At 35.9% G+C, this 57671-nt stretch carries 48 protein-coding genes and 2 pseudogenes (2 of these 50 running past the window's edge); 8 read left to right on the forward strand and 42 right to left on the reverse strand.

The window, feature by feature from the left end:
* Positions 1-1091, reverse strand: partial view of an O-acetylhomoserine aminocarboxypropyltransferase/cysteine synthase family protein gene (locus ACAN53_RS10045; RefSeq protein WP_379969531.1) — the 5' portion only. The gene continues 220 nt to the left of window position 1, outside the view; only the first 1091 of its 1311 coding nucleotides appear in the window; its start codon is at positions 1089-1091; its stop codon lies off the left edge, out of view.
* Between the two features lie 204 nt (positions 1092-1295).
* On the opposite strand from ACAN53_RS10045, the gene ACAN53_RS10050 reads away from it, so the two are divergent.
* On the forward strand, positions 1296-1835 hold the full coding sequence (locus ACAN53_RS10050; protein ID WP_379969533.1) for a DUF1572 family protein: 540 nt from the start codon (positions 1296-1298) through the stop codon (positions 1833-1835).
* A 45-nt stretch (positions 1836-1880) separates the two neighbouring features.
* Here ACAN53_RS10050 and ACAN53_RS18090 read toward each other — a convergent pair whose 3' ends face one another.
* The 14 genes and pseudogenes from ACAN53_RS18090 to ACAN53_RS10115 form a co-directional block, all read right to left on the reverse strand.
* Positions 1881-2696 carry a GW domain-containing glycosaminoglycan-binding protein gene (locus ACAN53_RS18090; protein ID WP_463323067.1) on the reverse strand — a complete coding sequence of 272 codons (816 nt, stop codon included), beginning with the start codon at positions 2694-2696 and terminating at the stop codon, positions 1881-1883.
* 36 nt (positions 2697-2732) lie between these two features.
* Positions 2733-3947, reverse strand: a pseudogene (locus tag ACAN53_RS18095) (GW domain-containing glycosaminoglycan-binding protein); the annotation flags it as partial.
* A 150-nt stretch (positions 3948-4097) separates the two neighbouring features.
* Entirely contained in the window at positions 4098-4817 is a 720-nt protein-coding gene (locus ACAN53_RS10060) for an NAD-dependent deacylase (RefSeq protein ID WP_379970304.1), read from the reverse strand.
* A gap of 293 nt (positions 4818-5110) precedes the next feature.
* A complete protein-coding gene (locus ACAN53_RS10065; RefSeq protein WP_379969537.1) occupies positions 5111-5887 on the reverse strand; it encodes a sulfite exporter TauE/SafE family protein in 777 nt (258 codons plus the stop codon).
* Between the two features lie 94 nt (positions 5888-5981).
* Positions 5982-6209 (reverse strand): sulfurtransferase TusA family protein, encoded by a 228-nt coding sequence (locus ACAN53_RS10070; RefSeq protein WP_379969539.1) that lies wholly within the window; start codon positions 6207-6209, stop codon positions 5982-5984.
* Positions 6210-6233: 24 nt separating this feature from the next.
* Complete coding sequence (locus tag ACAN53_RS10075; protein WP_379969541.1) at positions 6234-7361, reverse strand: MBL fold metallo-hydrolase; 1128 nt, start codon at positions 7359-7361, stop codon at positions 6234-6236.
* A gap of 75 nt (positions 7362-7436) precedes the next feature.
* On the reverse strand, positions 7437-8006 hold the full coding sequence (locus ACAN53_RS10080; RefSeq protein ID WP_379969543.1) for a sulfurtransferase TusA family protein: 570 nt from the start codon (positions 8004-8006) through the stop codon (positions 7437-7439).
* A gap of 143 nt (positions 8007-8149) precedes the next feature.
* The gene (locus tag ACAN53_RS10085; protein ID WP_379969545.1) at positions 8150-8539 is read right to left on the reverse strand and encodes a DsrE/DsrF/DrsH-like family protein; all 390 of its coding nucleotides are present in this window, start codon (positions 8537-8539) and stop codon (positions 8150-8152) included.
* Positions 8540-8991: 452 nt separating this feature from the next.
* Positions 8992-9444: a hypothetical protein gene (locus ACAN53_RS10090; RefSeq protein WP_379969547.1), complete on the reverse strand. Its 453-nt coding sequence runs from the start codon at positions 9442-9444 to the stop codon at positions 8992-8994.
* Between the two features lie 121 nt (positions 9445-9565).
* Positions 9566-11413 (reverse strand): DUF2075 domain-containing protein, encoded by a 1848-nt coding sequence (locus ACAN53_RS10095; protein WP_379969549.1) that lies wholly within the window; start codon positions 11411-11413, stop codon positions 9566-9568.
* 12 nt (positions 11414-11425) lie between these two features.
* Complete coding sequence (locus ACAN53_RS10100; RefSeq protein ID WP_379969551.1) at positions 11426-11725, reverse strand: nucleotide pyrophosphohydrolase; 300 nt, start codon at positions 11723-11725, stop codon at positions 11426-11428.
* 242 nt (positions 11726-11967) lie between these two features.
* Positions 11968-12291, reverse strand: coding sequence for a hypothetical protein (locus tag ACAN53_RS10105; RefSeq protein WP_379969553.1), 324 nt, complete (start codon positions 12289-12291; stop codon positions 11968-11970).
* Positions 12292-12518: 227 nt separating this feature from the next.
* On the reverse strand, positions 12519-13142 hold the full coding sequence (locus tag ACAN53_RS10110) for a GyrI-like domain-containing protein (protein ID WP_379969555.1): 624 nt from the start codon (positions 13140-13142) through the stop codon (positions 12519-12521).
* Between the two features lie 503 nt (positions 13143-13645).
* Entirely contained in the window at positions 13646-13987 is a 342-nt protein-coding gene (locus ACAN53_RS10115) for a hypothetical protein (RefSeq protein WP_379969557.1), read from the reverse strand.
* Between the two features lie 68 nt (positions 13988-14055).
* Between ACAN53_RS10115 and ACAN53_RS10120 the strand changes: the two genes are divergently transcribed.
* The 3 genes from ACAN53_RS10120 to ACAN53_RS10130 all read left to right on the forward strand — a co-directional run bounded on the left by ACAN53_RS10120 (position 14056) and on the right by ACAN53_RS10130 (position 15312).
* Entirely contained in the window at positions 14056-14181 is a 126-nt protein-coding gene (locus ACAN53_RS10120) for a hypothetical protein (RefSeq protein WP_379969558.1), read from the forward strand.
* Between the two features lie 386 nt (positions 14182-14567).
* Positions 14568-14861 carry a hypothetical protein gene (locus ACAN53_RS10125; protein ID WP_379969560.1) on the forward strand — a complete coding sequence of 98 codons (294 nt, stop codon included), beginning with the start codon at positions 14568-14570 and terminating at the stop codon, positions 14859-14861.
* 91 nt (positions 14862-14952) lie between these two features.
* Complete coding sequence (locus tag ACAN53_RS10130) at positions 14953-15312, forward strand: Lin0512 family protein (RefSeq protein WP_379969562.1); 360 nt, start codon at positions 14953-14955, stop codon at positions 15310-15312.
* A 110-nt stretch (positions 15313-15422) separates the two neighbouring features.
* On the opposite strand, the gene ACAN53_RS10135 is transcribed toward ACAN53_RS10130, so the two are convergent.
* The 11 genes from ACAN53_RS10135 to ACAN53_RS10185 form a co-directional block, all read right to left on the reverse strand.
* The gene (locus tag ACAN53_RS10135; protein WP_379969564.1) at positions 15423-16253 is read right to left on the reverse strand and encodes a metallophosphoesterase family protein; all 831 of its coding nucleotides are present in this window, start codon (positions 16251-16253) and stop codon (positions 15423-15425) included.
* 47 nt (positions 16254-16300) lie between these two features.
* A complete protein-coding gene (locus ACAN53_RS10140) occupies positions 16301-17134 on the reverse strand; it encodes a histidinol-phosphatase HisJ family protein (protein ID WP_379969566.1) in 834 nt (277 codons plus the stop codon).
* Positions 17135-17164: 30 nt separating this feature from the next.
* Positions 17165-17995 carry a metallophosphoesterase family protein gene (locus ACAN53_RS10145; RefSeq protein ID WP_379969568.1) on the reverse strand — a complete coding sequence of 277 codons (831 nt, stop codon included), beginning with the start codon at positions 17993-17995 and terminating at the stop codon, positions 17165-17167.
* 11 nt (positions 17996-18006) lie between these two features.
* Positions 18007-19167, reverse strand: a complete 1161-nt coding sequence (locus ACAN53_RS10150; protein WP_379969570.1) for an ABC transporter ATP-binding protein — start codon at positions 19165-19167, stop codon at positions 18007-18009.
* 12 nt (positions 19168-19179) lie between these two features.
* Positions 19180-20007 (reverse strand): carbohydrate ABC transporter permease, encoded by an 828-nt coding sequence (locus ACAN53_RS10155; RefSeq protein WP_379969572.1) that lies wholly within the window; start codon positions 20005-20007, stop codon positions 19180-19182.
* Positions 19997-20887: a carbohydrate ABC transporter permease gene (locus tag ACAN53_RS10160; RefSeq protein WP_379969574.1), complete on the reverse strand. Its 891-nt coding sequence runs from the start codon at positions 20885-20887 to the stop codon at positions 19997-19999. The genes ACAN53_RS10155 and ACAN53_RS10160 overlap by 11 nt, the downstream gene beginning before the upstream one ends.
* 88 nt (positions 20888-20975) lie before the next feature.
* Positions 20976-22262: an extracellular solute-binding protein gene (locus ACAN53_RS10165; protein ID WP_379969576.1), complete on the reverse strand. Its 1287-nt coding sequence runs from the start codon at positions 22260-22262 to the stop codon at positions 20976-20978.
* Between the two features lie 291 nt (positions 22263-22553).
* Positions 22554-23315, reverse strand: a complete 762-nt coding sequence (locus ACAN53_RS10170; RefSeq protein ID WP_379969578.1) for a DeoR/GlpR family DNA-binding transcription regulator — start codon at positions 23313-23315, stop codon at positions 22554-22556.
* 441 nt (positions 23316-23756) lie between these two features.
* Positions 23757-24155, reverse strand: coding sequence for a RidA family protein (locus ACAN53_RS10175; RefSeq protein WP_379969580.1), 399 nt, complete (start codon positions 24153-24155; stop codon positions 23757-23759).
* A 231-nt stretch (positions 24156-24386) separates the two neighbouring features.
* On the reverse strand, positions 24387-25109 hold the full coding sequence (locus ACAN53_RS10180; protein ID WP_379969582.1) for a YetF domain-containing protein: 723 nt from the start codon (positions 25107-25109) through the stop codon (positions 24387-24389).
* A gap of 139 nt (positions 25110-25248) precedes the next feature.
* The gene (locus tag ACAN53_RS10185; RefSeq protein ID WP_379969584.1) at positions 25249-27348 is read right to left on the reverse strand and encodes a HelD family protein; all 2100 of its coding nucleotides are present in this window, start codon (positions 27346-27348) and stop codon (positions 25249-25251) included.
* Between the two features lie 220 nt (positions 27349-27568).
* On the opposite strand from ACAN53_RS10185, the gene ACAN53_RS10190 reads away from it, so the two are divergent.
* Positions 27569-28069, forward strand: a complete 501-nt coding sequence (locus ACAN53_RS10190) for an undecaprenyl-diphosphatase (protein WP_379969586.1) — start codon at positions 27569-27571, stop codon at positions 28067-28069.
* A 154-nt stretch (positions 28070-28223) separates the two neighbouring features.
* On the forward strand, positions 28224-28502 hold the full coding sequence (locus ACAN53_RS10195) for a hypothetical protein (RefSeq protein ID WP_379969588.1): 279 nt from the start codon (positions 28224-28226) through the stop codon (positions 28500-28502).
* A gap of 106 nt (positions 28503-28608) precedes the next feature.
* Here the strand turns inward: ACAN53_RS10195 and ACAN53_RS10200 are convergent, their stop codons facing one another.
* The 4 genes from ACAN53_RS10200 to ACAN53_RS10215 all read right to left on the reverse strand — a co-directional run bounded on the left by ACAN53_RS10200 (position 28609) and on the right by ACAN53_RS10215 (position 32304).
* Positions 28609-29295, reverse strand: a complete 687-nt coding sequence (locus tag ACAN53_RS10200) for a YjjG family noncanonical pyrimidine nucleotidase (RefSeq protein ID WP_379969590.1) — start codon at positions 29293-29295, stop codon at positions 28609-28611.
* A gap of 374 nt (positions 29296-29669) precedes the next feature.
* Entirely contained in the window at positions 29670-30230 is a 561-nt protein-coding gene (gene maa / locus ACAN53_RS10205) for a maltose O-acetyltransferase (protein WP_379969592.1), read from the reverse strand.
* 321 nt (positions 30231-30551) lie between these two features.
* Positions 30552-31541 carry a Gfo/Idh/MocA family protein gene (locus ACAN53_RS10210; RefSeq protein WP_379969594.1) on the reverse strand — a complete coding sequence of 330 codons (990 nt, stop codon included), beginning with the start codon at positions 31539-31541 and terminating at the stop codon, positions 30552-30554.
* Between the two features lie 487 nt (positions 31542-32028).
* Positions 32029-32304, reverse strand: a complete 276-nt coding sequence (locus ACAN53_RS10215; protein WP_379969596.1) for a hypothetical protein — start codon at positions 32302-32304, stop codon at positions 32029-32031.
* Between the two features lie 193 nt (positions 32305-32497).
* Here ACAN53_RS10215 and ACAN53_RS10220 point away from each other — a divergent pair.
* Positions 32498-32613, forward strand: a pseudogene (locus ACAN53_RS10220) (Lin0512 family protein); the annotation flags it as partial.
* Between the two features lie 119 nt (positions 32614-32732).
* Here the strand turns inward: ACAN53_RS10220 and ACAN53_RS10225 are convergent.
* Both ACAN53_RS10225 and ACAN53_RS10230 read right to left on the reverse strand, forming a co-directional pair.
* A complete protein-coding gene (locus ACAN53_RS10225; RefSeq protein WP_379969598.1) occupies positions 32733-34775 on the reverse strand; it encodes an ADP-ribosylglycohydrolase family protein in 2043 nt (680 codons plus the stop codon).
* Between the two features lie 57 nt (positions 34776-34832).
* Entirely contained in the window at positions 34833-35612 is a 780-nt protein-coding gene (locus ACAN53_RS10230; RefSeq protein WP_379969600.1) for a hypothetical protein, read from the reverse strand.
* A gap of 223 nt (positions 35613-35835) precedes the next feature.
* Between ACAN53_RS10230 and ACAN53_RS10235 the strand changes: the two genes are divergently transcribed.
* Positions 35836-36726 carry an NUDIX hydrolase gene (locus ACAN53_RS10235; RefSeq protein WP_379969602.1) on the forward strand — a complete coding sequence of 297 codons (891 nt, stop codon included), beginning with the start codon at positions 35836-35838 and terminating at the stop codon, positions 36724-36726.
* Between the two features lie 464 nt (positions 36727-37190).
* On the opposite strand, the gene ACAN53_RS10240 is transcribed toward ACAN53_RS10235, so the two are convergent.
* The 10 genes from ACAN53_RS10240 to dptH all read right to left on the reverse strand — a co-directional run.
* Positions 37191-39485, reverse strand: a complete 2295-nt coding sequence (locus ACAN53_RS10240; RefSeq protein ID WP_379969604.1) for a DUF2357 domain-containing protein — start codon at positions 39483-39485, stop codon at positions 37191-37193.
* Positions 39486-39489: 4 nt separating this feature from the next.
* Positions 39490-41877, reverse strand: coding sequence for a hypothetical protein (locus tag ACAN53_RS10245; protein ID WP_379969606.1), 2388 nt, complete (start codon positions 41875-41877; stop codon positions 39490-39492).
* Positions 41878-41889: 12 nt separating this feature from the next.
* Positions 41890-43452 (reverse strand): hypothetical protein, encoded by a 1563-nt coding sequence (locus tag ACAN53_RS10250; protein ID WP_379969608.1) that lies wholly within the window; start codon positions 43450-43452, stop codon positions 41890-41892.
* Positions 43427-46597, reverse strand: a complete 3171-nt coding sequence (locus ACAN53_RS10255; protein WP_379969610.1) for a DEAD/DEAH box helicase — start codon at positions 46595-46597, stop codon at positions 43427-43429. Before ACAN53_RS10255 ends, ACAN53_RS10250 begins: the two co-directional genes overlap by 26 nt.
* A 16-nt stretch (positions 46598-46613) precedes the next feature.
* Positions 46614-48017, reverse strand: coding sequence for a protein kinase domain-containing protein (locus ACAN53_RS10260; protein WP_379969612.1), 1404 nt, complete (start codon positions 48015-48017; stop codon positions 46614-46616).
* Between the two features lie 11 nt (positions 48018-48028).
* Positions 48029-48802, reverse strand: coding sequence for a PP2C family serine/threonine-protein phosphatase (locus tag ACAN53_RS10265; protein ID WP_379969614.1), 774 nt, complete (start codon positions 48800-48802; stop codon positions 48029-48031).
* A 1-nt stretch (position 48803) separates the two neighbouring features.
* On the reverse strand, positions 48804-49514 hold the full coding sequence (locus tag ACAN53_RS10270) for a vWA domain-containing protein (RefSeq protein ID WP_379969615.1): 711 nt from the start codon (positions 49512-49514) through the stop codon (positions 48804-48806).
* Positions 49515-49887: 373 nt separating this feature from the next.
* Complete coding sequence (locus ACAN53_RS10275) at positions 49888-51711, reverse strand: nuclease-related domain-containing DEAD/DEAH box helicase (protein ID WP_379969617.1); 1824 nt, start codon at positions 51709-51711, stop codon at positions 49888-49890.
* Positions 51712-52031: 320 nt separating this feature from the next.
* Complete coding sequence (locus ACAN53_RS10280) at positions 52032-52694, reverse strand: hypothetical protein (RefSeq protein WP_379969619.1); 663 nt, start codon at positions 52692-52694, stop codon at positions 52032-52034.
* A gap of 1501 nt (positions 52695-54195) precedes the next feature.
* Positions 54196-57671 carry the 3' portion of a DNA phosphorothioation-dependent restriction protein DptH gene (gene dptH, locus ACAN53_RS10285; protein WP_379969621.1) on the reverse strand. The gene runs 1861 nt beyond the window's last position, so 3476 of the gene's 5337 nt are visible here — the last part of the coding sequence; its start codon lies beyond the right edge, outside the window — the gene reads right to left on this strand; the stop codon is at positions 54196-54198.

Consider the following 57671-nt stretch of genomic DNA (forward strand, 5'->3'; position numbering starts at 1 on the left):
ACTGAATTAATAAACGTTTTGGCTGCCTCAAGTCCCCCTTTAATGCCAAAGCTAAAGATGGATCCGGCTCCTTTAGGCAAGTACTGCTTAGCAAGATCATATTGCGAATCACTTGGTAGGCTCGGGTAATTGACCCATTCCACCTGTTCATGTTGCTCTAAAAATTCTGCTACTTGCAAGCTATTAGAGACATGCTGCTTCACGCGGACAGGAAGCGATTCAAGTCCTTGAATAAAGAGCCAACCGTTAAATGGCGACAGGGATGCCCCTAAATCATGCCCAAGCTCAAAGCGTGCCTTTGTAATAAACGCTTTATCTTTTCCCGCTTCCAAAAACGAACGATTTCCAATATTCGGGTTTGGTTCTGTAAACTCAGGAAACGTTCCGTTATCCCACGGGAACGTTCCGGAATCGATAATGGCACCGCCAATGGACGTACCGTGCCCCCCGACAAACTTCGTGATCGAATGCACGACGATATCTGCTCCGTGTTCAAAAGGTCGTGCCAAATATGGCGAGGCAAATGTATTATCCACTACGAGCGGAATATTATGACTATGGGCAATCTCACTTAACTCGCGTATATCGGCAATTTGCAAACTCGGATTTCCGATGGTTTCCGTATATACTGCCTTCGTCTTATCCGTAATCGCATCTTCAATCGCAGCAAGATCTCTTCCATCAACAAACCGAACGTTCACACCAAAACGCTTGAATGTTTTGGCAAATAACACATATGTACCGCCGTACAACGCGCTTGTTGTAACAACTTCATCCCCAGCCTTCGCAAGTGTCAAAATGGCAATCGCAATTGCAGCTTGACCAGATGATACTGCAAACGCACTCGTACCACCTTCTAGTCCAGCAAGTCGTTTTTCTAGCACATCGATTGTCGGATTCGCATTTCGGGAATAAATGTATCCTTCGCCGGATAATTTAAATAAATCTGCCGCGTGGTCGGTATCCTCAAACAAATACGAGGTAGTTTGATAGATCGGCACCGCTCTCGAACGTGTGAACGGATCCACAGGCTGACCGCCGTGTAGGGCGATTGTATCAAAACGATGGGAATTTTTTTGGTTTTCTGTCATAATAAAAATCTCCTTATACCTATTGAATTTTCAAAAAAATCTGATTCATTTTCATATACCCATGTATTCACAGTAGTTTTATTTGTTTTCAATCATACGTTGTTTCTATGGATAAATCAACCATTTTTAAGGTCCAGTTATTGCCTACCAAGAGCAGCGTACATTATGATGAAAATAAACGTATATTGAAAAGGAGTGGATTCGATGAAGATGGAAACAGAGTATTTACGAATTGTGAAAGATAGATTTGCAAGTGTAAAAGAGTTAGGAGATAAGGCAATTGCGCAAGTATCAGAAGAGGATATTCACTGGAGAGCGAATAAGGAATCAAATAGCATTGCTGCGATTGTCAAGCATGTAAGTGGCAATATGATCTCAAGATGGACCGATTTCTTACACGCAGATGGCGAGAAACCAAACCGGAATCGCGAGGAAGAATTTGTCGATACGATCAAATCGAAATCGGAATTGACTACTATTTTAGAAAAAGGGTGGAACACTCTTTTTGAAACATTAAATCATTTAGAAGAAATCGATTTAATGAGGAATGTGACCATTCGCGGTGAAAAACACCCTGTAATAGAAGCGATTGAAATACAAATCGCTCATTACGCTTACCATGTCGGGCAAATCGTTTATATCGGGAAACAAATAAAAGGCGGAGATTGGGATAGCCTGAGTATTCCAAAAGGAAAGTCCGAAGAATATTTACAACAAATGCTTGAGAAACATCAGTCGAAGTAAGCGAAAGGCCGCTGAATGATGCTCAGTGGCCACATTTCGCTTTCTTTAATAATTTCCAATCTCCCCGTCCGGCGTTTGAATAATAACCGGATTCTTCGCAGGATCGAGCCACTGCAAGATCGAAATCACATCATTTTGATCCGTAGCCGTGCAGCCATTCGTGTACATACTAGAGACATGGAAGAAGATTGCGCTTCCTGCTCCGGGGGTTCTGCTTGTATTATAGTTGATTACAAATCCGTAGTTGTAAGCAGGAATATCCATATTTTCGGCACTGCTCCACTGTCCACCTGTTGCACTTCGTGATTGCCATGTGTTATAGAGGGAGCTATTGGAATCATCAACCCAAACGTCATCTGATGTGATTTGACGGAATGGCAATTTTGTACCTGGATTTCCGTAGCGGCCAAATGCAGTGCCAATGGAATACTTTCCTCTTGGCGACTCCACGACATATTCACTCATTTGCGGTGCAAAGCCGTCGCGGCCAATGTGGCCGGAAATATCAAGAAGTGGCTTCCATCCTTTTCCGTCGCGTTCAAATGTACGGATGCGCGCTATATTTGTACCGTAGCCAGATGCCGTAACTAGAATAAGCTGCCCATTGTCACCAATGGTTTGCAATTGATCGGCAATCGTTACGCCGCCAAAACTAATCACTCTGCTATCAAGCCAGCCTGTGCGGCCACCCTGTGCAAATTGATACCAGGTTACCCCGTTATACGTGGCAGAAAGAAGCAACGTTAAATCTTTATTTGCAAAATCACTAGCTGCGCCAACGTAAGAAGCATTCGCCATTCCGTATGGCTTCGACCAAGCTGCATTCCCCGAAGCAGCAGACACATGTGCGACCTGACTCATACTATGAACGTCCGTTGCTGTAGAAATTGCTCTTTCATCAATCCAGCCTTCGTCATGACCATCGACTTGAAAGAAAAGCCAATGTACCCCATTTACGTCTAAGCTCCGAACCACTTGCAGCAGGCGATTTTCATAATTGCTTGCAGAACCAACATAGGATGCTCCTATTTCCCCGTACGGAGCACTCCACACACCATTTCCATTTCCATTGCCAATGAGTACCGATTTATTTTCATTTTGCATATTCGTCACGGAATTAGAAAATACATTGGCATCAACCCAGCCTAAAACGTGTCCTCCTACCATGATTTTATCCCAAGTTACTCCGTCCTTCATCGCACTTTGCACGATCTGCACGTTTTGATAACTGTAACGATTTGTTACATCAACCCAGCTCGCACCATATTCGCCGTACGGTGCACTCCAAATTCCGTCCCCTTTTGTCGACATACCGATGACAGCAGAACGATTTTCATCCTTCACATTTGTTAAGTCGGTTACTGCCCGCTGACCATCCACCCAGCCAATCGACTTGCCGTCCTTCGTTATTTCATACCAAGTTACATTTCCTCTTGTTACCGTTTTGGTTACCTGAACCGTTTGATAGGCATAGTCATTTGTACTTCCTACATACTGAGCGCCTACCACTCCGTACGGTGTTGACCAGATTCCATTACCTTGTGTACTTCCCATCACAATTGAAAAATTAACCGCCTTTACTTCACCGGCTTGCACTAATGCCGCCATATCCACCCAGCCAATCACCTGTCCATCTACGCTAACCTTATACCACTGAACGGTTCCAATCATCGCACTTTCGATAACTTGAATATCTCGGTATGCATACAAATCCGTTAATCCTACATAATTCGCCCCCGGCACGCCGTATGGAACCGACCAAATGCCATTTCCATTCGTCGCCCCCATTACCTCTGCCTGATTCATAGTTTCAAAATTTGTTACCTGGCTAAGTGCCCGGCTATCGAGCCAGCCAACCACCTTCCCATTTATACTAAACTGATACCAAAGCACAGTGCCCACCGTCATTTTCTGAACAAGCTGAACCTCTTGTCCGGCATAATCAATCGTCTGGCCAACATAGCTAGCACCTGATAATCCATACGGCAGAGACCAAATGCCATTCCCGCTCGTCCACGCAACAATTTGGTTTTCCTGTACGCTTGTTATAGGAGGATTGTCTGCTGCTTGAACCGGTAACCCTATAAGCAGCAAGGCTCCTCCTGTCAACACGAATTTACGATACGCCGAATACGACTTTCTCTTTTGCAATCTATTTTCCCCCTGAATATCCTATCTTGGTTTTTCTTTTATTCTATCAGTTTATGTAGAAAGGAAAAAGGACACAAAAAAAAGAGGGTAAACAAAGTAAGATACCCTCTTTCAAAAAGACAAATTCTGCTTTACCTCGCGAAGAACATCCCCGATATTCCGGTCCTGAATGACAAAATCGGCAATTGCATCGAGTGGTGTAGGCTCACGGTTCACAATGACTAACGAAGCCCCGTTTCGCTTAGCAATTTGCGGAAAGAGATTGGCAGGACTTACCTCCAAAGAGGTGCCAAAAACAAGAAACAAATCGGCTTTCCTGCTTTCCTCTTCTGCAAAAGACAATGCCTCCTCAGGAAGATTCTCGCCAAATAAAACAACCGAAGGACGAACAAAGCCACCGCATTCACAAATTAAATCCTCTGAATCAGTAAACCGATTACTCGTATATACTTTCCCGCAGCTGTGACAGTGACAGGTACGAAGCGTACCATGCAACTCAGCAACATGCCCGGAACCTGATAGAGAATGAAACCCATCCACATTTTGCGTAATAATCGCTTTCACACGTCCGCTATGTATCCAGTTTGAAAGAATCTCATATCCCTGATGAGGACGAACTTCACGAAGCGCTTTGATACGACTACGATAAAAAGCAATAAACTCAGGCCGATTGTTTTGCATCGCCTGCACAGATGCAAATTCTAACGGATTTCGATTTTTCCAAAGTGCATTTTGGCTCGAACGAAAATCAGGAAGACCTGATTCCGTGCTCATACCTGCACCTGTTAAGACGACTGGATAGGTAGCATGCGTTAATAAGGATGCGAGCAGCTTGTTCTCCCCCTTTCTGATATGTAGTATGTAGTTCTATGGAATGAGCCATAATCCTTTTGAAGATCGTATGAATTTATTTTGAATCTGCCGATAGTTATTGAAGTGTTCCGATTCAGCAACTCTTGGCGGACACAATTCCTCTCTTACCTTGTAAAGCTAGGTTCCCGCTTTGAAAACTATACGATTCGGAAATTCTCTAAAAAAAAAGTATAATTTTCTCAATAGGCATGAGAAAATTATACCTTTTTTATCGTAAAGGTCTTTACAACGACCATCCTAATCTGGCAAAATCACAACATACCAATCCAAATCTTCAAGGACGTTGCCAAAATTAATGCTGCTAAAATACCTTGTAGCATTTTAGCCGAAACTTTTTTGCTCATTTTTGCCCCAAGCGGAGAGGCTAGTATACTAGCGATTACCATAATAGCAGCCGGAATCCATACAATCTGACCCGTCATTAATTTACCTGTCGTTGCCCCAATGCTCGATATGAACGTAATAACAAGGGAAGAAGCAATCGTCATCCGTGTCGGCACCTTTAATATAACAAGCATAATGGGTACAAGGATAAAGGCTCCGCCTGCACCGACAATCCCGGAAACGCTTCCTACAATAAAGGATGAAATCACAGCAATCCAACGATTAAAGGTCACTTTTTGAAGCGACACATCATCTAATCCTTTTCTTGGAACAAACATCATAATGGCAGCAATTGTTGCTAATACAGCGTACAATATATTGATTTGTGCTTCACTAATCAATTTTGAACCATAACTCCCAATATAGCTTCCAATTAAAATACTACTTCCCATATATAAGACAAGAGCTTTATTTACATATTCACTTTTCCGATAGTACCATGCACCACTTAACGTGGAGAAGAATACTTGAACGGCTACAATGCCTGCTACTTCATGAGCAGAAAAGGATGAAAAGCCAAGCAGTGCCGGAACATATAATAAAATTGGGAAATTAATAATGGCGCCCCCAATTCCTAGCATCCCTGACAAAAAGGAACCGACAAATCCAAGCACAAAAATAAGGAGTACGAAACCGATACTCAATTTACTTTCCCCCTGTGATGTGAAAATAGATCCTCAAAAATTACTAGCAGTGAGATTGTTTACACCACTGCTAGTAAATCGATGTATAAACGAATTACGCCTTTTGAATCCAAAACTTTAATACCTCTTCATCATCTTCTTGATGAAGTAGTTCATGGCCTGTTGCTTTGGTCCATGCTGCTAAGTCCTTTTTAGCACCTTTATCAGTGGCATGAACTTCAAGAACTTGACCTTGCTCCATTACATCAATCGTCTTTTTCGTTTTCACAATAGGCATAGGACAAGACAGACCCTTTACATCCAGTAATTTATCCGAATTCATATATTATCCCTCATTTCCAATTCTTTACGAATGATGAAGAGCACAGCGATTTGGCCCAATCTCTAGCTCTTGTTGTTTTTCTACAGATACCGCAAGCTCCCCACGATTAATGGCTACAATTTCCTCGAAGTTAGGAGGAGTATTTGTATTTGCATTTTGAACCACTTGCTCAATAAAATCTGCTTTCCCTTTATTTTGCATCATTTCATTACGATTCCGAATGTTTCCAAGTGTATCCCCGATGTAGCCTGCACCATTTATTTCATCATCTAGGTTTGCATAGTGACTAGGAAGAACGATAACATCATCCGCAATTCCCGCTACTTTCTCATACACAGTCTCGTATAAATCTGCAGCCCATTCAGCTACCTTTCCACCTAGGTCTGGGCGTCCTAATCCTCCGACGAAAATCGTATCTCCAGAGAACAATAGCTTATCGTTCATAAGGAATGAAACACTACCAGGGGTATGTCCAGGCGTTTTCACAGCTAACACTTCTAGACTTACATTTGCAAAGTTAATCTTGCTATAGTCCTCGAGTGGTAGGAAGGAAATCGTCGCACCTTCACTCTTCATTAAATAGTAGGATGCGCCAGTACTTTGCGCGAGTGTATAGCCACCAGAGATATGATCAGCATGAAGATGCGAATCTACGATGTGTGAAATTGCTACACCCTCTTGCTTCGCCACCTGTTCGTAAGCCTCTACAAAACGAGAAGCATCGACAACCAAAGATTCTTTTCCTGACAAAATCATGTAGGAAAGACAGCCTTTTCCTACCCGGACAAATTGATATACTTTCACAGCTTCATCTTCATATACCTTTGCTTGGTACAAATATTCACTCCAAGTCTTCATTCCGCCCTGTAAATACGACACATTCGGCACATTTGCTTCCTCTAGCATCTCTGCAACAAATTTCGATGAACCTTCTTTTGCACAAACAACTAGCACACCGCGGTTCTTTGGCAATTTGTCTAATACAGGCTCTACCCCATCAAGTAAATCAAAATACGGCATATTAATTGAAGTTACGTTTTCGCCTTCAATTTTCCAATCGTTATAATCACTTTCATTCCGAACATCTAAAATGAAAAGGTCTTCTTTTTCCAAAAGCTTCTCCACGATTTCAGCAGAAGTTACTTCTATCATTGATCAAGTACCCCCTACGGTATAATTTTTCGTATAAATATCCATCAGCTTTGTACAGCTGATGGCGACTTCCCTTTATTCTTCTGTACTTTTTTCTAGCTTACCTGACCACATTGACATCCCAGGTATGACGTTTACAACATCCGAAAAACCATTTTTAGAAAGAAGCTGCGCAGCTAAGTCACTTCTTCTCCCCGTACGGCAAATAATATACATGCTACAATCCTTCGGAAGCTCTTCCATTTTCTCTTCTAAAACACCAAATGGAATCGACTTAGCGCCAGGAATATGACCAAAAGCAAACTCTGCAGGCTCTCTGACATCTAAGAGAAAGGAATTTTCTTCTAGCTTACTTTCCAATTGCTCATTCGTAATCACATGCGGATACGTTTCTTCCTCTTTTTCGCTACCAGCACTTGCCTTTCGCAAATAATGCTTTAACACATCTCCATCTTCCACTAATCCAATGTATTGATGACCAGTGTTAGCTGCCCAAGCGATTAGATCTGCTTTGGAACCATGATCCGTAGCTTGCACTTCAATTACTTGCCCAGGCATCATTGCATCGATCGCTTTCTTAGTTTTTACGATAGGCATCGGACAAGATAAACCTTTTGCATCTAACAAGACGTCTGTTTTAATCATGCAAGACTCTCCCTTGTATCTTATATATTTACTAATACTAGATGCCGTTTGTATACCAATAGGGGTATACAAACGGCGAAATGTATCCATTTCACATATAAATCACTCTTTAAAGCTATTTTTTCTATGCTGCAAACTGTTTCTTAGAAAGATAAAGAAACATCTGCATCCTTTGCAAAGTCTAGGAACGTAACAGCTCCCCCTACTTCTGTACCTTCTACGAAATCTTCCTTCGTTAGACCCATAACATCCATAGTCATCTGACATGCAATAAATGTAACTCCTAAATCCTGGGCCATCTCAATAAGCTCAGCAATAGATGGTACATTTGCTTTTTGAAAGCCTTCTTGAATTTGCTCTTTGCCAGCTGGTATTGGCAAATGATGAAGCCCTTCTTTATGAATGAGTTGTAACCCTTCAAAGGTAAAGAAAATTTTCACCTCTCCATTCGTCGCTGCTGCAGCCGTTGCAATATTAAATACTTTGTACGCGTCAAACATACCGCCATTTGCGGCAATAATAGCTACCTTCATGAAATAACCTCCATTGATCATTTTTTCATTCTTCATTTGTAATGTTTAGTAAAATCTTCGGGGGAAATATTCATATGCTTCATCTATGAAAGGGAAAGATAATTAGCAGTCACTTTTTGCCAAAATTATACCCTGATAGGTATATTAACTTGAATTTGAATAAAATGCAATACTTTTCTACTATTTACACAGTGAAAAATATAAATAATATGTCTAGCACCGTTTTCCATAGAAAAAAAGAGCTATGGACTAGATAGATGATTATACGTAAGAAGAATCCTATATTTCGCGATAAAGAAGCGAGATATGCGTGAATATCCTTAGTATATGATCAAAAATCCAGCCATTATGATCCAATACTTATTCTGTTTAATCCATTTTCTTCCTCCCACATAAATAAGGTCACTGAAACATAGTACGTTTTCAGTGGCCTTAATTAATACCTGCTCCTGTTAAATCCCAATCCCTACATACAGCTTATTTTCCTTCACTTCCATATGCTTAATCTTACCAAATAGAACCTTTTTGACGATATCGATTGAATTTAAATCCATACAGACCTTCTCCTCTTCATACGTAAGGGTCGGCGGGATGTTAAAGGCTACTTTCTTAATCCAGCCTTGATTTAAAGGCTTCATATCCACCACAGCAAAATATACGTTGCGATCTTCTGCATGAACCGGTTTAAGCTCGACCTGAAACGGAATTGTCACGAGCATTTTCTTCGCCTTTCCGCTAATAACAATGGTTTCCTCACCGAAGCTCACTGCTAAATCGCTAATGCCTTCGATTGGTTTCTGGTTCATTAGTTTCAAAAGCATAGTATCGGTGATTGGTACATTGATATATTTATCTTTTAGTATTTTCTTTTGACCACCTAAAATATCCGAAAATAGATTTCCCATGTTAATCACCCAATCGTTTTATTTTTTGAATATATTGATATTTTAAATGAGGATTGGATGAGGGTTTGTTGTATTTTGTCGAATATACAAAAATGGATACACATAGTATTGAAGCATAGTATCAGTCGCAGTAAGAATTCACTTTTTCTAACATATACCCCGCCAATCCCTCATCACAGCAATACACATAACACCCTTTCATTCCACGGGTCATGAGTGTCTTGTACGTATTCCGAACCAAATCCGCCAGCAGTTCGTCCTGTCCCTTTCGAGGTTTCGCGCCTTTGTCTTTAAACTCATCTCTGCGAACAATCAGCGACTTCGTTTCCGGATCATACCCGAGATCCTTACCGATAATGACGCCGACATAGTCCATTTCAAGTCCTTGAACGGTGTGAATGCAGCCAACTTGATTGGCACAATCGGGATGAATCGCCCAATCGATTCGTCTTGCATCGTTCCAAGGCAGCGCAAATTGATGCTCCTCGATAACTACGTCAAGTGCAAGCTTGCCATCCACAGAATCTTTCGTCCAATCCCATGCGTAGCCTGCCAACAGTCTACCAGCGCGTTTATTGACAATTTCATCTTGCAAAATTTGCGGACTTGGCACGACTTTAAAATCAAAGTCACCTTCTAGTTTTACTTCCCCGTCCCCTTGAAACAGACTATCGAGCCACGAAATATAATTTCCCGATCCAGAGCAGCGGTACTGCGAAGCTAGTTCTACGATATGTACGTCTGCACCCTGCTTCTTCGCTTCTCTTTGGAGCAGGTTCACACTACCAATATCTTTTTTCGAGATTTTTTGAAAGTCATCGATAAAAAAGACGCTAATGCGCGAGGAACGAATGATCTGCGTTGCTTGATTTTCGCCTTCGATTTTCTTTTTCATATGACCATGCTCTTTCAAGCGATGCGCTTCGTCACACATAAGTACGTCAAAATATTGGTCCGGCGTGTCGACATAAGACGCCGATCCTTTGAACAGATCCCTTACTTCTACATGACCAGAGGAACCAATTAGCTTCTTCCGAAGGACCTCGCGAAAGGCTTGATTTGGAGTAATATACTCCACATTTGCCTCCGTTCGAAGCATATAGCTCATAAGATTCAGCCCAATGACAGATTTTCCTGTACCTGGCCCGCCTTTAATCAAAATAACATGCTTTCCATCCGTTTGTTGACGAGCTTGATTATATAATGTAACAACCTTTTCATAAGCCACCTTTTGTTCATCTAACAGCACGAACTCCTCATTGCCATCAATCAGGGAGCCAACTGTTTCTACTAGTTTTTTAGAAGGACGAATTTTCCCATTTTCAATCGACTCGGCAATTTCCTTCCCGTTCCCCTTCTCCACAAGCGCATGAATCGACTGCGCCAGCAAGCGATCATCAAACTGAAAGTAAAGCGGCGATTCCTCGACATAGGCTTGATACCGTGTATCTAACAGTGGCTCGTTTTGCTTCGCCTGGATGTAGTTATGTAAATACGCACACGAATGGAGCTGAATAGGCGCATCCTCATATAATGATTCATTAAAGTTTTGCAGGTGGCGTTTGTACGAAGAGGCTTGATAAGACGGATGCACTGTCTCCCGCTCACGCTTTGCCAAAAAAGTCTGGACAATACCGTCTCCCTTTGCCACCTTCGCCTTCTCCCACTGCTTCAATTCTACAATAATCGCATTCTTCGTTCCTTTTTCATCCTCCCCTACAACAAAAAAATCGATTCGTTTCTCCGTAGAGGGTAGCTTGTACTCTAGCAAAACATGCGTATCCTCTTTTACATTCGCATCGCGTAGCACTCTTGCCATCTGCGGCAAAGAACGCTTCCAGGACCGGATTTCACTAGGAGAAACAACCTTATTCATTTTCGCTAACACATTTTCTTGCAAAACATACTCAATCTGATTTTCATAGATATGCTCCAAAAAATGCGAAGAAGGTTCATTATAGATAATCATCTACCGCATCGCTCACTTTCCCGGAACTGGATATTTGATTGCATTCTTTTCGAGTTTTTTATAGACTTCCTCTTCTAGATCAATACCTAGCTTATCGACGAGCTGAATGAGATAGATGAAAATATCAGCCATTTCCTCTTTCATATTTTGCTTCGTTTCGGACACAGCTTGCTCACTCGTTTTCCACTGAAAGTTTTCAAGCAGTTCACTCGCTTCAAGTGCAATCGAAATAGCTAAATCCTTTTCCGTATGGTATTGTTTCCAATCGCGATCATCGCGGAATTTTAGAATTTGTTCTGTAACTTGTTTCAATTTGAATCGCTCCCTAGTTGAATAATTGGATGGTATATGGATATTGTAGCACTTTAGAGGGAATACGCTTACTTTTTTACTGATAAACAGAGCCACTAGATATGAAACTCACTACTATTATAAAAAGCTTATTCAAACAAAAGTAAACAACCTGCCCCCCTAAGAATAGAGGACAGGTTGCCTATGTCTACATCTAAAATGTGAATCAGTTCACAATTATAGCCAAGCCTAATTGCTGCTAATTATTTCTCTTCAACGTAAGAAATTACAACCTTTTCAGGTTCAAATTTTCCTTCACCTAACTTCTTAACACGTTCACAAGAAGGTAACTTGCAAGAGAAATCTTCCACATTTGCTGAAACAATCTTCTTGCTTTGAAGTTCTGCAAATAATTTTTCAACTGCATCGTCAATACTAATTAACTCATTTGTTTTTTCATCAACAAACCCTTCCACGCATGCGCTTACGATATTATCTTGAATATATTCTTCCACAAACTGCATTCTTGCTCCTAAAAGTTCTTCTACTTCTTTATTTTCTAATTCAATAATTGTTGTAATATTCATATGTACATCCACCTCTCTTTTTATATTTAAATTATACTAGTATTAGGAGTTAATTATGTAAACGTTTTCTTAACATTGTTTGACAATAATATGAATTTTCTAATTTTGTTGAGTTAAAAATTTCTTTTCATTTTTAGCGCCTCTTCATTCTATTAAATCATTCGTATAAATATTTGTTTATATGAAAGTATCAAGAAAACACAATACGGCTGGCACATCTTTTTTTGTTACTCCCGCGCCACCTTAAACCGAAGCACCGTTTTCAATTTTTCTACTGCTACTCTACGGGGGTCGGAGAGATAGATTTCCTTGTGTATTTTATAGATTCGTTTGTATCCATTGTTTTCGCAGTAGGCTTCCATCTTTTCGAAGCTAGCCGGTTCGTCATCATAGCTTCCAATGTGCATCATTTGGCAGCATAGTCCCTCTTCCAAGATTTCAAATCTAGCACTATCTAAATAAAGATTTGACTTTTTCCTTTTTGTCTGTTCAAGAAATGCTTCGAACATTTCTGGTGTTAGAAAATCAGGTTGGCGCATCATGAGCGTATATTTAAAGTTATTTTTATCCGTTAACGGCTTGTCCTTGTCAAACAAGTCCCATATCCCTTCGAGAGGAAAAACCGTATATTCATAATAGCCCTCTGGGACGATTTCCTGTTTGTACGACATTTTTATTGCGTAGCTGAGACTGTATAAAGCAGCAACGACAAGAGCGAACTCCTCACCATTCGGGTTTCCTTTTCCATCAATCATAATATAAGGAATCGCTGGAATTTCGATGATAGACGGTGTTTGTTTGGGTAGATACAATTCCTTGTAGTTCTTTTTGTATTCGATTTTCATCTTCATCACCGCTTTCTTTTAGCTTCTTTTTTGTTACATTGAATGTTCAAAAAAACCATAGCTAATAAAGTATGATTCTATCTTTAGCATATAGAAAATAAGCAATAGAGACAACTAGCTTTAAGCTTTAGGATATTAGTTTGGCCACTCGTTCATGATTTCCTCACAATTACGCATCTGTGAGCGGGTATAATCTGAACTCTTTTGTTACCACTCATATTCTTTTTTCCCGAGTTCGGGCACAATTCGAACCCCTTTTTTACCACTTCCATTCTTTTTTCCCAAGTTCGGGCACAATTCGAACCCTTTTTTTACCACACCCAGCCTTTTTTCCACCAAGAGGGCATAATTCGTACTCTTTTGTTACCGCTCCTAGCCTTTTTCCCACTGAGCGGGTACAATCCGAACTCTTTTGTTACCGCTCGCCTCCTTTTTTCCTTCGAGCGAGCACAATTAAATAAAGCCACTGAAAAGTAATGCTTTTCAGTGGCCACAGTTTATTTCAGCGCCTATTGTTCTTTTCTTTTGATTTGACGCTGAAAATAGAAAAAGATAGGAAGCGGAATTACAATCCAGCCTACGCTTTTAATAATTCCGTTAAGTGCGTTGTCCTTGATTCGCTGTTTTTCAGCTACGACTAATTCATCGTAAGATTTTTTAAGCTGGTCATCGGTCACGGTTGTTTGATTCGACGGGTCCTTCGTTTGCATCATTTTATAGTCAGAAAAGGATTGATAATACGAGCTAGGTGACACATAGTCAGCTACAGACATGAATACCCCAACGCTTCCGCCAATTGACATCATCAACGTGGCAAACAAAACAAGATAGTAATAGAGATTTCGAATCATGGAGGATTCTCCTTTCTCAAGCCAAAGTGTTTGCGAATAACTTTGCTAGTCTCATAAGAGGAATACTTATGATTATCTTAATTGTAACGAAAAATGAGCCAGAAGAAAATGAAATATGTAGGGATTGGTTACCGCTTTTGGAGAAAATCTGCTTTGACGGGCACCAATCAGGTCATTTGGTTCCCGCCTTTTAAGAAAATCCGCTTTAGCGGGCATCAATCGGGTCATTTGCTTCCCACTTTCACTGAAAATCCAGCTTCCTGGGCATCAATCATACCCATTAATTACCGCTCTCACTAAATACCCTCTTCCACGGTCATCAATCCAACTACTAACTCCTCTACCGTCCCTCTTTCACAAAAAACAATTCCCTACTCGCAACGGTTTCTCCCGTCATTTATTACCGATTTCTCAATTTGCCCCGGTCTCGCCTATTTTTGCTCGGATTCCACAATATGGTTAGCCAATTCTATTTGGAAATTGTGTGTATTGAAGATTGTTTGTCGGACCCATTTCCCAATTTGTCCCTACACGCAGTATAATGATACCAAAACCAAGGGGTGATTATGTGATACAAGATGTGAAGAGAAAATTGGAAGTTGCTCTTGAAGATTGGGAGATGATGGCGAAAGCCTCAGAAGATGAAAGTGAAGATAGTGCCGAACGATTTGAGATGCATTTTTATGAGTTCATTGATGAACTAAAGGCTTGGTATCAACATTTAGAACAACCGCCAGCTACAATCGAAGAAGCAGAAAATTTGACTGAAATAAAAGAAATTGCGGAGCGCTTGCCTGCACCGCTTGAACTTAACTTTTATACAGAACTTGAGTTAATCATTGAAGGTAAAGATCGTATACGTTATGATGATTAATCTCTTTTAGGACTTCAAACATTGCAAATGCAAAGAAAAAACGAAAAGTGTAAAATAAAATTGAAAAAGAATGAAAGGAAGTAAACCAATTATGGAAAAAATCATGTTTATTGAAACAGGAATGGGCATCGATGTTCATGGTCAAAATATTACGACTGCAGCCATTCGAGCTATAAAAAATGCGATTCACTATAATTCTATGCCTGGTATTCGGTCTGTACTGCCTGACAACAACCGAGATAATATGAGAGTCAATGTAAAATTAGCAGTTCCTTGTGATAAAGAGAAACTTGATATGGATGCTGTTAAAAAAACGTTACCATTTGGAATCGTAACGGTGGAAGTTATGGATGGGGGAATGTTGACAACGAGCGGGATTCTCTTGGAGGAAAAGGGAGATAAAAATGATATGATGTACATCGTTGTTGCATCGGTTGAGGTTGGTTATTAAGTCTATAAAGTTTGATATAAGATTATGTGGTTTTCTAGGTAGTAAGAGTCCTGTACAGTCGTACAAGACTCTTATTTTTGTTGATACGGTATTTTAAAGACCAGCATTGCTTATTTCACTGACTCCATAATGTCAACCGCCAAATTCCGATCTGCTTCTTCTCCGTTTGCTTTCTCCATCGGTTCGAATCCTGGTATCACTGTGTTAAAATGAGCGATATGATCTGAAAGTGCTACATCATCAATCGGAATAAGCTTGATCGTAACCTTCCCGTCCTTGAGTTCTACTACTCGGAACGCTGGAATATCCAGGCATGCAGCAGTTTGAATATAGTGCCATCCATCTTGCCAAACGATGGAGTTCACATGATTGTGACCGCAGAAGTAGAATCCGGAACCTTTCTTTTTATCCAAAATATTTCCAAATTTCGGGTGGATCGATAATTTATCGATAGTAGAACGTGCAGTCGTACCGTAGATAGGATGATGGGCGAAAACAAAGACCGGTTTGTCCCCCGATGTTTCAAGCTGGGATTGTAACCACTCCAGCTGGTCGGGATCGATTTCTCCGCCCCAGTCAGCACGATTCATTTCTTTCGTCGTATCGAGAAAAATCAGTTTGGCCTCTTCCGTATCGATGGCCTGGTAGCGCTGCTGCCCGGTCATTGTCAGGATGTCGGTTTTAGGAATAGATAAAGTATCATGGTTGCCGAGTACGTGGATAAAATGACGATCACTGGTTCTGATTCGACTAAACAAATAGTCAAACTCCTCAGGATGGCCCTCGTGAGTCAGATCCCCTATAGAAATATGGAAGTCCGCATCCATTTTCAAAAATGTATCTATCATAACGGAGTAGGCTTCTTCGCTTACCTTATGCATTTCTTCAGTACCACTTTCCATCCGCGAATAATGGAAATCTCCCATTAGAACTAATTTCATTTTTGTATTCTCCTTATAGTATCCATTCCGGTTATGCGCGCTCTTCTTTATTTGGATTGTTTCGTACTACTTGAAAACAAATCTATTTTTATAGGTTTAGGTACTCTTCTAGTAAAGGTGTAAATATATTGGAAACCTGCCTCTTTAGCCATATCTAAAGCTACTTCCAAATGTGACCCTACTGTAGCAGCTTTATGAGAATCTGAACCAATCGTCAAAATCTCTCCGCCTAGCTCTTTATAGAGTTTTAATACTTTCATAGAGGGTAGTGTCTCATTTAAAGCCCTTTTGGATAATCCGGAGGTATTAATCTCTATCCCAATGTTTCTGCTAATTGCTTTTCTTAGAATTTCGATTACGATTTCTTTAAATCGATTAAAATCATACTTACCTAAATAATCCACGTCAACCGCATATCGTTTCATCAGATCAAAATGAGCCATTACATCAATATTCGCATGGGAAGCCAATTGATAAATCTCTTCGAAATATCTTTGATAAAGCGGTACGGGTTCTTTATCAATCATATAAGATCGAATATCTTGATTTTCAATATTGTGTACAGAACCAAGGATAAAATCTAGTGGAAGCCCTTCTAATTGTTCTTTATATTTTTCTTGTAATAAATGAGGCTCGCATAATTCAATTCCTGCTTTAATTTTCAAACGATCTTCGAAAACATGTTGGTATTCTTCAATTTGTGAGAAATATCGTGTAAAGTCCATATGGCCATAGGTTACCGCCTTCGGATTGACAGAGAAATGTTCAGTGAAGCAGATTTCAGTAATCCCCTTCTTTATTGCTTCTTCACATACCGATTTCATAGTTGCTTGAGAGTCAAATGAATTATCAGTGTGATGGTGATAGTCTGTTAGATACATAATAGGTTCTCCTTACCAATAAGCGAATAGTTATTTTCCATAATGTTCAGCATTATATCTTTTATTTTCTGCATGAGTCAGCGCCCAAATAATCTTCTCTAGAGGATTCACATGAATAGGATGTGAAAAGATTTCTTGGTTACGAAGGGAATAATAATTGTAAGAATTTCGGCTTGTATAATTCACCATATCTTTTGAATTATGAACACCAAACGCTAGACTTTCAATTGAAAATTGCGGTATTTTCCCAATTTGATTGATGCCTGCATAATGGAGATGTCCACTATGAATGCTAATCACGTCACTGTTTTTAAGAATATCAAATAATCGATCAGACACTTCTGTTGTTTTCACACCATTCCATACTAATGGGTGGTGCATAAATAATAGTGTTCCAGCTTCTGATTTTTCTTTTAAAATTTCCTCTAACCAGTCTACTTGTGAATCTGTTATCACTCCCTCATGATAATCGTCAACGGAAGTATCTAAGAAAATGAGTCTGTATCCATTTATCTCTTCCATATAATCTAATGAATCGGATTTATTTTGGATATTAAAAAAGCCTTGATAGTAGTTTTGTTTATCATCATGATTTCCTAAACAATAAAATACCGGAAAACCAAACGGAATATTGTCTTCCACCAGCCCTTTTATATGTTTATAGTCTTCCGGGCTTCCATCATGGACAAGATCGCCCGTAATAGCAATAAAATCTATTTCTTCAAAATCTATATTTCGAAGTATAGCAACCAGATTTTCTGCTGGATTTTTAACTCCATTAAAAATCTGTTCCAGCGGATCATTGAGATAGTTATTTCTAAAGTGTGTATCGGATAATTGAATAAATGATAATTGACTCATGTCTGTCCTCCCTATTTCGTAACTAAGATTTTTTCAGTTTGATAGTCAGATTCTATTCCACTTGCAGCTTTCTTTTTCAAAATGATACTGTCCGGATAACCAATATTGTTTTCTGTTTCTTTGTCGAAGAAATGAATTTGATCCATCGTTATATTGACGAACACTTCTTCCCCATCTTTAAAAACATTAAACTCCTCGATTGCAATTACATTTTCACCTTCTACATCTAAGTGAATGGCAAAATTACTTCCTTGGTTTTCTGAATGTTTTACTTTTGCACGGATACTTCCTTCGATAGGTGTTTTTGCTAATTGAATATGTTCAGGACGGATGCCTAAAACGAATGTATGGGAAGAACTATTTTCAACATACTGCTTCCAATCCTCACTTAAATTAAAGGACTGCTTTCCAATATGGAGAATTCCATTCGAATATTGTACATTTTCTAAAATATTTGCAGGCGGATTTCCAATAAATTTCGCAGTGAAAATATTTGCTGGACGATGGTACACATTTTCTGGAGTATCAAGCATTTGCAATACCCCTTTATTTAACAAGGCAATTCTGGTTCCGAACGTCATCGCCTCAATTTGATCATGCGTAACATAAACCATGGTTTGTTTATATTGATTATGAATATCCATAAGAGCTGTACGAGCTGAAATTCTCAATTGGGCATCTAAGTTAGAAAGTGGTTCATCCAGTAAAAAATAATCACTATTCTTTACAACAGATCTTGCTAAGGCAACCCTTTGTCTTTGTCCACCTGAAAGTTCACTAGGTTTTCTGTCATAATACGGTTTTAATTGAAGAAATTCAGCTGCTGCATTCAGTCTTTTTTCAATTTCATCTTTGGGCTGCTTCTTTACTTTAAGAGCATACGTTATATTTTCTATTACAGTCATATGCGGATATAATGCGTAATTTTGAAAAACCATTCCAACATTACGCTTACCAGACGGTACATCATTTACCCGCTCATTTCTCATATAAAGATCACCTTCCGTAACATCTTCCAAACCGGCAATCATTCTTAAAATGGTTGATTTACCACAACCTGAAGGACCTAACAACACGAGACGTTCACCTGAATGAATTTCAAAATTCAAGTTGTCAATCACCACATTATCTCCGTATGATTTTCTTACATTTTCAAACCTAATATTTGCCATTCTTTATTCCTCCTATTTAATTCCCGATGAAGTAAATGTTCCAATAATATATTTTTGGAAAATCAGATAAAGTAATAGTGGAATTGACATGGTAATCACTGACACAGCCATGGCTACCGCAAAATTCGTACCACCTTCAGAGCTAATAAACATCTGTAGTGCTAGCGGTAAAGTATAACTTTCTTTTGATTTTAAAATCAATGATGACCAAACAAATTCATTCCAAGAATTCACGAAAAACCAAATTCCGACTGACGTAATTTGTGGTCTTATGAGTGGTGACACAATATCTTTCATAATTCTATAATGACCAATCTCATCAAGCATTGCAGATTCGATTAACGAATAGGGAATGGATCTCATCACTTGAGTGAATAAAAATATACCCGCCGCATCCGCAATTTGAGGTAAAATCACACCTAAGAGATGATCCGTTAACCCAACTTTTGAGAGCATGATATAGTTAGGAACCATCGTTACCGTAAATGGAATAAAAATCGTAGCAATTAATAAAAAATACAGGGGTTTCTTTCCTATAAAACTAAAGTAAACAAAGGCATAGGCTGCTAAAAATGATGTTACTAATTTTAAAATCGTTACCGTTGACGCAATCGTAAAGTTATTCAAGATAATTTGGAATAACGGTAATTGCTGATATAATTGACTGTAGTTTTCAAATGTTGGTGAAGAAGGAAATATAGCCAGCACATTATTATATACATCCTGTAAAGTGCGAAACGAAGTTCCCAATGCAAATAAAATGGGGATAAGCCAGATCATAACGACCACTACAAATATCCCTGTCCAAATAACGGAAGGTAATCTATTCTCAATTTTCATAGTGGACCCCTCTTTCTACAAACCAAAACTCTAGAAACAGCAGCAGTACAAACAAACATAATGTCAGCATGGAAAATGCTGCAGAAGTCCCAGTGCTATATACTTCAAATGCCTGATGATACGACTGATAAATTAAGTTTGAACTTCCGTAATCAGGTCCCCCCTGAGTCATTACTCTGACTGGTGAATACACATACTGTAAGCCAGTCACGATTGTCATAATGAGGATATACACACCTGTTGAACCGCTCATTGGCATGACAATATCTTTTAAAATTCTCCAGCTTGGAATATTATCAAGCTTTGCTGCTTCGATTACTTCATTAGAAATACCTGAAATTGCTGCATATAAGGTTATGAAATTATATCCAAATACTTTCCAAGTCACAACGAAGCTAATTACGACAATTACTAACCCCTGCGTTTGGCTCCAGTTTGGTATGGATAAACCCATAGATTGCGCTATTCGTGCAACTGGACCGGAAATAGGATTGAGTATCCAAGTTGCCAAAATGGATCCAACCACTAACGATATAAAGGATGGAAGGAAGTAGGCTGACTTAAAGAAGTTTTTAAAGTTTCGTATTAATAAATGAAGGACGAAAGCAAAAATGTAAGGAACAACAAAATTTAAAAGTAACAAAATAACAATATACCAAAACGTATTCAACAAGATTTTATAGGTAATGGGGTCCGTTAAAACACTAGTATAATTGGCTAATCCAACAAAGGTCTTCGTAGGTGCTATCATATTCCAATCAAAGAAACTTAAGTACAGTGTATAGAGAGTCGGCCAAAGTACAAATAGGCTAAGAATCACGATTGCAGGTGATAACAGCAAGATTGTTTTCCATTGTATCTTCTTAAAATTAACTAACATATTATCCTCCAGCATTATGCTTAACATTTTTAAAATAGGAAAATAGATTAGCTGTATGTAACCTATTTTCCTATTACCATTCAAGAACCTATTTGATTAATCCATTGATTGAATCTTGCGTTTTCTTCATTTCCGTACTTACATCTCCGCCGCCTAAAATACGATCTCTCATATCAATAAGCATTTGCTCTGCTTGAAGACCTGAATTTCCAGGGAACGGTGCCCAAGGAATAAGATTGCTTATAGTTGAATAGGCTGCGCCAAACATATTATCATCTTTAATTAAGGCTGCAAGGTCTTTATTATTTGTAGCATCTGTTGTTTCAGGAAGATATCCTGTTCCTTGTGTCCAAGCAGCTACACTATCAGATTCGTATAAGAATTTTTCAAATTCCCAAGCTGCTTTTTGTTCTTCTTCTTTATCAGCTGTAATTGCCAAGAAAGAACCACCTGCTGGTACTTTTAATGTCTTTCCTTCAAATGTTGGGGATGGAACGGCAATTGCTTTAAATTTTGCATTTTGGGTAACATTTTTTCTTTGTGCAATCGTCAAGTGAGCCATACCTACATCTCCAGAAACAAATGCCTGTTGACCTTGGTCAACACCAATGTGTAAGGCACTGCCGCCTTTAACTAAATCTTGATAAAATTTGTATGTTGCAATTCCCTCATTACTATCAAATGATGCTTTACCGTTAGTAAGAGTTTTTGCACCGTTACTTTCCATCATTTGTTGAACGTTCCAAGTATCTGCTGCTTCAGCAATGTATAGACCTTTTTTGCCAGTAACTTGCGTTATTTTTTCTGAAGCCTTTGCAACAGCTTCCCATGTTTTCAAATCATCTGGATTGATACCTGCTTTATTTAAAATATCCATGTTTAAATACAGAACGGGAACACTTAGGGAATAAGGTAGCCCTACTTGAGCTCCTTTGTTGTTAACCGCTAAATTTAAAATATTAGTAGCGTATTTTTCTTTTAAAAAGTTTTTATCGTTCGGATAGGATTTATTGATTATTGTTTGAGGCTCTACATATTTAAAATTATTAGAAAAGTATTCTCTATACGACCAACCAATTTGCACCAAAGCTGGAGACTTCCCTGCAGCAGCTGAAGATTGCAAGTTTTTCATTAAACCTTGATACATACCTTGGTTATATACGCCTTTAACAACAATTTTATCTTGGGATGCGTTAAACTTGTTAATCAATTCCGTAACGGTTTTTCCGCCTTGTGTTTCTGCGTTTGGATACCAATACTCAATAACGGTTGGGCTCTTCTTAGCAGAGTTGCTAGTTTGAGATGTATTACATGCAGTCAAAACTAATGTTAGAGCAACTAATCCTACTACTAATTTAAAATACTTTTTTAACATGATTACACTCCTATAAAATGATTATTTTGGAATAATTACATGGTGACACTTAAAGAGAATAATAACGTTTACTTAATATCTGATGTCTTAATGTATCATTGGATGTTTTCACCATTAGTTCGTTGTCTCATTTCCACAACCCGCAAGTTTTGCTGCAATGCATGCTGTTAAAACGACTTTTCTCCGTTTAACCATTTTGGACCATACCGTATTGCTTTTTACTATGAATATTTTGGTCTCCCTTACGCTTATCTTCTCTTTGCCATCACCACCTTTAATGTGACTAGGTTTTTAAACCGTGTAGATTTTGATGCCGCAGTCACGAAAAGGCTGAAGGTCATATTCTGACGCTTCCTTTCCCGTAATCAGCGTATGGATGGCACTATTTGGAGCCACCGTATGTAAGGAAAGCTTTCCAATTTTGCTGTCGTCTGCAACCACAATAATTTCCCCAGCTGCACGGATCATTTCTTGCTTAGCCGGTACCACTTGTGCATCCGGATGCATTAAACCGTATTGGGGATGCAATGCAGTCATTCCCATAAACGATTTTTCGACATGCAGCGATCTCAGAGCATGATCCGTGAACATGCCGTTCAGAAAATAACTGGATGGATACAGTTCGCCACCGGTCAAGATCACTTTAATTCGAGGTGCATCCCGCAATTCTGCTGCAACATTCATATCGTTCGTCACTACCGTAATATCAGATCGGTGAATTAGGTTTCTCGCGATATGCAAAGTAGTCGTCCCTGAGTCGATAATGATGCTTTCCCCATCCTCCACTAGACTGGCAGCCTTTTTACCAATTCTCATTTTTTGATCCAAGTTTAGTGTGGTTCTTTCCACAAAAGGGGGCTCATCATAAGTCCACTTCTCCATAATCACACCGCCGTGGGTTCTTTTCAGCGTGCCATTCTGTTCTATTTCTGCAAGATCCCGTCTGATCGTTGCTTCGTGTACATTAAATTTCTTTGCAAGTGCAGAGATTGTCGCCGTACGATTCTGTCTTACATAATCAATGATTAGCATTCTTCTCTCGATTGCTAACAACATCTGTCTCCTTTCACGCAAACAATGTTCATTTTTGCAAATTCCTTTTCGTATTTTGCATTTTTTTGTTCACTTTGATTGTAAACATGAACTTTTAATCTGGTGTAAATCATATGTTTTTCTGAAATTAAGAATATGTAAACCTATGCAAATAGGAACCAAAATGATATGAAGCAAGTCAGCCGGCAAAAATTGTTTACGCATTTAAATACTATTTTTTTTAGAAATATGAATATCCTTATTCAATAACCAGACTGTTAATTGAGACCATTTAGTAGAATTAAAGCAGGAACATACCCTAATGTATAAAAAAATGGTCAGAAATCGAATTAAGATTTCTGACCATTTTTTATACATTATAAATTCAAACTTTCTTTGAAGCAGTAGCAGTCCATACACCCTTAAAATGTCTTTCTACCTAGTTTTTGTTTGATACGGCAATCATGAATTCGGTATCCAAGCAATCAAATCAATTTCCACATCTGCGCCGCCAGCTAACCCTGTTACACCAATACACGTTCTTGCTGGCAAATCTCTATTATAGAAACTCCGATATACTGTATTTACTTCTTCAAAATGCCCCATATTCGTTATAAAGACGCGCGACTGAATGACATGTTCGAAGCCGCTTCCTACTTCATCCAGAATAATTTTCAAGTTTTCCATAACAAGCCTTGTTTGCTCGGCAAATGTACCGAGAATCATTTCATTTGTTTTCGGATTGGTAGGCATTTGCCCGGTGATAAATACAAGATTCCCTACCTTTACTGCATGTGAGAAGGGCCCAATTGGCGTTGGCGCACTATCTGCCATTACCTTAACAATCATTTGATCAAGCATCGCTACAGCTCCTTTAGAATTGAGAATGAAATATGCAACTCACACATTTATTTTTCTGAATTTTCTAATATAATTATAGAATAAAAAATATGTATAACTGTGCAAGTTGTCAGCATATCTTCCATAGAATAAATGGAACTCTCTCGTCAAAAGGAGATTCTACATAAAAGAACAATAACTTAAGTAGAAAAGCAGCCAAAAAATTAATTCTTTTACAAAGTAGATAAGAAGTCATGTCGTTTTTATCTTATCCCTTTTCAGATCTATATATAAAGATCCGTCAGTTTGAATTTCAGCATAGAAAACTTCTTCTATTGAATGAATGCCTTGCTTTTTTAATTGTTGTAATACCCATTCTTTCGTTACATCTAGCTCTTTAAGGTTCTTATGTACAATTTCCCCATCAGAAATGATCTCAGTAGGTAAATACTTCGGTATAGTTGTTGGGACTTGTAAATCCTTTTTTGTTACTAACTGATTTTCCACCTTTTTTAATATACTTAACTTTCCGTCAGGTTCTAAAACAGCATAGGAAACATCCTTTGAAGAAAAAACCCCTTGTTCTCTTAACATCATACTGAAATCGTCTATGTTTAATCGAACTGATTTTAAAGCCTTTTCTAAAATCTTTCCTTCTTTCATAACAATCGTGGGTTCATCATCCAATATAATTCTTGCTTTGCTTGATTTAATTCCAATATACTCCATAACAAATGTAAGAAAAGACCACCAAATAATAGAGGTAAGTCCATTCAGGAATGAAGTTTCATTCTCTCCCGCAATATTTGCAGCTATGCTGCCAATCGTAATACCTGTAATGTAGTTAAAAAATGTAAGTTGGCTAAGCTGCTTTTTTCCGAGAAGACGAGCTAGTACAAGTAATACAATAAATGAAATCGTTGATCTAAGGATTATTTCCCAAAAGTCTAATTGATAGAATTCATCTATATTCATTTGAATTAGCACCTTCTATTCATTCTCAATAGATGATTAAATGTATACCTTTATCCATACTAGTATGGATTGCTATTCATAATCTTATTCTACAGTCACCATAAGGAATCAATTCTTTTAGTCAGGGATTATTTGACACTTACATATCTATGTTCTCAATGAGTGGAGATTTTTTTCCAGAATACAATACCCATAGCTCGTGAAGTGCACGAGTGCAGCCAACGTATAACAGCTTTGCATTCTGCTTGGTGTCTTCGTAATGCTTTTCATCTACATCGACAAGCAGTACTGAGTCAAATTCAAGTCCTTTCGCTAGGTAAACTGGAACGACTGAGATGCCTCCTTCGTATTTGCTCTGCTTTGCATGAATAAAGTTTGCAGATAGTCCTGCTTCTAACAGGGCACTATGGAGAAGTACACATTCATCTTCTGTGCGGCCGATAATCGCAATGGTATCCATTTTATTTTGTTGCAGTTGTTCGATGGTTTTGATGATAGTAGCAATGCGGTTCGTATCTTCGACTTCTACCATTTTTACCTTTTCCCCGCTTCGAAAAACAGGATTAGCTAAGCTTACAGGAATATTTGCTTTCGCAATAATTTCATTAGCAAAGTAAATGATTTCCATTGTAGAACGATAGCTCCTGTTTAATTCAAAATATCTTACTTCATTTAGATTGAAAATCTCTAAAAATTCATCCCAGTTTTGAATACCTTGATACTCGTGAATGGCTTGCGATAAGTCCCCTAATATGGTGAAGGAATTTCCTTGTGTCATCTGCTTTAATAATGCGATTTGAAACGGTGAAAAATCCTGTGCTTCATCTACGATTACGTGATGATATTTGTGCTGTGATTCGATGCCGTACAGACGGTTATGAATATAGACAAGCGGAGGTAAATCCTCTAGATCCATCTCTTTCTTTCTACAATTCGCTGCCGTAGCCTTTATAATGTCTGCCGGGATGCTGTCTACAAATGATGATTTCATAAATAGTGATTTATAGAAGGAAAGAGCAGTATGCTTTGGCCATTGCTTCATATAGGAAGTTAGATATTGTGTTGCTTTTTTCTTTCTGTCTTTTTTTATGCTAGTTGTTCCTATATTCTTCAGCTTGTCATCAATCCATTTTTTTATCCGTGCCACGATGCGTTCTCTTCGTTTAGCTAATGGATAAAGCTTATATTCGAAGGTAAACCAATGATGAAGCGTTTCTTTTTCTAACCGTATATTGTCCCATGGTTCAAAATCTTTATTTGGAACGGCCGATGTTTCATAGCTTTCTATGTATGTTTCAATGTAATCCATAAAATGAGTTGAGCCCTTCCATTTACCTGGACTATTCTTATTCATTTCTGAGCGATTGAAACTAGGAGTGAACCATTTTTCTAGGTTCTCTGATGAATCCTTAACGGTTACCTCGCCGCCAAGTATATCTAAAGCCCAATCTGTAAAAGTTGTTTGCTGAATGCCGCCTACTCCCAGCTCAGGAAGTACGTTTGAAATATAATCAAGGAACATATTGTTTGGTGCAAAGATAATCATTTTTTCAGCTTGTATAGTTTCACGGTATTGATAAATCAAATATGCAAGACGATGCAGAGCAACGGTTGTTTTTCCGCTTCCGGCAACCCCTTGAATGATTAATGGGGTATTTTTGGATGCTCGAATAATATCATTTTGTTCGGATTGAATGGATGAAACGATATCCTTTAAGCGATTATCTTTATTTTCGTTTAAACGATATATTAGAAAATCATCAGTGACAGATACATTTTGGCTGCCTTTTACAAAAGTATCTACAACACGTTGGAGAATTTTCTTGCGAATTACGATATTTCGTTTGAGATATATTAAGCCTTCAATGATACCTTCAGGAGATTCGTAATAAGCAGGATCGTCTCCTCCTGTGAATGAGTAAAACATACTGGCAACAGGAGCACGCCAATCAATCACGATCGGTTGCTCTGTCACTTGATCAGATACACCTATTTTTCCAATATAAATCGGCATAGATTCCTGGCCTTCTTCTTGAAAGTCCATTCTACCAAAGTACGGCTCATTTATCGCTACGCGAAGGTTTCTTCGATTGGTTTCTCGTATGCCTTCTAATACTCGCTCTGAAAAAACACTCCCTGAATATACAGGAATTCCTTCAAGTTTTGCTAATTGCCGGTCAATTTCGTCTATATTTGTATTTAGTTTCTGAAGCTCTTCTTCATATGCTTGTGTTTCCATTTTTCTTAACCTCCCTACATAAGTAGATAACCGAACTTTTAGATGGAATATCATTCTATCAAGAAGATAAGGATAAAGTAAAGAAAAAACAGAGAGAATGTAGCAAGTTTATTTTTTCAAGGGAACAACGGGATTCAGAGATAATTTTTTCCCCTTCTTTTACATATTTTTATTTCTAACAGGGAATTTTATAGGTATCGAAAAGAAGGAGATCCTCTTTATGAACTACAAAATTTTCAAATCCATCAATCGGCTTTCTGGACATTATTCTCCAATTGATTTGCTAATGATCTTCATTTCCAATAAATTGCGGTATGTGTTTTTGTTTGTTTTGATTTTTATGTGGTTTCGAAATGATTTTAGTAAAAGAATTTCTTTCCTTGCGGTGATTTCCGCGGGGGTGGCTTTATTTCTAAACACGTTGATTAAATTGTTTTATTTTACACCACGTCCTTTTGTGAAACGTCGAGTGGGCATACTCATTCCATCCAAAACAGATTCTTCCTTTCCAAGTAAACATACAATACTTGCATTTGCTGTATCGACTTCGATCCTTCTATATAAACGTACTCTTGGTTTAATTATGTGGACTTTATCAATGTTGACGGGTTTCTCACGTATTTGGATTGGTCATCATTATCCATTCGATATTCTTGGAAGTGCCTTTATTGGCACCATGACAAGTATCCTTGTTAATAAAATTTTCCGCCGTGTTATTTAAGTTGCCCATCAATAAGCAAATTTATCAACGTTTACTGTGGGGCAAATTTCGATTATATTCATATCAAAACATTGCCAGCATGTTCACCTCCAAAAACGCAAATATTAAATAGTGCAAGGTGATTTCAAATTTTTCTAAAGAGGGGTGCTGGAAAATGAATACTTGGATGCCTGCAATTATGAAGAACGTGGTAAATATGCTAGGTAAAAGAAGAAATAGCGGTAAAGGATGGATTTGGGCGTCTTTACTTGGGGTAGGAGTAAGTGCAGCCGCATGGGGACTCGGAAGAAATCGAGACAGAAATATGTTTCGTCCTCTTCGATATACAATGAATAGAATGAGAAATCGAGTAGCGAATCAAATGCCAAATGTTGCAGCTGGAATGACAGAGTTTGCGGATGATCTTGTGCCTGATACGACCAAAAATAATTAGTTTTAAAAACGCCTACATTTTGTAGGCGTTTTTGAACTCTATATCACCTGAACATATTCCACCTGACGGCCTATGAAAAATGATTCGTCGTATTCATAAATTTTCCCTATTCCAAAACCCGATACAGCTCATCTAACCTTTGGATTTGATAGGATGGACGAATTTTCGTATCATTGGCCTTTATTCCAGGGTTAAACCAGCATGTGTCTATGCCTGCGATTTGCCCGCCTTTCATATCAGAGCTTAAGGAGTCCCCTATAATTAACCCCTGTTCCATGAAAAAATGAGGAATTCGTGCAAAAACATAATCAAAATATTCCTTCATTGGCTTCTGATAACCTGTAGCCTCAGAAACAAAAATATTTTTAAATAGCGGATATAGTCCTGACTTACGTAACCGTTTTTCCTGCGTCTTAGAAACACCGTTCGTCACAATATATAAATCATAATCATGCTGTAGATTTGTGATTAATTCCAATGCACCCTCAACAAGATGATGCCCTTCTTCTAGATAGCTCCGATACTTTTTTTCCAATAAAACGCCATCAATCTCTTGCCCGTATTCATGAAATAAAATAGAAAAACGCGTATTCAATACCTCTTCACGATTTATTTTTCCTTCTTCAAAGGATCTCCAAAGACCTTGATTTATCTTTTTATAATGTGATTCGATTTCAGTGGTTAAGGGGATGTTTTGTTCCTCGAACAGGAGGTGTAATGCTAAATTTTCTGCTGCACGAAAATCAAGTAATGTATCATCTACATCGAAAAATAACGTTTGATACTTTTTCAAAATGACCTCTCCATTTTTTCTTTTTATAGCAATTGTACGTTGTAAGTCATTCTATGTCATCTTGGACGACTCTCTACTTTTATTGCTACCACCTAATTTAAAATACTAAAATGCCATCGACAATGACCAGCACGCCAAGAAACTGCTCAAACGTGTAGACATAGTTCCAACATAACGATTAAACCATTAAATCGTCCTGTATATAGACAAATTGGCATTCTGAAGCATACACAAACTCCGTCCATTATGAAAATAATTCGTTTTATTAAGGATTGGGCAAAAAAGGATTGCGATATACGATTGTAATAAAGACTTAAAACAAAGCAGATATCGTTAAGTATGAAAGGAAGCCCCCCTCTTAGGAAAGCTTCCCTTTATATTTCAATTTGTTTAATGATTTTTGCGGGATTGCCCCCTACCACTACATTATCAGGTACATCTTTAGTCACTACTGCACCTGACGCAACAACTACATTGTTTCCAATATGGATTCCAGGATTTATTACCGCTCTGCCACCAATCCAAACATTGTTACCAATCGTAATCGGTTTCGCATATTCTAGACCAGAATTACGCTCGAATGGATTAAGTGGATGTGTTGCTGTATAGATATGTACACCTGGGGCCAAAAAACAATTATCTCCGATTCTCACTTCACAAACATCTAAAATCACACAATCAAAATTAGCATAAAAGTTTTCTCCCACGTGAATATTGTAACCATAATCACATCGGAAATTTGGCTCTATGTATAGAGACTTACCCGTTGAACCAAAAAGCTCTTTTAATAGTTCTTCACGTTTTTCCACTTCAATCTCTAAAGTTTGATTGTATCGTCTTGTTTTGCGCCTTGCTTCTATACGGTCACTTGCCAATTCAGGGTCAGTAGAATCATACAGCTCCCCGGCTAACATCTTTTCCTTTTCTGTTTTCATACGATATCTCCTCATGTGAAAATAAAAGTTCTTTCTAGCATCTCCAATTGATCCGAATCCGTCACACTAGACGAGTGAATGAAATATCAACTATAGGTATTAAAATTTGTAGTTAAACGGGATTAACTAAAAAATCTCGTCTCTTAAACTAAAGAGGCGGGATCCATCTGCTCTTATACAGGTTTCATTGAAAATTCAACGATAATTAGTAACGAACCCCCAAATCTGATTTTTGGGGATTTTAAGAAACTTTCTTCATTCCTGACAAAAATAGCTTATGTATGCATGTAGAATTCTCTACCTTCTAAGGTATAGCAGTGACTATTTCTTCTTATCGCTTGGGAACACAACTCCAATTTGCTTTCGCGCTTCATCTATAATCTCCATGACGGTTAGCGAATTTGCATAAGAATTTATGGAGGATTCCCGCTTCCCTGCTTGAATTAATTCATTAAATTCCTTTATCTCATAAAACATCGGCGCACTTCTTTGCGGCTGTGTAATATTTTCTACGGTTCCATTTCGATAATAAATTTCTACTTGCTCCGGTGTATTGATCTTATCTGCTCTTATATTCCCTTCTTCCCCTTGTATTTCAAAAGGAATGGTAGAATTAGTAATTTTAGAATACATGATTACCGCTTCCATCTCTGCATATTTCAGCAAAATGCTGCCGTCCCCATCCACACCCGATTCCAAAAGCAGTCCATTTGCCTTGACCTCAAGCGGCTTACCGAATAATACAACAAGCGGATAGATACAGTAAATGCCAATATCCATCAAAGCACCGTTCGATAACGCTGGATTGAAAGCATTCAATACAACGCCTTCCTTATACGCATCATAACGGGAAGAATATTGGCAATAGCTCGCCATATACCTGCGAACCTTGCCGATTTTATTTACATGCTGCTGCACACTTTTAAAGTTCGGAACAAATGTAGATTTTAAAGCCTCCATAAGCAGCACGTCATTATCCCTTGCAGCTTGAATCATATCTCTTACTTCAGAAGCATTGGATGCAATCGGTTTCTCACATAAAATATGCTTGCCATGATTCATGAAAAGAATAGCCTGCTCTGCATGAAAGGAATTAGGGCTAGCGATATACACCGCATCAATTTCTGTACTTTTTGCCATACCTTCTAAATCAGTAAATATAGACATCACTCCATACTTTGCGGAAAATTCCGCTGCCCGCTCACTTGTTCTAGAGTACACGGCAGACAAAGAAAAATCTTCTAATTGACTGGCTGCTTGCAAAAATGACTCTGTAATTCGGCTTGTCCCGATGATGCCAAATCTAACCATATTCTTATCTCCTTTATCTATCATTTAGAAAATTCTACTATATTCGTGTCAAGTTGCGTAACCTTAACCTTCTCAAATAACAAAATCAGGACTAACAAACAGTTCATCAAGTGTTTCTTAACTCTCCTTATTTGACGTTTCTAACTTATCTTCATAGAAAGCTCTTTTCGAGATGGCTTTACGTCCTTTTCGTTTGTTTTGATAAGCCAAATTAAAAACCTCCTTGTTATACGGAGAAATCCACGTAGCAAGGAGGTCGAACGGTCTTTTTTTACTTACTAACACAGTCTATATTATGAACATAACATTTACCAATTTTTTCTTAACAGTCGATAAACGTTGTTACATCAAGGTTTATGGCGGGACTGCGTGGGAATCGAACCCACCTGACTAGGCACGCTGGTCACAAGCGGTTTTGAAGACCGTGGAATACACCAGTTTACAACGCTTGATTCAGAAAGTATTTCGATTGATTCCTTCCATAACATTAAAGATTTTCATTTTGTTGACGGATTTCATCCTGAGCGATAATAACATTAGCCTCCTCTAAGGCCCTATGCTCATCAACTGAATCACCTGGAATATTTTTCAGGTTTGGGAATGTATCACCAGTGTTTATCGTAACTTGCTGTTTTTTGGGGGCGTTTGTATGATAGTCCTTTTTTTTGTCACTAGCCATCTCACTCATCTCCTTTTTAAGTTTTGACTTAACAGTAAGGATTACCTTTTCCTTGGTGTTTCTTTTCCATAAAAAAATAGGCATTGTCTCCACCTTATTATTATGGCTAAAATTTTCTCAATTATAATTTTGGAAGATAGACTTTAATATTTGATTTAGACTCTCTACGAGTGAATAGCCAGCTCTATTAGAAATCCGTAGGAATGTGCCGAACGATTTGAGATGCATTTTTATGAGTTCATTGATGCATTAAAGGCATGGTATCAGCAAAAAAACATTACCATTTAGAATTGTAACGGCGGAAGTTATGGACGGCGGAATGATGACAACAAGCGGGATTCTCCTTAAGGAAAAGGGAGATAAAATGATATGATGTATATTGTTATCGCATAGGTAGAAGTTGGGTATTAAAGCTAGAAGGAGAAGCTATCTACAAGGTTTGAGTTCAGTATAATACGAACTCAAACCTTAGAGAAGCTGTCTATCTTTTTTCTACTTTTATATTTCACTATTCAACTTTCCATCATATGAATCACATTTTCCGTAAACACCTGAAATGAATCTCCTTTTTTTCCGTAATACATAAGATGGCGACAAGCAAAAATGTATCCTTTTTTCCCGCTTTTATAGGTAAATTCTAATAAAGGCGCTTTTAATTCCAGTTCTTTTATATCCGTTTGCTGAATCATTCTAGGTTCCATCTGTAATAACTCCCGCTCCGACATAATTTCTAGTGCGATTTTCAACGCTTCCTTACTATGAAAAATTAATATTTTCGGTTGGATCAAACTTAAAAGTTGATAAAATATATTTTTTCCATAATTAATCACTTCTTTTGGTTCTTGTTTCAATTCTTTGACAGATTTCGTTGGATAGGAGATCACATTTGTCTCTGCTATGGAAACATTTGTGTGCTGCTTTAGTAAATCGATCATGGAATTCATCCCGATACGCGTTCTAGACATCTCCGTTTTTCCTTGAAGTAATCGAAGTTTCGAGTAATATTCAAGAAATTTATCGTTATGCAAAAGAAGTTCAACGTACTCATGGAAATCAATATCATTCGGATAAATAGGTGTAGCTGGATTAATGCCCACTAAAAAAATGTCAATTTCATCAATTCTTCCATTACATACGAAAGGTCGATAATATGCTTTGTCTTCTTTTGAAAATGATATCATCTCAAAAAGCTTTTCTCTCCAGAATTCTTCACCATGAACAACATCTTTTTCTCCGTTACGAAGACGTTGATATATTTCTCGTAGCAGCTGGTCAACAAACATCTTTTGACTCTCGTCTATATCACCATCCCTCCAACGCCATCCACGTTGCTGCATAAACAATAGGATACGAAGATCATCTAAAGATAAGTCTTTCCGTAACATATCAAATTGACGATAATAATGAAAAGCTTTACTTGAGAAATCATGACATTGATCCCCTAAGTATTCGTATCCGTTAAAAGTTAAAGCAAATTTCCATATCTGATTCCATACGGTGAAATCACTTTTATTCCGCGGACTTCCTTCAATTTGTAAAACATATTGGAGTTGCGGTATGTCCAGTGGAGTTAATTCACTGGAAGGAATTTGTCTGTCACCCCAATTATGATTCAAGTTAGATTCAATGCTGCGCATTAGCTTATCAAGAAGTGTTTCCGCCATGTTGTAACCGCGTAGACTCTTTCTCCATCTTTCTGGAATAGCAGCAAAACCAAATACGATCCCTGCAAGTCCTCCTACGACAGCAGCATTTGTATCCGTATCACCCCCGTAAGAGATGGCAACTTTCACAGCGCTCTCGAAGCTTTTCTCCTTTAACGCTAATCGCGCGCAGTTAAAAGTAGATACGACGTAACCACTTCCGTCCGTAACGGGATTGTCATCAGGTCGCAATACTGTCTCTAATTCCTCCCTATAGTTTGAATTCCCATAGATCGTACGTAACGACTGTACGGCAGCTTTATAAGCTTCGTCCTGATCATGTCCCTGAAGTAATCCGCGAGCCCACAAACAATACAAAGCACAGCATACCTGATTGGTGATGTGACCGTGCGTAACCAAGGATTGCGTATGCGCACTTTCAACCAATTGTTTTGTATTTCCGGTATGCCACAAGGCAAGAGGTAATACACGCATCAATGATCCGTTCCCCTTCCCCTCAGGACGCACAAAACCAGCACGTTCAGGCGGCATGCCACTCAGAAATGCTTCAAGTGCTGCAGCAGTCTGCTTTCCAACATCAAACACAATATTATCCACGGTCCATTTTCCACTTTTATACCAAGAGATAAGCTTCCGTGCAAAATGATTTAAGTTAAGGCTATTTTCTTCCAAAAGTGAATCCAATAAACACAGAGCTTGTGCTCCATCATCAGACCATGTTCCTTCTGGTACACCTTTGTAAGTCCTTTCAAAACCATTCGGTACCTTCATTTCAATTTGATTCAATGGGGGAAGGCTGTCCGAACTATGAAATTCATATGGTACACCTAGGGCATCACCTATTAAAAGTCCCCAGAAACCCCCAGAAATACGGTCAAAGTAATCTATCATTCTTATTTCCTCCTTATCAAAATCCATTATTATATTTGAATGTTATGTTAAACTCGATTACAGTTCCTCATATTGAATGGTGTACTTCTGTTCAAAAACATAGACCTTAGACCCATCATCCCTCATGATGACGTCAATATAGATGGGATTTTGCTCATCTAAAGGAAAGGAGATTGGCAAGTGTGGGTTCTCTTGTTGGAAAAATCCAATAGTCCCGCAATAATCCTCGATATAATCAGCCACCATAATGTGACCATTTGAAACGATCAAGTCTTCTCCCATGTTAAAATCAATTCTTGGCACACTCACAATCCTTTCCCCATTGAGAAAAATAGGAACTTTACTCGGTTCCTCTGGGAAAACTTCGACAGCATCACTTGTAGTGGTTGTAATTTGATGATAGCTATCGTAAACCTGGCTCACTTCCACACAACCCTCCATATCAAATGAAAGATTTTTATTGCCCTTTTCATACAAGATGATGGAATGACCTTTGAAAAGAACTTTTTGAATCAATTGAAAGCCATTTGAAATGATTCCACAGGTAGATTTTCTCTCTGAAACATAGATTGCCTTATCATACAGCCATGAATAAACCATAGATAAATGGAATTCCGTTCTTGGAAACTGAATCGATACAAACGTAAGCTTTCCCTGCATTTCAAGCAGACAAACAAAAACATCAGCAAGTTGAATTGCATGGATTTGAAACTCAGAATATTCATTTTCATATTCCTGGATGACACAGTATTCATAGTAATCTGGATATTCACGCAAACAATCCTTTACCTTTTTGGCAATAAAATTTTGCTTCAGCTTGTCAAATTCAATCATCATCAGGCTCTTCCTCCTCCTTTTCCCTTACATTTAAAGAGATATATGTTTCATTGCAAGTTGAATTTCATCTTTTTGGTAACTCAAATATATTCCAACAATTATCAATTGTCAATATGTAATATTCATTTTGAATATATCACTTTAATTATTTCATTTCGATTGCTAATAGTGAAGTGTTCTGTTACAGTAAATTTAAACAAGTTTAGATGTAAGGATGTTGAATATGGAGAGAGAAGAACATTTTAGTAAGGATGGATTTCCCCTACTGCTGGGACTACCTGTAGATATATGTATTTTCACGGTAACAACGGAAAAACGTGAAGTCGATGAAAATGAAATCATCGATAAACGCTCCCTCCGTTCCCTTCCCAAACGGTTTCTGGAAATCCTACTGGTAAAACGTCTGAATGACCCTTTTTATCAACAATGGGCATTACCTGGAGGCTACACCAAGGTTGAAAGTGAATCACTTGAAAAGGCCGCCAAACGGGAATTAAAAGAAGAGACAAATTTGGATGCTGTGGTGACGGGAGAATTGGATCAATCCAATTCCGGGGTATATATCGAACAAATGAAGGCTTATTATAGACCCGATAGAGACCCTCGTGGCTACACGCCTACAGTTGCTTATGTTGCTTTAGTGAACGAGAAATATTTGCAAACGCTTCGTGCCGGCGGTGATGCGGGTGAAGTAAAGCTATTTCGTTTACAACTTACGAAAGATAATACCCTTAGATTCGAATCTGAGGACGAAACGGTAACGGTCAACGAAACGGAGCTTGCATTTGATCACGCGGACATTATTCATGATTCATTAAAACATATACAAAGCATGATATTGACGACGACCATTGCAAAAACATTACTATCGGAGGAATTTACAATCGCAGAATTGCACCAAGTCATTTCAACTATCGCTCCTAATTTATTGATGTCTACTTCAAATTTCACCCGAGACATCGTAAAAACAAAGACAAGAGACCGTATGTTAGAGGAAGTTAAGAATTCTGATGGCACACCAAAAAAGTCTAACCAATATTCAGCTAGACCTGCGCAGTTGTATCGATTTAGTGAGTCATATGAACCAAAGTTATCTATATACCCTAGGTTATAATCGTTACTACTTCGATAATATATAAATGGGTTAATGACAGACTTATTTTCTTTTAGAACGCCTACTTTTGTGTGGGCGTTCTTGTTCCTAATAAATATTTTTTATTAACGAGCATCTTATGCCTCTTCTTGAACAATTCTTGTAACAGCCGAGGAAATTTCTGCAAGAATCCCTTTAAAGTCATTGCTAGTATATAAAGCGTTAATTGTGCGAAGGATTTTATCCTGATCCATCCAATTAATTGTCTATATACTCGGATACTCGGTGACTGTATAAATTCTTGTGTACAGTGCACCCGCTTCTTTGGACTTTTCCTTAATAGAAACTACGCTTTGTTACTACTGTTTTAATAATTATAATCGATGTTCAAATTCTAATTGGCCTACTTCAACCGCGTAAATCGCATCCTATCCACTTCCAATTGGAATACTTCTAGATAATGAATAAGAGATTTGATAGTCACATTAATGAGATGATGATTTTCCGCACTTTGGGCATCTCGGATTATAGACAAACCTATTATCATTACCTATGTGGTAATCAAAAGCTGTAATGACCATTCTATCAAAGAGCATCTCATTGAGAAGAATTTTTTCTAAATAAAAACTTTCTGCATTGGGATTAGGAAATTTTGTTAATTTTGGCTTTAGATTTGGTCTCATCCATTCATAAAATTCATTACATCCGTGTGAACATCTTGTAACTCCCCAAACTAACTGACAATCTAAATCCCTGCATTGCCAAGTGTGCTCATCGAGCTTAATTATATTCGTCAATCCACATGATGGACATTCTTTAAAAACTGTCCCCCATTTGATAAGCTGACGATAAATAAATAGATTAAAAAGCTTACTTAATCGTTGTGAAGATCGTAAATCTGTTTGACTAATAGGCAGAATTCCTATTCGATAGTCGCCATATTTTTGCGCATCACCTTCAATGAAAGCTTCTCCAAAATTAATTAACCTTTGTAAAAGACCTGTGTTTTCTACTTGTGAGAAATCATCTAAATTAATTGGTAAGATATAAATATCTGTGCAATTAGAAGAAGGTTCTTCAGATTCTAAGATATTGGTTGTATATTTAAGAAGATTACTTTCAGAAGACCCTATAAAACTAAAAAGTGTGTGCAAGTTCAGTTCAAATGTTCGATTCTCAGGGATCTTGGATAGTTCTTCAGTTAATGTTTTTCTCCATTCTCTATCTAGATTTTTTAATTCATTTTTTTGGTTCGTTGTTAGACTCTTTTGTTCATCTATATATTTTTTAATTACTTGACCTAAACGTTTCTCTAAAGACTTATTAGGTTTTTTTCGAAACAGCAAAACCTGTTGATTATCCCTCCATATCTCTTTAAAAATCATTTTCTCCTCATATTCTTTGAATGATATCGGAAATGACGTAGGTACATTTATCACAAATGATAAGGACTCTTCCATTTTAAAGGTAACGATATCTTTAAATCCTTGACTTTGATTTTGAGCATTCACAACGCAATATTCATTACTAAATTTAATATCAAAGTTAATCGTACAATCATTTATTAATTCAAAGTAAGAATCTTCGTGGAATTGGTAGCCTAATAAATGTAATGAATATATACTAAGAACTTGTACATATGTTTTATAATATTCATCGATATTTAAGATATTGGCACCCGATAAGTCTTGCTGCGTTTTCTTATTAAAAATTAAAAGTTTGTTCCACAATTTAAAAAGCTCATTATATCTATTGTCCATGTTAATAATATTGGTAGGCTGGATAGGTAGTTCTAAGCGTTTTCTGGCATCTATACTTTGGAAAAATGGTGTAGAGATTACGGAAGATAGCTGCTTTTCAATCGTTAGAAGCATTCTTTCAAGCTTTTTAAATTGTTTTCTAATTTCCTCTTCGGATTCACTATCATATTCAGGTAATAAACTTCGAAGCATTTCTAATTTTTTATAATCGTTTATCTCTGTAGCATAGAATTCCCAATCTTGTAATGTATCTTTTTGTGAAATTGCTATTTTTACTTCATCATGTTTTTTAACGACATAGTTTAAAATGGCTTCAATAACCATTTTAAAAAATATATTTTCATAAATGTTAATGTCGTCTTCATATACTTCAGCTCTTAATCGTGAAGGAATTAGACCTGTAATAGTTCTAGAACGCCAATGCTCTGAATGTGATGCAAGATGTTGGAGTGAGGAAGGTGTAATACGCTTCACTAACTCCACATCTAAAATTTCTTCCTCAATACGTAAATGCTGTCTAGGCTTTGTGCAAATATCTAAGGCAAACGGCAGTACATTATAAATATCTTCTAAAAGCGAGTTATCAAGCCCAGTTAAAGGATTAATGATTTGGAGTAAATGAATTTGTCCACTTTTAATCGCTTCTAACAAACTGTCGATTGATTTTTTTTGAACTCCCAGCCATTCTTTTACACTTCGATGAAAATCAGCAAAACTATCAATTAATGTATCTCCTATAAATAATTCTTCAACATACTTTATTACTAAACGAATAGGCTTATTGTTTAATATTAATTCTATTATCGTATGATTTTCTCTGCTCATGTAGCATGGAATAATAAAACTACCATCTTCACTGCATTTGCATGGAAACAACCCATTATTAATTTTTACTTCGTTTAATGTTTCCTCATGAACAGTCAGTTCTAAGTAATTAAATAAACTTGCAATATTAACTGTTTGACTTTTGACTAATAGCTCCTCGCCATGCCCATTTCTGTCTTTTAATACTAGTCTCATCCTATCAACCACCTAAACGATTAATTTTTTGCGAGATTAGTTTTTTACACTCTACAAAATGTTCCCGGCCAAATTCCATTTCGATTAATTCGATTAAATCCTTTAAACTATCTTTTAGGTACGTTTCATACCTTCCGTCTAGTTTACGTAAGACTTTTTGCGAAATTAGATGGTCTATTGCTTCTAATTTTGTACCACCTGCGGCGACATACACTGATACAAATTTCCCCATTTGCATTTTAATACGGTTACCAAAAGTTATATCCAAATTCACGTGCAGGAATTCATCAATCAAATCAATTTGTACCCATTCATCATCATTCAGACAATTTTCTTTCATTACTTGAGCATCTTCTAATAGGCCGCTTAATTCACTAAAAGATACCCTCAGCTGCTTCGGTTCATCTGCATAAAATTCTTCTTCACGTGAATTAAAGTTTAATACTTGAGCTCGATCATATACTTTATCTGTAATACCAAATGTAGATTCATCTCTATTAGCGGTCCCTATAAACCAAATATTTGGTGTTACAAATAGGCTGGTATGATTATCAACTAAATAGGCCGGTCTATTTTCTATATTAGGTTCATCATTATTAGAAACCAATGGAATCACCCAATTTTCTGGGCTTTCTTCAAGCACAGCTAAGAAATCTGCAAAATAATACTCAATACGTGCAAGGTTCATTTCATCTAAAACAATAAAATAGATTTTTTCTCGATTAGCCGTTGCGCTTGCTTCATACACTTTTTTTGTGAAGATAGTTTCTTTAAATCTACGGGTAAAGTCGTTATCGTATCCTAATAATTCTCTATTGTCTCGCCATGATGGCTGAACAGGTACTAAAGTATTTTCAATATGTAAAGCTTCCTTAAATAATCTAGGAAGACTAGACTTACCAGTTCCACTTAACCCTTGTAGTATTAATAACTTAGAAGCAGCCAACGATGCGATAAACGATCGAATCATTTTTTCGTTATAATATAATCCTAATTTAGATGCCCCATAACTTCTTATATACTGTACTAATTGTTTTAAGTCTATTTGGTTTTTCTGTACTCTGATTACATCCTGTTTAGCAATGTCTCGGTCTATTTCTAATAAACCAGGAAACTTACTTTGTGTATTTGATTTATACACTTCATTGATCTTATTTAGTTCATCTTGCAACTGGGCATTTAATGTTTTTAATGTCTCTGAAACACGCTTACTTTGTTCCAATTCAATAACACCTAAACTAAGAGATTCAGCTTTATTTTCGGCCTCTAGTTTTAAGCGTTGTTCTTCTTTTAACTTATCTCGCAAAAATTCAACTTGATTTGCGCTGTTTCGTAATGCAAGCAGTTCTTCTTGGGAAGGAAATTGTGCTAACTCATCTTTTAATCTCATGTTTTCTCTTCTAACTGAATCTAATTCCTCCACAATTGTGTTAACGGATCGCAATTCATCTTCCGGGATAAATTGCGATAAATGTTTAACCTCTTCTTTTAGTTTTTGAATGATTTCTTGGTCTAGTTGGCGTAATTCTTGAATGGATTTGATTTCAAATTGTAACTCTTCTACTTTTTGTGGAGAAAGCTCCATAAGCTTAGTTTCAAAGTAGCGGCGCTTTTCAATTAGTTCTTTCTTCAAAAACTCTAAGTCTTCTTCTTGCAATTCAATTTCCAATTTTCGTTTCTTTAACTCAGAGTCCTTCTCTATTAAACTTTTGATTTTCAATTCATATTCATTCACGAGTTGATTATATTCATTTTCAACTTTCACTTGAGAAGCTTGCACAACTTTTAATCTTTCATTTTCTGCTGCTAACTTAATTTGATGTGCTTCTTCCTGGGCAGCTAATACTTTTCCATTTGCTTTGGAAAGGAGTTCTTCGTTTTTCTTTAATGACTCCTGATATTGCTGTTCTCCTTTAACCACAATTTCTTGATTTTCTTTAAGTTTTTGATGTAAATCCCCTTCCCAAATTTCATGTAGCTCTTGTCTGTACGATTCCTGAATGTTTTTTTCTTCTGCTTTAAGAGCTTTAATCATTTTTTCTCGATCTTCAGTGATTTTCCGTTTTTCTTCTATTAACTTCGATTTCTCTAGATTCAACTGCTGTTCTTGTTCATGGATTTCATTTTTCAGCTTGTTTTTTAAAGATTCATATTCTGCTTTAAGTTCAGTTTCTTTATTTAATAACTCGACTTCTATTTCTTCAATTTGAAGTTCACATTCAGCTTTTTTCGCTTCGTATTCTTGAATTTTCTGTTGAACACGCTCATCTTCAAGTAGTTCATTTTCCTTTTTTAGTTTTTGCTGCTCTACGATTTCTTTTATCTTATCTTGCTTAGTGAGTTGGTTAACTTTTCTGTTTAGAAAGTTCCCCCGCTGTTTTGTTCTAGACATTGGGATGCTCCTTTATTTTAAGTAATGTGCGATTAAGCTATCTAATAAAAAGTCAAGTTCGTATTTGATATCTACGAAATTTTGAGATTTAACAACTTCTGCCTCGGTAAAGTGTGCCGTTTTATTTCGTACATTCGTTATGATGTTAATTCTTTTATAAAAGTCTGGTATACTTTTTAATAATTGCAGAGAAGGGGTTTCATGCTCATTATAATAAGCATCGAATGCCAAAAAAAGAGCCCTATCTTTACTTGAAATTCCTCTGTTATTCGCTACACTTCTCAGACGGTTATAAAAGTCCGCACTATATAAATTTGAAGGGATATCAATACGTAAATTTTCAGCTATACGCTTCAAAGTATCTTTAAAACTGTATCTCGTAATAGGTTTTATTACATCCCATTTATTTGGAATTTTTTCGATACAATATTTTAAAACACCTTCAAGGGTTCTTTGGGCACGCATATAGAACGTATCGTAGTCTTCATGATATTCAATTAGTCGATTGTAAGACCTTGTGGTTGCTTCAATCTGACTTCTAAGTGCTTTCCATGCTTCATAGTTTGCAATAAAAGGATATTTTTTAAACAATTCTATGTCTAAATTGTTGTTAAATGGATATTTATCAATTAACTCCTCTTGAGCTTCCTGCATGAAAAATTCTATATTTTCCTGAAGCCTATCGTTTTTTTGAGCATGCATGAGCATATGTTTAGTAAACCAATCATCTTCATTTTCACCAAAAGGAGAAGTAATCGCTACCTTTTCAGGTAAATCTGGATCAACGTATAGATTTGCTTCTAAGTAAAGAATTTCCGGTTTATTACTAATAATCTTAATTGTAGTATTATTCTCTGACATATTAGTTTCCGCTTGCGATTCTTCTTTATCCTTTAAACTTTTGATTTCAATTTCACCATTATCATCAATTAATTGCCAATCTACTTCTTTAATTAACAAATCCATTTCATCTAAAAAGCTGCATTGGTCTGCTTCAATAACTTCATTAGCATAATCCTTTTGTAAAGTATCTGCTATTCTATTAATTTGTTTGCGAATTTTTAATGCCTGGCCTATGTCAAAAAATGTTGGTTTTTGATATCTATAATTAGAATGACCTTCAAAAACATAATCATATTGCAGGTTTTCTTCTACAGGCAATTCACTCACTTTAAAGTTAGGGATGATATCCCCTGTTAGAGCATCTCTAAAAATATAAATTTGCTCATAGTTCATTAGCATGCCCTGTTCTACATTCAAGCTATTAGTTAAAAGTTGCTCCCCGCTTTTAGTTAGATAACCATCTGAACCTAAATAACCTTGTTGTACACATGACTCTTTAACTGTTTTAATTAATTCTTTTGACATTCCCAGTTGATAAATGATTGTGTGATCTTTAAGTTTATTTATTTTTGCAAGTGATAAAACAAGCTCTTGTAATATATCTAGCTCTTCAGTAAAGATACTAGGTAGAATAGCCTTCCAAGCGTATACAGGCCAAACAATTTTTTTACAAAAAAAATGGGGCTGTGCAGCTTTTTTTCCTAAATTAATTGTGTACTTGAAGGTGCTCATAATATCCCTCTTTCCTACAAAGCTGATAAAAGTCATATAATTCTTGAATCACTATGTGCCCTTGATTTAGTGCTACTGTTTCGACATCTCCGATTACCATAATCAGTCTCTTTCCACGGCTAAAAGCTACATTCAGACGGTTTCTGGATTCTAAGAATCCTACACTCTTTCTTTTATCTTTTAAGCTATTTGAACGCACTGTGGACAGAATAACGACATCAAATTCTTTCCCTTGAAATGAATCGACAGTACCAACTTCTACTCGGCTTTGATCTTGCAATGAGAATTTTTCAATTTCATTTTGTAAATCTATCGCTTGTTTTTTATAAAATGTAATAACTCCAATTGAATATTCTGTATTAGCTTTTAGTATTTGATGGACTTCTTTCATCACTTTTTCTACTTCACTTTTGCGGTTTTTACTTTGCCCATTAACTGCACTTTCCTGCCCAAAAGACTGCGGGACATCTATCCAGGCAATAGGATGATATTTATATCGTTCTAAATTATGCTGTTTTTGTTCAGCAGTCACACCCGATAAAAGAGAACCATCATAGAAACACTTACTAATAAATTGGGATATCTTAGGATGCATTCGATATTGATCCCTCAGCATAACTGTTCTTTTATGTGAAGTATTTTTGGCTTTTTCCAACATCTTAAATAATCTAGAAAATAATGGTTCTTTCAGTAATTCTCTTATTTCAGGATCATTTTTATGCTCTAGTAATCTTTTAACAACATCTTCTTCTAATAAATGTGGCAATTGTTTATGGTCTCCTACCAGAATAATATGCTTTCCTAAGCTCATTGGAATTAAAAGGTCCAATGGATTAGCTCTGGCTGCCTCATCTATAATGACATAATCGTAAACAATATTTGATTTCAATTTTAATGTTGAAATACTGTTTAATACCGACTGTTGGCAAGTAGCTGCATTAATTTTTGTATATTTGTTAATTAATTGGGATATTTTCCCGGGATTCTCAAGCTGATCTTTAAAATCCCAAAGAATATCTGATACCGTTTGAGCACCTTTATTAAAGTAATTTTCGAAATGGGTATGGAGCTCAGACAAAATAGAACCTACATCCAAATCAAATAGATCTTCGTCTATTTGTAATGCACGGTTTACATTATATTTATCATGAAGTGATTCAATCGACTTTTTAAATCTTGGAAGCAAATTCTTTACTTCCTCTTCGTCAACAGCCATTCTTATTTCATTCCAAACACCTGGTATTTCCAGATTCATATCAATATTTGAACGGACAAAGCGAACAAGCTGTGATAAATTATCTCTTCCATCATCCATATAAGAAGCTAAAGATACTCTTTGCTTTTGTAAAAGTTCAATAAACGCTAACTGCTCCGGCTCTTGAGTATTTTCGTTTCCAGCAACTTTCCGTGTGCCTGTGTTTTTAATTAGCCTTTCAACTCGCTCTATAATATTTTGATTTAAGGAAATCTCCTTTAATAGTGGGTACAGTTCTTTAAAAAACTTATGAACTTCTTCTGGATTTTTCTTATGTATAAATATTTCTTGCAGAAGTATTAATATTTCACGAATAACAAGTCTTTCCTGTCCATTTTCTTCACGGTGTAAAACCTCTTCACAGCGATTTGAAACTTCAGAAATCCATTTTAAAATTGATCGTTCAGCATTCGTAGAGTTATCGATTTTTTTTCCACCTATACGGTTAACTGGTAATCCTCCATATTCTACATTTTCAATGGCATTATCTACTGCATCATGCTGAGCACTAGAAACTAAAATACGGATATCTCCATTATGAATCATATTTAATCTTGCTATAATGGCTCGTATCACAGTGGTTTTACCAGTTCCAGGCGGGCCTTGAATAATTGCTATGTCTGGTGTATTTATTGCTATATCAATTGCTTCTCGCTGCCGTTCTGTAAAACTTATTTTTTCCGTGCCAAAAATTCTTCTTAATAATTTCTCAGTTACAGCAGCCCTGTGTTTTATCACAATTTCTTCGGATGCACCTGACTGTAAAATCAATTTCAAATTTACCAAAGGCGTTCGACAATTTAAGATTTTACGAAGAGCCTTTTCTCTACGCTGAGCAATTATTTTCGACCCCGAGTAACTTCCCATAAGATATCCAGAAGAAGGTATCGAAACATTCTCATCTTCTAAATCAATTGTTAGTCCATATTGGTCTCCTTGACGTTTATTTTCTAAAGTTACTTCGGTACCAATAAAAACACTTAAGGAACTGGTGATATCCTCACTTTTAAAGTTTTTAGGACTTACTACTGCATAGCCAATATCTGATTTTAAAAATAAAACAGATGGCTTTTTCTCAAGGTAAAACACTTGTCTAAGACGGCCATTTTCTCCTAACTTACTAAACGTCGAAGTATATTTTAAGCTTCCTAAATCTTCTATTTGTTCTTTTGCTAGCTCTGTTTCCAATTCACTATATAAATCCCAAAGTTTTAACAACTCATGCGTATCTTTCAAACTTTCTTGATATTTTTTCATTCCGTCATACGAAAGTTGTGCGTTATTAAGGTGATCTTGGAATGAAATACACCCTCTAAATACCATAATTGTCCCGTATATAGCTGATCTATTACGCAAATGTTGTATTTCAATAGCTTGCATAATATTTTGTTTCGTTTTTTGAAAAATACATATGAATTCAGATCCAATCAATGTAACCTTTTCTAAGCTTTTATTTGTTCGAACGAAACATACATCATCAACTAAAAATTCCTCTTTAAAAAAATTGATAGGCTTTTTATGAATGGCTAATTTTTTAAAATCGGCTTCAATAGCTTTATTGATAATGAATTTTAAATTCTCATTTTCATTAAAGTGTATAGCTTGAGTAAATTTAATAATAGTAAAAAGGACTGACAAGCTATTTATTGCATCCATTCGAACTAAACAGGCATTTTTATAATATTCCAAGTCATAAATTACATTTCGCAGTGCACTTTCTGGCAAAATCACTTCAACTAAACCATTTACACCCTCACCTTTATCTAGAAAAAGTTTATCTCCTGAGGGTATCATTTTCATCAACGATCCTTCATATTTTCTTTCCAAAGGAACATTAATCGTGGCATTATATTGGTATTGTTGTCCAAAACTAATATCGGTGGCTTTCACTTAATACCCTCCTAATTCACAGTAAAAAAATGCCCCTAATCATATTATTTTTCTTAAATATTTCACTAAGACTATCCACATTTTCTTTAATATCAATAAGGACATTCTCTACACCTATCTTCAAACTCTTTGTTTCTTTAGGCTTCACTATGTCTCTGCTTCGTGTTTCTTTATTGACAATAATGAAATTATTTTCGCTACAGTTTTTTAAAATTATATGATTTGCATCGACTTTTTTAAGAATAGCTATCAATCTATCAGAATCTTGAGAGATAAAGGATTCTACATGACTACGATAGATGCCTATAGCATCATTATCTAATACTAAACTAGAAACTATCCTACTAACTTTTTCCTTTCCTTTTTCAAAAAAGTCATCAGTAATATTTGTAGTTTCCACAATTTGAACTTTACAAATCTCATTTTTCTTTTCATCACACCATGGGCAAATCTGCTCTTTTTCATCCAGTAAATAATAATAGGCCTGACATTGATCGTTCTCACATTTTATTAGCTGATCTTCTGCTTTTTGTAATGCAGAGGTAAATTCGTATAATGTTGGTCTCATCATATAATCATGCAATCCATCAACAAACATTCTTTGAAACAATTCTTTTAACTCATCGGTTAAAATAATATTCGCAGGCAAAATCGAAGTATTCCTATTACTTTCATCATTTGGATGATCTACATATACGCTGCGTCCTTTTACAGCTTCTTCTTCCATCTCAGGAGTCCCATTTAAAATGGCATCTCCAATTAGAGGATGCCCCAATCTAAAGAGCTCAAATAAAATAACAGCAAAAGAATAAGTATCTGATATTGAATTAGGCTGTTTATTCAAACTAAATAACTCAGGTGCTATGTAGCGGGGTGTTCCTAAGACAGATGATGAAAAAAGACTCGTTGATGTTAAATTATCTGAATCTATTAGCACAATAGATTTCTGTTGTCTAGCTACTAATATGTTATTAGGAGAAACATCGCAGTAACATAAACCTTGTAAATGAAGCTGACGATAGCATTTACTCAAAGATATTGCGATTTCTAATCTTTTTCTAATCCCACCAGTTTGAATGTTATACCACTCACCTAAATTAGTATTTGATCCTGGATACAAATACTTATTTAATGATTCATGTCCTTTTGCCTTTTTCATAACGTATCCAATTAAAGGTTCACGTAAAATAGATACAGGTGTAATAATTCTTGCTTCATTTGAAATACGTTGTTTCATAATCCATTTAAAACGCTCTACTATTTCTTGACGTTTTTCTTCATCTGCTCGGACAACTTTAATTAGAAAGGCTTCATTTTCAGTATCATAAACTGCTCCTTGAGCTCCTTCTCCTATTCTATCCCTTACAATGTATGTTCTGCCTTCCGTATCTTTAACTGCCATCCCTTTTGAAAGTTTCATTCATTTTCACCTTATTTCCACATGGTAAGTATACAAAATGTTCTATCATCTGAATGATTTTTTGTTTTCCAGTTAATAATCCAATCCTCTATTACCCTTTGCATTTCAATAACACCTTTTTCTCTTAATTCATCGTAAAGATAAGCAGGTAATTTTTTTAACATATCATGTTTCAAATCATCAGATACACCATCACTAGTTAAAATAAACACAATTGGCACTTCCTGCATGAAATTTATAGGCGTATATTTAGACTTAAAATAATCTAAAGCATTATTTGAAGCTAAAGAATATGTTTGATTAGAAAAAGAGTTTCTTTCCTCATTAATTTGGACTGCTTCATTTTTTACTGAGTAAAGAATTAGCCCATCTCCAATCCTGCCTAATAGAACTCCATGTTTAAAGATTATTAGATAGAGTAATGTTGTATCATATTCCCGAAAATTATTTGGAAAAATCCGTCTCCAATTTTCAAGAAATCTACTATTAAATGCATTAATTTCTTTTTCCAATAAGGTATCTTCACTGCAAAAATGTTCGTTAATCATTTGCTCCAGTAAATCTACAGCCTTTTGTGAACCTATATGGGAATGTTTAGCAGATCCTAATCCATCAGCTAAAATTATATATTTTATTTGGTTTTTCACATTACATCTAAAATAGTCTTGATTATACTCATTGTTTCTTTGATGACGTACTCCTTTAACAGAAATTGCATTAAATGTAACCTTATACCCATCACTCTCATATTCACCAAAATCAGAAAGAAAAGTCTGTTTTATCATTTCACATTACCAATTCATCATCCGGGAATAAATCTTCAAAAGGTATATCATCAAATTGATTAGGGTTCGCACTTACCGATTGTTGACTTACAGTCCTAGTAACCCATTCAAAGAACTTACCTATAGTAGTTACTTCAACAGCTTTAATTACCGGAATATTCTCTTTATTAACAAATGCTTTAAGTAACTCAAAATCAGCATCTTGTCCAATTCCTAAAGCTAATCTCATACAATTTTTACTTTTGTTAGCGGTATGCAACCGTTTTAAAGGAGGCCATTCTAAATATTGTGTTTTATCTACAGGTCTATTTTCATACATTTTTTTTGTAATATCTGTAGGTATACCATCACTAACTAAAATAATGACAGGTGTATATGATCGATTAGGAACAATGGCTCTATCCTCAATCATTTCTACGACTTTTTCCACACTTTCACCTATAGGCGTTCTCCCGCTAGCAACTAATTCTGGTAACACAATGTCTTCAACTTTTTTTAGTTCTTGAATGACTTCTACATTACCACTAATTTTAATTAAGCTAATTTCAATTTGCCCCTTTGCTCCTTCAATATTCGAAAGAGCTGCTACCATCTCTTTTAATGAGTTGTTTACCATATCTATTTTCGACCCCTGCATACTACCACTTGCATCAACAAGAATAAAAACTGGTAGTGGTCGAGCGGTAGTTATAACAAAGTTATTTAATCCCATTCTTTACACCTCAACTATGTAGTTTGATTTATATATATGTATAGAAAATACAATCTATTAGTAATAATTACTTTCTTACCATAGTTTAACACGGAAGATATTTTGAGGGAAACATATATTTTACCAAATAAAGGTGTTTCCACTAGTTATTCTACTTAAATTAATTGCCTTCTTAAGAAGTAAAATCTATAAAAGGAAAGATTGGAATTAATAAATTATCGTCTTTAACCTTACTCACAAGATGTTAGGATAAATAGCTTTTGTATTTCTTAAAATCTTTGTCTTAGGTTCTCTTATTATTTATCTGTTAAATATTATATAGTTTTTAAAATATTGCCATTTTAACTATATAAACATTTATCTTTTCTTAAATTTATATAGGTAAAATAAAATGATCGATGTTTATTTCGTCAATTATTTCTTGATTATTAATTAAAAACTGTTTGTATTTAGTTATCTGTTTATTAAGGAACAATAACCTATTTTTTGACCGGGTAATACCTGTGTATATAAGTTCTTCATCAATAGTATCTTCATCATACCCTGCAGGGTTTTCAAGTATTAAGAATACATTTTCAGCTTCCCATCCTTTAAAACTATGAATTGTAGACATTTTAATGGTTCCTCTATTCATTTGGAACGCGATTTTTTCATTTTTTCTTACCTTTCTTAGTTTATCTTTAAATATCCAACTATCTGTTCCATATTTTTGACTTAGAAGAATATATGTTTCTTTCTTTTCAAATGTTTTTGTTATATTAAGATTATATTGATTCCTAAAGATACATTCCATTTCCCTTAAAGAATCAATATGTCTACCTAATATCACTACATCATTATAAGGTATCTTGTTTATATGGATATATCTATATATAAATTGGCAAAATATTTCAAGATTATCCAAAAATTCCGTTTCTATGTCTCCAATATAACCTGTATTAAAATTAAATTCTTGCTGCATGATAAATTCTAATCTTTGATATCTGTTTTTCAAGTACATTTCAAAGTAGTTTACAGATAAATCAGTAATAATTGAAGATAAGCGATATGATTGGCTAAGTACATTCCATTCTTTATCACTAATAATTGTATTAATATTCCCATGATCAAGTGCTGTACCATAAATGTTTTGTTTCTCATCTCCAAATACAACTAATTCTCCATTATCAGAGAGAAAATACTTCTTAATTATTGTTTGCCATTCTATCTTATAGTCTTGTATTTCATCTATAAAAATAGAATCATACTTTTGTATTTCTTTACCATCAAACATGTGAATATTTTCGTATGTCTCTACTTCAACATCATATTCATTAGCCATCGTATTAATAAAATTATGGTAGTTATCAATGTGAAACATATTCCAAGGAAATTCATCCCGAACCTGATTTAATTTATCACGAATAAAGTTTCTCAAGGTAATGTTATACGTTAAAATTAACACTCTTCCCCTTGTCCTTTTATGTGCATTAACGGCCCTCTTTGCTAATACAAACGTTTTTCCAGAACCAGCAACACCCTTAATTTTAATTTCTTCTTTTTTACTCTTAATTAATTTTTGTTGCTCTTTACTGTATATGATTTCTTTACCAAGTTCCAATAGATGAATAGATGGAGCAAAAAATAATTGGAACTCTTCATAATAGTTACTTGTATAATCTTCAGATAATGTTTGTTTAAAATATCGCATATTTCTAAACTTATCAAAATGTAACGAATCTCCACCAAGTATGTCTACCCATTTGTTATAACTTCGGCAATCCTTGCAAAAGTCTAACGCCTCTTTTTCTGTAGAATTATGAAAATAGACTGCAGTTTGTATATATCCGTATTTTCTGGAATTGTGAATACTTGCTTCAACAAAACCTTCTATATATGAGTAAATATGATCTTTATAGTCCTGTACTTGTTTAATAGGGGATTTTATTCTTGCATTACTATAACACGTATACAAATACCAATCTTTGTTGTGAATTTTATACAAGTTTAAATTCCAATCCTTTACCTCAATTACCAATATTCCTTTTGTCTTATGAAGAATAACAAAGTCCGGCAAACTTCCATTAAGAAAAGGTTGAAAATAGACCAAATAATCATTATTTAATTTTTGTAAGAATGAAAGTAAAGTTTTTTCACCATTTGTAGGTTTTTGTTTTAATTTATTTATATCTTCTAAAGAAGGAATAACGATTGCCATGCTACTGAATCTCCTTTTGAACAGTCCAGTCTAATTATAGTATGTTTTTGATAAATTAATTTTGAGCCACTTTTATACGATTTGATTACATAAAAAATGAGCCACTGATTTCCAATTCTATTAACCTCTTTTATGATAGGAAGTGACCAAACTTACTTCATAAGAGGGGACGAAAAGGATGATCAAAATGGCTAAATCACCCTAAAACTAAACCCATAAATAAATCCTAATTAGTGAGGAAGCAGTTTTAAACCTATACCAGTATTTTGCGAAAACTATATATTTCCCATAAGAGAATTTCATAGGAGAATTTTTATTCATTACATATTAGGCTTGTTTATATACTCAAACTGCTTTAATGCATCGTTTTTGAATTGCTCATTTATTATATTTTTTTCCAAATACTTCTTTAACTTTGGAAAGATATCTGTCATAATATTATTAAACTCTAAAATAAAATCACTATAGTAATCTATAAAAAATGCCTGAAACTGTTTTTGAAATTTATTTGTAAGGTCTCCTTTACTTTCATGACCAGTAAAAGGGTCAACAATTTTAGGAACATATACGATGTTCCAAGGTGCAGAAAAGGCAAATGGATTCTTAGTTCGTGCAAAAATATGCGATACCTGATAGTTTCTAATTTGTTCATACTTATTATCATTTTTTACATTTTTTGAAAAACCAGTAAGTTCCTTAATTACTTTAGTTGGAACAGCATTATTTGTTGCGTCTTTTTTAAAATTAGAATGACCAAATAATTCCTTGTACATTTCTATATACATGTTAGTTCCTTTAGCATCACGTCCATATCCTCTAATAAAAACCGTTTGATTACCTGTTTCTATATTAAATTTTAATTTCTCCCAATGATTTTTTACTTTAGTCTTATCAATAAATTTTGATTCCTCTACCCCAAATTTAATTAGTTCTTCTTCATTAATCCCAAATTTGCTCATAAAAACATCGTATGCGTCTATCACTTTTTTCTCCCTTTAAATTAAAATTTCTCAAAAATATCTATAAAAAGAAACTGAGAAGCCATGAAAAAACATCTCTAAATTATTCCTAATATATAAAAATTCCATTAATAATAGTGCTTTATTATAAGCATATTGTTCTTGCAACATATCAAGCAATTGGTTTGCAAAATTTGATGAGATTCAAAATTCTGAATCACCTCTCTTAGGCCGATAATTTATTTCAGCCTCTTTTTTAATAAAACCCCTGGATCCTTAGAGGGAATAACCCATTCCACGGGCACCTGATAAGGCCATCTGTTATTATCCCTAAAAGGAGTTTCTTTTACTTTTGCTAATCCTATTATTCTTTGTATTGGTGATGTTATATATATAGACAAAAAATTGTTAATATGAACCTTTTTTGCCTGTGATTTTCCTTCCTCAGAATTAGAAAATCCAACAGTTGGATTTTCTTTTCGTTTTAATAACTCATCATAACAATATATTTATTTTACTTTAGGACTAAGTTATCCATTTAACTCCTCCTAGAAATAATAGTAATATATGCCTAAGTTTCAGATTTTTAATCATAACAGTTTGCTTCAATGGAATACGTATCCTATAGCCTAGGACTTACTTTAATATTAACAATAAACGGAAATAAAACAACTATATTATACTGGACGGCACTCCCCCTCCATATTTCACACAATACTATTATAAGTATGCTAGATAATAACAATTTATCCTTATATAAAAACTTAATAAAATTGTAGGTGGAGAAAGGGAAGCAAGAGAAAGTATTATTATTTTAACTGATCTAAATCCATAAAATTACGGAATAATTTTCCTTCATAAACTATGCAAATTGTATAGTCTCCCTTTTCAGCGAAACCTTAATGTCCAGTTGCTTCCTCCCGTTGTTGAATTTCATCTTTAAGATTACTTTTCTCTTCTGGTTCTTATCCTGTTCGTGTAATATATAGCCTCAGTTTTTGAGTTAACTTATAAGTATCTTGGAATCCTTGAACCCAAGTTCCTAAACTATTGAATACAATAAGAAGAATGTAACAGTACGTACGATCCTCCTTAGTTTTAATTAGTCCCCATATTTCCTGATAAGATGTAATCTCCTTACCATGCCCCTTAAATTTTTTTATTGAATGATATAACTGGTACGGTTCTCTATGGTAATTTATTACTAGAAGATTGGACTTTTTATTCATTTTACCTCTAATGTTTCTAGATTCGTATAAATTACATCATTATTCTCATAATCTTGTAATTTTCTACCTAATTGAGTAAGGGAATCAGATTCTCCATTTGGTCAATAAACTCCGACTACTTCAGCGTAAGAATGCTGATAAATTTTCATAAAAGCTGGGATTAAAGGAATTTTAACGGCATTTTACTGTTAAAGGATAACCCCGCCCTCCATTGCAAAGAAATTTCTTGCTTAATTTTCAAAAGAAAGGAGACCTTGACACATTCAATACTTTATGTCTTAGTCTCCTTTAATCTTTTATTGCATTGGCGGTACTTTAATCATTTTTATAGTTTGTTTTGATAATTCGCCCGTTGATAATAAGAATTTCCCTCGAACGAAGCATTCCCCTTTACCTAAATCATGAAGCAATACTAAATCTCGTTTTTCTAAATAAAGCTTCTCCGAAACACCTTTAAAGTCGCTATCAATTGGATGAAAGTAAATTGAGGTCGTAGCGTTTTCAAGAGAGCTCATTTCTGCTGGTTTAAAATTAACAAATGATTGCGTTGCAAACCAAGCTGAAATACCAAATTTGCGTCCTTCACGAAGGATTTTATCCGAAGGTGAACCTGATTTAAAGCTTAAATTTTGCGCCTCATCAAGAACGATAGGCAATGGTTGCTCTTCATTACCACGTTGTGCGTAATACCAAATTTCCCAGAGTAATAGCTCTGTCATTAGCTTTTTAATATTATCCTGATCGAATCCTTCAAACTGAATAATTGAAATTTGTCCTGTTTTCTTGTAATAATCATCCCATGTAAAATGTTCATTATAATCGAATGGATCAATATCAACAAATTGTTGGAGTTTGTTCACAATAGAAGCTAATGTTGAACTTGAAATGTCTTCTAATTTCTTTAACTCTACCATTAGTTTCTTCATTGTAAAGCCTTCTTTATATTTATCAATTCCTTCTTTTATAGCTGTATACAGAGCATTCACTTGTTGCGGACCGAAGCTAAATACCGATTCGAAAATAGCAGAAACGCGACCTGCTACCTCATAGGATTTTTCAACACGGAAACCTTGATTTGTGTGGAATTCACGTCGTAAAAACGGATTAATTGGTAACTTATCATCATATACAATTCGTTCATGAATACGATTACCTAATACCTTAACAAATTTCTTATCCAGCTTAGATTTGGTATAACTTGCTGAATAGTCAATAATCACCGAAGATTGTCCCACTTCGGCTAATTGAAGTAGCATCGATTGTATAAAGTAAGTTTTACCTTCTCCTGAACGTCCACCAATGATTAAATGACGGTTGTTTAGCTGAGGATGGCCAAATTCCCAGTAAATCCGCTTTTCATTAGATTGAAGATGCCCCAATAAAGGGCGAATATCTTTAACTGGTACTTTTAGTATGGCAGATTGGCTTATTTCCTCATCTTCTGTTTCTACCTGGTCGATTTCAGTTACTACTTCTATTTCATTTATTCTAGTTGCAGCAACTTCAGCTAAGGCCCCTTTTTCAATCATTTTAATTTTAGTAGTATTTTCTTTTGTTTCAGTTTCTTCGATTTCTGTTTTTTCTTCAGCCGGTACATTGTAGTCTTCAATAATAATGGATGCATGTGAAGTAACTTTATCTAGCTCATTAGGAACCTCTGAAGTGAGTTCTTTATCATCTATTAACGTTGGTAGTGTTAAATATTCTGGTAAATCCACAGCTTGCATCTTTTCATGAGTTGTTTCAATTAAGATGACGTTGCTGTAGTCATCCTTTTTCAGCTCTTCAATCGTCATCCCTATTGCTTTATAGGCAATTCGCTCTGGAATATCATAGACCGTTACATCATTATACGTATCCTTGCTTTTCACATGTGCATCTTTTCTAAACGAAACGATAGCTCCAATATTTAATTCTGCCTGATGATTATCCGTCACAACAAATTTATCATTTAATAATAATTCAATCGTTTTTTCATCTAGCTTAAAACTCTTTTCTGGCCAGAATGCATTCACCTCCATTTTACGAGCGTTAACAATAAATAATTTAGCAAAGAAGTTACGCAAGAATTTTGCTTCAAATCCTGTATTCATCATCAGTTCCTTCTTTAAAGCCTTTGTTAAATTTGTTACTTGCTGCGTTCCCTTCGCGATTACTGCTATTGAGTTATCGCCAATTTTAACTTCTATAGGATAAAGATGCATATATAACTGCTTCTCGTCTAGCTTAATGCCAATCATTAATAAATCATCACTTAGTGATCCTTTTTGACCTATTAATTTACTTGAAAAGATACCATCTCTTTTGTTTAATCGTACATTGCCCGCTACTCGAACAATTTCCTCCATGGAGATAGGTACCCATATAATATCATGCTGTTCACTTAATTCAATCAGCATAAACTTAATCGCTGCTACAATACTCATCTTTTCACGTTGGTCATGCCCTACATCCTGTACTGCTCGTAATAACCATTCTCCATTAAATGTGTTAAATGCCTTAATAACTTGATCTAATTTTTCTTTTGGAAAAGCAATTCCTTGTTTTGCGAAGAATTCTTCAATCACCCTATAGTATTGTTTTGATTTATTTGTCACTGTAATAGCATCATAATGATTCGATGAAGATAACTGGTCAGAATAATGCACAATCACTAAGTTTTCTGATGTTTCTTGGAAGTATTCTAAATCAACCGCTGGATCAATGAAAATGAGCCAAATTGATTGATTATACAATGTCTTTAAAAAAGCTTCATCATCTCCGTCAATATGTAAACAAAGCATTTCGTCTTTATGATAAGCATTTGTTCCTTTATTTCGACGGTTCGTACTTAGCTCATTGATTTTTGTAGCAAATCTAGTAAGTTGTGATCTTTGTTCATTCGATCCACCTATACCGAATCCAATACGATAGCCACCTTGTTCTGTACGTATTGATGTTGGAGTGACATATAGACCGTCTAAATTCAGTGCATTCGGAGCTTGCCTTACCTTTTGTGTTGAAACGGATTCTTTACTTAGCATTTTATAAAACGTTAAATGACTATATTCAATCGGCTCACTAATTGATTTTTTTATAAAAACTAAATTACTTTGAATAACTTGGAACACATCAATTGCATTAAAATTTGTCGTTTTGCAATCTATATCAAACTCTGTTTTGAGTTTTTCTGCGTCATTCATGGTATTAAAGCTTTCAAATGCTGTTAAATTATTATCATCAACGTAGTAGCCAACAATCTTAATTAATGGTAATCCCTGCAATGATTTTCGGCGTTTCATTTCATACTTAAACCACTGTACGACACCTCTTAAAATTTCAATATCATTTTCAATATTAATAATATTGACTACAATTTCTGTCTCATTTGCTAATGAGAAGAGATAATCATAATACTTGAAAAATTGCTTTAATTTTTCTTCCACGACTTGCGCAAGATATTTATTTGTCTCTCCAATCGATACTTGAGTTTTCGGACGGTATTCATGCCATTCTGCTTGGAAGCTGTTTGGGCTCGGCTTATACACCTCATCTAATTCATTTATTAGATAAGGGATTGTATATGCAGCTTTCATTTTCGACAAAATATTACGATCCACATCACTACCTGCAAGTTCATTAGTTAACATTAATTGATAAACTACATTTAACGGAGAAAATGGTGTCATATATAGCACATCAAAGTCTTGTAATGTACCTAGATATAAAATGTCTCGCACTTCTTGGGACATATTTTCCCCTTCTTGAATGGAATTAATTGCTTCTATAAATG

The organism is Ectobacillus soli, from assembly GCF_042610425.1.
In the GTDB taxonomy this organism is placed as follows: domain Bacteria; phylum Bacillota; class Bacilli; order Bacillales; family Bacillaceae_G; genus Ectobacillus.

Bases quoted from the DNA above. Each gene is read 5' to 3' on its own strand.
- ACAN53_RS10250 (WP_379969608.1), bottom strand. From the start codon at position 43,452: ATGAGCACCTTCAAGTACACAATTAATTTAGGAAAAAAAGCTGCACAG.
- ACAN53_RS10240 (WP_379969604.1), bottom strand. From the start codon at position 39,485: ATGAGACTAGTATTAAAAGACAGAAATGGGCATGGCGAGGAGCTATTA.
- ACAN53_RS10230 (WP_379969600.1), bottom strand. From the start codon at position 35,612: ATGATGATTGAATTTGACAAGCTGAAGCAAAATTTTATTGCCAAAAAG.
- ACAN53_RS18090 (WP_463323067.1), bottom strand. From the start codon at position 2,696: ATGAGTCAGGTCGCACATGTGTCTGCTGCTTCGGGGAATGCAGCTTGG.
- ACAN53_RS10265 (WP_379969614.1), bottom strand. From the start codon at position 48,802: ATGATAAAACAGACTTTTCTTTCTGATTTTGGTGAATATGAGAGTGAT.
- ACAN53_RS10245 (WP_379969606.1), bottom strand. From the start codon at position 41,877: ATGTCTAGAACAAAACAGCGGGGGAACTTTCTAAACAGAAAAGTTAAC.
- ACAN53_RS10115 (WP_379969557.1), bottom strand. From the start codon at position 13,987: ATGATTCGAAATCTCTATTACTATCTTGTTTTGTTTGCCACGTTGATG.
- ACAN53_RS10140 (WP_379969566.1), bottom strand. From the start codon at position 17,134: ATGTATCTAACAGACTATCACCATCACACTGATAATTCATTTGACTCT.
- ACAN53_RS10235 (WP_379969602.1), top strand. From the start codon at position 35,836: ATGGAGAGAGAAGAACATTTTAGTAAGGATGGATTTCCCCTACTGCTG.
- ACAN53_RS10130 (WP_379969562.1), top strand. From the start codon at position 14,953: ATGGAAAAAATCATGTTTATTGAAACAGGAATGGGCATCGATGTTCAT.
- ACAN53_RS10095 (WP_379969549.1), bottom strand. From the start codon at position 11,413: ATGATTATCTATAATGAACCTTCTTCGCATTTTTTGGAGCATATCTAT.
- ACAN53_RS10195 (WP_379969588.1), top strand. From the start codon at position 28,224: ATGAATACTTGGATGCCTGCAATTATGAAGAACGTGGTAAATATGCTA.
- ACAN53_RS10110 (WP_379969555.1), bottom strand. From the start codon at position 13,142: ATGAAGATGAAAATCGAATACAAAAAGAACTACAAGGAATTGTATCTA.
- ACAN53_RS10080 (WP_379969543.1), bottom strand. From the start codon at position 8,006: ATGATTAAAACAGACGTCTTGTTAGATGCAAAAGGTTTATCTTGTCCG.
- ACAN53_RS10175 (WP_379969580.1), bottom strand. From the start codon at position 24,155: ATGCTTGATCAAATGATTGTTAAGGTAATGGCAGATAGTGCGCCAACG.
- ACAN53_RS10160 (WP_379969574.1), bottom strand. From the start codon at position 20,887: ATGTTAGTTAATTTTAAGAAGATACAATGGAAAACAATCTTGCTGTTA.
- ACAN53_RS10085 (WP_379969545.1), bottom strand. From the start codon at position 8,539: ATGAAGGTAGCTATTATTGCCGCAAATGGCGGTATGTTTGACGCGTAC.
- ACAN53_RS10090 (WP_379969547.1), bottom strand. From the start codon at position 9,444: ATGGGAAATCTATTTTCGGATATTTTAGGTGGTCAAAAGAAAATACTA.
- ACAN53_RS10050 (WP_379969533.1), top strand. From the start codon at position 1,296: ATGAAGATGGAAACAGAGTATTTACGAATTGTGAAAGATAGATTTGCA.
- ACAN53_RS10145 (WP_379969568.1), bottom strand. From the start codon at position 17,995: ATGAGTCAATTATCATTTATTCAATTATCCGATACACACTTTAGAAAT.
- ACAN53_RS10185 (WP_379969584.1), bottom strand. From the start codon at position 27,348: ATGGAAACACAAGCATATGAAGAAGAGCTTCAGAAACTAAATACAAAT.
- ACAN53_RS10270 (WP_379969615.1), bottom strand. From the start codon at position 49,514: ATGGGATTAAATAACTTTGTTATAACTACCGCTCGACCACTACCAGTT.
- ACAN53_RS10070 (WP_379969539.1), bottom strand. From the start codon at position 6,209: ATGAATTCGGATAAATTACTGGATGTAAAGGGTCTGTCTTGTCCTATG.
- ACAN53_RS10215 (WP_379969596.1), bottom strand. From the start codon at position 32,304: ATGCCTATTTTTTTATGGAAAAGAAACACCAAGGAAAAGGTAATCCTT.
- ACAN53_RS10155 (WP_379969572.1), bottom strand. From the start codon at position 20,007: ATGAAAATTGAGAATAGATTACCTTCCGTTATTTGGACAGGGATATTT.
- ACAN53_RS10190 (WP_379969586.1), top strand. From the start codon at position 27,569: ATGAACTACAAAATTTTCAAATCCATCAATCGGCTTTCTGGACATTAT.
- ACAN53_RS10260 (WP_379969612.1), bottom strand. From the start codon at position 48,017: ATGAAACTTTCAAAAGGGATGGCAGTTAAAGATACGGAAGGCAGAACA.
- ACAN53_RS10120 (WP_379969558.1), top strand. From the start codon at position 14,056: ATGATTATCTTAATTGTAACGAAAAATGAGCCAGAAGAAAATGAAATA.
- ACAN53_RS10075 (WP_379969541.1), bottom strand. From the start codon at position 7,361: ATGATAGAAGTAACTTCTGCTGAAATCGTGGAGAAGCTTTTGGAAAAA.
- ACAN53_RS10275 (WP_379969617.1), bottom strand. From the start codon at position 51,711: ATGGCAATCGTTATTCCTTCTTTAGAAGATATAAATAAATTAAAACAA.
- ACAN53_RS10180 (WP_379969582.1), bottom strand. From the start codon at position 25,109: ATGAATATAGATGAATTCTATCAATTAGACTTTTGGGAAATAATCCTT.
- maa (WP_379969592.1), bottom strand. From the start codon at position 30,230: ATGAAAACAGAAAAGGAAAAGATGTTAGCCGGGGAGCTGTATGATTCT.
- ACAN53_RS10225 (WP_379969598.1), bottom strand. From the start codon at position 34,775: ATGATAGATTACTTTGACCGTATTTCTGGGGGTTTCTGGGGACTTTTA.
- ACAN53_RS10150 (WP_379969570.1), bottom strand. From the start codon at position 19,167: ATGGCAAATATTAGGTTTGAAAATGTAAGAAAATCATACGGAGATAAT.
- ACAN53_RS10165 (WP_379969576.1), bottom strand. From the start codon at position 22,262: ATGTTAAAAAAGTATTTTAAATTAGTAGTAGGATTAGTTGCTCTAACA.
- ACAN53_RS10210 (WP_379969594.1), bottom strand. From the start codon at position 31,541: ATGGTTAGATTTGGCATCATCGGGACAAGCCGAATTACAGAGTCATTT.
- ACAN53_RS10105 (WP_379969553.1), bottom strand. From the start codon at position 12,291: ATGAATATTACAACAATTATTGAATTAGAAAATAAAGAAGTAGAAGAA.
- ACAN53_RS10135 (WP_379969564.1), bottom strand. From the start codon at position 16,253: ATGAAATTAGTTCTAATGGGAGATTTCCATTATTCGCGGATGGAAAGT.